This window comes from Microbacterium xanthum, assembly GCF_034531355.1.
GTDB lineage: Bacteria > Actinomycetota > Actinomycetes > Actinomycetales > Microbacteriaceae > Microbacterium > Microbacterium xanthum.
Genome location: NZ_JAWHUE010000002.1, coordinates 642,154 through 699,824, shown reverse-complemented (window position 1 = coordinate 699,824; position 57,671 = coordinate 642,154). Strand labels below are relative to the sequence as shown.

Sequence of the window (57,671 nt, the reverse complement as noted above, 5' to 3'; positions counted from 1 at the left end):
GGTCCGCTGCACTTCGGACGTCGCGCGGCGGGCGTCTTCGAGAACCTGCTGCTGACGGGACTCGAGCAGGTCCGACTGGATGGCCAGCGCCATCCACACGCACGCGACGATGATCGCGAGCGCCGACAGAGCGAGGGTGAGCACGACGGTGCGGAATCGCAACGACCTGCGCCACAGCACCGCGACGCGGTCGGGCCACGAACGCCAGTCGACGATCGCGATCCGGCCCGTCGCCGGAGCGGTGCGCGCCGGGGGCACCCGGACCTACTCCAGGGCGCCGGCGCGGTAGCCGACGCCGCGCACCGTCGTGACGATCCGAGGATTGTCGGGGTCGATCTCGACCTTGGCGCGGAGGCGCTGCACGTGGACGTTCACCAGGCGCGTGTCGGCCTTGTAGTGATAGCCCCAGACCTGCTCGAGCAGCATCTCGCGCGAGAACACCTGCTGCGGCTTGGAGGCGAGGGCGACCAGAAGTTCGAACTCCAACGGGGTCAGCGCGATGGGTGCGTCGCCGCGGCGCACCTCGTGGGCGGCGACGTCCACCGACAGGTCGCCGATCCGCAGGACCTCCGCACTCGGCTGCGAGGCCGGCCGCAGCCGCGTGTTGATGCGCGCGACGAGCTCCTTGGGGTTGAACGGCTTGACCATGTAGTCGTCGGCACCCGATTCCAGGCCCTTCACGACGTCGGCGGTGTCGGTGCGGGCGGTGAGCATGATGATCGGCACGCCCGATTCCGCGCGCACACGCGTGCACACCTCGATGCCGTCCATGCCCGGGAGCATGAGATCGAGGAGCAGGAGGTCGGGCTTTTCGGCACGCCACGTCTCCACGGCCTTGGCGCCGTCGGCGCAGAAGACCGTTTCGAAGCCTTCCGTGCGCAGCACGATGCCGATCATCTCGGCCAGGGCCGTGTCATCGTCGACCACCAGGATGCGGGAACTCATTCGCGCGTTCGTCCTTTGCTCACCGTGGGGGCGATGCCGTCCGGCGCTCCCCCGAGCGCTCCCGCCAGAGTAGTCGAGATGCGCCGGTCATTCACCGAACGGCATGCCGGGGATGCACAGGTTCGACCCGGGGCGCCGTGTGCCACGATGGAGGAAGCGTCGCCAGAGGAGGAACGTGACCTCGTATCCGCAGTGGACGCCCGCATCGCGTCCGGGCATCATCCCGCTCCACCCGCTGACATTCGGCACGATCCTGGGCCGCTCGTTCTCGGCGTTGCGGCACAATCCGAAGGTGCTCCTGGGCTTCGGCCTGGTCGTGCAGACCGTCGCCTACCTGCTGGTCCTGCTCGGCGTGGGCGCCGTGGCCTTCCTCACGTTCTCGCGGCTGGACAACATCCCGTTCTACAGCGAAGACTTCGAGGCGATCGCGATCGGCTCGACGGCGCTGACCGCGGTGGCCGGATTCGTGCTCGGGCTCGCCGCGGCGGCGCTCGGGGTGATCGTGCAGGCCGTGGTCGTCGCCGAGGTCGCCCATGGCGCGTTGGCCGAGAAGCTTCGTCTCGGGATGCTGTGGCGGCGGGTGCGACCGGTGATCTGGCGGGTGGTCGGATACTCCTTCCTCCTCACCGCCGCGGTGATGGTCCTGCTGGCGGTCGTCGTCGGAATGCTCGTCCTCATCGGCTTGGCGGCCGTGCCGGTGGCCATCGCGCTCGGTGTCCTGCTCGTGCTGGGCGCGATCCCGCTCACCCTGTGGCTGACCGTGAAGCTTCTGCTCGTGCCGTCGGCGATCATCCTGGAGGATGCCCGAATCGGGCCGGCGATCGCCCGATCATGGCGGCTGACGCGCGGCCGGTTCTGGCCCGCCCTCGGGGTGATCGTGCTGATCTCGTTCACGTTCGGCGCCGTCGCGCAGGTCGTGAGCCTCCCCTTCTCCTTCCTCGGAACCGGGCTGAGCACGGTCTTCGCACCCACCGGCGACCCGGACGCGACCGCGATCATCACCCTCGTCGTCACGACCGTCGCCGCGCAGGTGGTGACCCTCGTCATCCAGGCCGTCGCGGTCGTCGTCCAGTCGACATCGGCTGCCATCATCTACATCGACTGCCGCATGAGGCACGAGGCGCTCGACATGGATCTTCTGGCGTACACCGAGAAGCGGGACGCCGGCGAACAGGGACTCGCCGACCCGTATCGCGTCGGGATCGGCCGGGTGGCCGCGCCGCGCCCTGTGCCGCACGTGCAGCCGGCATACGGGCAGTACCCCACCGCCCCGCAGCCGCAGCCGCAGCCGCAGTACGGGCAGTACGGGCAGCACCCCACCGCCCCGCAGCCGCCGTACGGGTCGCCGGCGCCGTACGGGCAGTACCCCGCGGCACCGCCGCCGCCCGCACCACCGCAGCCGGTGGCGCCCCCGCCGTACATCCCGCCGGGACAGGCGGACCCCGCGGCCGACGGCGAGCACCGATCGTCGTGACCGGGGCGATCCAGGATGCGATCGTCGCCTCGGCGACGTCGGTGCCGCCCCTGACACCGGACGACGATGAAGCACGTCGCTGGGCCGAGAACGAGCTGTCCGACCGGGTGTACGCGGAGGCCGAGCCGACCCCGTTCGACCTCTTCGCCCGCGCAGTGACCGATTTCCTGGCGGACCTGTTCAACCCTGAGATCCCGGCGGGGCTGGAGTCGGTCTTCGCCCTCGTCGCCGTGGCCGTGGTGGTCGTCCTCCTCATCGTCGGCCTCGTGATCTGGGGCCGACCCCGCGCCACCCGACGCGGCGTCGACCCGACCGCGGAGCTCTTCGGCGAACGGGAGACCCGGTCCGCACGGACGCTGCGGGCCGAAGCCGAAGCCGAGGCGGCGCGCGGCCGGTGGGATACCGCCGTGGTGCTGCGTTTCCGGGCGCTGGCGCGCAGTCTCACCGAGCGCGGAGTGATCGAGGCCCCGCCCGGGGCCACCGTCCACGCCTTCGCCCGCGCAGCCGCTCGCCCCTTCCCCGACGCCGCCGCCGAGCTCGAGGACGCGGCGCGGGCGTTCGACGACGTCCGCTATCTCCGGCGCCCCGGCACGGCCGACGTGTACGCCCGCCTCGCACACCTCGACGACGCACTGTCCTCGCGGCGCCCGGCCGTCCTGCCGGCGGTTCCGGCATGAGCGCGACGACCGTCACCCCGCGACGGGCCCGGGCGGTGGTGTCGTGGACGGCGATCGCGGCCGGATTCCTCGTCGTCGGACTCGTCGGCTCGCTTCTGGCCGGCATCGGCCAGCGTGCGGCGCGCGGCGCACTGGACCCCGACTCCGCGGGGCCCGACGGGACGCGGGCGCTCGCCGAGATCCTCCGCGCCAACGGCGTGGACGTCATCGTCGAACGGTCGTGGGAGCGGGCGCGTGAGACCCTCGCCGAACAGCCCGCGACCCTGTTCCTGCCGGGGACCCCGTCCTTGTCCGACGATGCCATCGGGATGCTCGCGGACGAGGCCGCGACGACGGTGTTCGGCGATCCCACGTCGCGGGTGCTGCGCGAGCACTTCGCCGGCGCCGCCCCGGCCGGCTTCGCCGTCGACGAGCTCGCACCGATGTGCGATCTGCCCGTCGCCGTGCGAGCGGACCGGGTCGGCGTGCAGGGTCTCTTCTCCGCCGGCGGCGCCGAAACGGCGTGCTACCCGGATGCGGACGCGTACGGCGTGCTCGTCCAGGGGCGGCTCACTGCCATCGACGCGGATGGCGTCTTCACCAATGACGCCCTCGCCACGGCCGGAAACGCCGCCCTCGCGGTCGGGATGCTCGGCGGGCATGAGCGCCTCGTCTGGTACGTCGCCTCCTCCGGTGACAGCGACCTGCCGGTCACCGATCCCACCCTGGGCGAGCTCACACCCCCCTGGGTGACCCCCGCGATCGTGCTTCTCGTCCTGGCCGGAGTCGTCGCCGGTGTCGCCCGCGGACGCCGGTTCGGACCGTTGGTCGCAGAACGACTCCCGGTGACCGTGCGGGCAGGCGAAACCGACGAGGGGCGCGGTCGCCTCTACGCGGCCTCGCACGACGCCGCCCACGCCGCAGCCCAGCTGCGGGGTGGTGCCGTGCGGCGCCTGTCAGCGCTCGTCGGGCTCGGCCTTCACGACCCGCCCGGTCGCGTGGCGGATGCGGTGGCCGAGGTCCTCGGCGCCGATCGCGCGACGATCCGCGGCCTTCTGCTCGATCATGTGCCGCGCGGTGACGGTGAGCTCGTCGAGCTGGCCGACCGCCTTCGCGGCCTCGAATCCGCCGTGCGTGCACGGCTGCACACCCCTGGCGAAAGGAACCGGACGTGACCGACGAGACTCTCCACGACGACGATCTGCGCGCGGCGATGCACCGCGTGCGCCTCGAAGTCGGGAAGGCGGTGATCGGGCAGGACGGGGTCGTCACGGGCCTCCTGATCGCGCTGCTCGGCCGCGGCCACGTCCTCCTGGAGGGCGTGCCCGGTGTGGCAAAGACGCTCGTCGTCCGCGCGTTCAGTCGCGCGCTCGGCCTCGACACCAAACGCATCCAGTTCACACCCGACCTCATGCCGGGGGATGTCTCCGGCTCGCTTGTCTACGATGCCGGCGCCGGCGAGTTCGAGTTCCGGGAGGGCCCGATCTTCACCCACATCGTCCTGGCCGACGAGATCAACCGCACGCCCCCGAAGACCCAGTCGGCGCTCCTGGAGGCCATGGAGGAGCGGCACGTCTCGACCGACGGCGTCTCCCGGCCCCTCCCCGACCCCTTCCTCGTCGCCGCGACGCAGAACCCTGTCGAGCACGAGGGCACCTACACCCTCCCGGAGGCGCAGCTCGATCGCTTCCTCCTCAAGCTCATCGTCGATCTGCCCGCGCGAGAGGCCGAGATCGCCGTGCTCCGCCGCCACGCCGACGGGTTCTCCCCGCGCGACCTCGACGCGGCAGGCCTCGCCCCCGTGATCAGCGTCGACGAGATCCGCGCCGCGCAGCGCGCGGCCGCGGCGGTACGGGTCGACGACGACGTGCTGGGCTACGTCGTCGACCTCGCGCAGGCCACGCGCAGGAGCCCGTCGGTGCAGCTGGGGGTGAGCCCGCGCGCCACGACGGCGTTGCTGGCGGCGGCGAAAGTGTGGGCGTGGCTGGGCGGATACCCGGCGATCACCCCCGACCACGTGCAGACGATGCTCGTGCCGACCTGGCGGCACCGCATCCGGTTGCGTCCCGACGCCGAACTCGAGGGCGTCTCGGTCGATTCCGTGCTCGGATCGGTCGTGCAGCAGACGCGCGTGCCGGTCTGAGCGTGTTCGTCACCTGGCGTGCAGCGGCACTGGTCGCCGTCGGCATCGTGCCGGTGGTGGCCCTGTCGACCCTGGGCGTCCAGCCGTGGCTCACGACCGCGGCGTGGGTCGTGCTGAGCGCGACTCTCATCGCCCTGGATGTGATCGCCGCGCCGAACCCCCGTGCACTCGTGATCACACGCGACGTCCCCGCGCGTACGCTGCTGGCTTCGCCCACGGAGACGGTCCTGCGCGTGATGAACGCGGGCGCCCGGCGCATGCGTGGTCGCCTCCGCGATGCGTGGCAGCCGACAGCCGGTGCATCTCCCGAGCGGTTGACGCTGGATGTGCCGCCGGGGGAACGCCGCGACCTCGTGGTTCCCCTGCTCCCCCGCCGGCGCGGTCGGCTCGTCAGCGACATGGTCGTCGTCCGGGTGGACGGACCGCTGGGGTTGGCCGGGCGTCAAGGCATCGTCCCGTCCCGCGGCGAGGTGAAGGTGCTCCCGCCTTTCACGGCGCGACGGCACCTCCCCTCGCGCCTCGCGCGGCTGCGCGAGCTGGACGGTAACACCAGCATCCAGGTGCGCGGTCAGGGCACCGAGTTCGATTCGCTGCGCGAGTACGTCCGCGGCGACGACGTCCGATCGATCGACTGGCGGGCCACCGCGCGGGCCGGCACGACCATGTTGCGCACGTGGCGCCCCGAGCGGGACCGCCACGTGGTCATCGTCATCGACACCGGCCGCACGTCCGCCGCGCGGGTCGGCGACGGCATACGCCTCGATGCCGCGATGGAAGCATCCCTGCTGTTGGCCGTGCTGGCGCAGCGGGCAGGCGATCACGTGCACCTCGTGATGTTCGACCGCGTCGTGCGGGCACGCGTGACCGGCGTCGACGGCCCGGCGTTGCCGGCCGCGATGGTCGACGCGATGGCGGGGGTCGACGCGCACCTCATCGATACGGATTGGGAAGCGGCACACGCCCAGGTGCGCGCGCTGACCAACCGGCCGGCACTGGTGGTCCTGCTCACCGCGCAGGACGAGGTGGATGCCTCGCGCGCCTTCCTGGGATCACTGCCCGCCCTCACCGCACGCACACAGGTCGTCGTCGGGTCGGTGACGGGCGAGCCGGTGGAACGACCGACCCGGGAGGACGCCGTCGATGTGTATCGGGCGGCGGCCCGCGAACGAGGTTCCGCGGAAGCCGAGCGTGTGGCCGAGGCGATCCGCCGTGCCGGCGCGGACGCGATCACCGACACCCCCGACATGCTTCCTCCGCGGATCGCCGACCGCTACCTCGCGCTCAAGGCCGCCGGGCGCCTCTGATCCTCCCGCCGGCCGCGCACCGACGACGAGGGCCCGCCACCGCGATGCGGCGACGGGCCCCGAGGGTCGGTCCTCAGACGAGGTCGAAGCGGTCCAGCTCCGTGACCTTGCCCCACGCGGCGACGAAGTCGCGCACGAACTTCTCGTGGGCGTCATCGCTCGCGTAGACCTCCGCGACCGCGCGCAGCTCGGAGTTGGACCCGAACAGCAGGTCGGCGCGCGTTCCGACGCCGACGGGGGCGCCGGAGCCGTCCTTGGTGCCCATGAACGCGTGAGCGCCCTTGTCCAGCGGCTTCCAGGTGGTGCCGAGGTCGAGGAGGTTCACGAAGAAGTCGTTCGAGAGGACACCCGGGCGACCGGTGAACACGCCGTGGTCCGACCCGTCCCAATTCGCTCCCAGCGCGCGCATCCCCCCGACGAGCACCGTCATCTCGGGCGCGGACAGGGTCAGCAGGTTGGCCTTGTCGATGAGGTGGTACTCACCGGGCATGGTCGCCTTGGGGCCGTAGTAGTTCCGGAACCCGTCCGCGGCCGGCTCGAGCCAGGCGAACGAGGCCGCGTCCGTCTGCTCGGCGCTGGCGTCGGTGCGGCCGGGGTGGAAGGTCACCTCGGCCTCGACGCCGCCGTCCCGCGCGGCCTTCTCGACCGCCGCGTTGCCGGCGAGCACGATGAGATCGGCCAGCGACACCTTCTTGCCGTCGGTGCGGCCTTCCTCGAAGGACGCCTTCACGCCCTCCAGCACGCCGAGCACCTTCTGCAGCTGGGCGGGGTTGTTGACCTCCCAGTCCTTCTGCGGCGCCAGACGGATACGTGCTCCGTTCACCCCGCCGCGCTTGTCGCTGCCGCGGAAGCTCGACGCCGCCGCCCACGTCGTCCCGACGAGCTCGGCGACCGTCAGGCCCGACTCCAGGATCTGCGCCTTGAGCGATCGGGCGTCCTCGGCGTCGATGAGCTCGTGGTCGACCGCGGGCACCGGATCCTGCCAGATGAGGTCCTCCGCCGGCACCTCGGGGCCGAGGTAGCGCACCTTGGGACCCATGTCACGGTGGGTGAGCTTGAACCACGCACGCGCGAACGCGTCGGCGAAGGCCTTCGGGTCGTCCTTGAACCGGCGCGAGATCGCGTCGTAGGCCGGGTCGGTGCGCAACGCGAGGTCGCTGGTGAGCATGCGGGGCTCGCGACGGCCGTCCGAGTGTGCGAGCGGCACCATGTCGGCTCCGCCCCCGTCGACCGGGCGCCACTGGTGTCCACCGCCGGGGCTGGTCATCAGCTCCCATTCGTAGGCGTAGAGGATGTGGAAGAACTCGTTGTCCCAGCGGGTGGGGTGGTAGGTCCAGGTGACCTCGAGACCCGAGGTGATGGTGTCATCCCCCTTGCCGGTGCCGAAGTTGTTCTTCCAGCCCAGGCCCTGCATCTCGAGGCCGGCCGCCTCCGGGTTGTCCTCGATGTTCGTGTCGGGGGCCGCACCGTGCGTCTTGCCGAAGGTGTGACCGCCGGCGATCAGGGCGACGGTCTCTTCGTCGTCCATCGCCATGCGACCGAAGGTCTCACGGATGTCGCGGGCCGATGCCATCGGGTCGGGGTTGCCGTTGGGGCCCTCGGGGTTGACGTAGATGAGGCCCATCTGAACCGCGGCAAGCGGGCGCTCGAGGTCGCGGTCACCGCTGTAGCGCTCATCGCCGAGCCACGTGGTCTCCGGGCCCCAGTACACGTCGGCGTCCGGCTCCCACACGTCGGCGCGACCACCGGCGAAACCGAAGGTCTCGAAGCCCATGTCCTCGAGCGCGACGTTCCCCGCGAGGATCATCAGGTCGGCCCACGAGAGGTTCTGGCCGTACTTCTTCTTCACCGGCCACAGCAGGCGACGCGCCTTGTCGAGCGAGACGTTGTCGGGCCAGCTGTTCAGCGGGGCGAAGCGCTGCTGGCCTGCGCCGCCGCCGCCGCGACCGTCGGTGATCCGGTAGGTACCGGCGCTGTGCCAGGCCATGCGGATCATCAGCGGACCGTAGTGGCCGAAGTCAGCGGGCCACCAGTCCTGCGACGTCGTCATGACCTCGGCGATGTCGGCTTTCACCGCAGCCAGATCGAGGCTCTCGAAGGCGGCCTTGTAGTCGAAGTCGTCGCCGAGCGGGTTCGACACCGCGGGGTTCTTTGCCAGCACCTTGAGGTTCAGCTGGTTGGGCCACCATACGCGGTTGGCGTCTCCGGTGGTGGGGTGCGGCTGGTCACCGTGGATGACCGGGCACCTGGCCGCCTCGGCGTCGTTGGGGCTCGGGCGGGTCTCGCCGTCGGCGCGCTCGCTCACCGGGGTGTCGATGTCGGTCACCGACTGGTCGATGGGCGACTCGGCGCCGATGCCGGCGGGGTTCTCGTCAGCGTTGGTCATGGGGTTCCTTCCTGAGGACGAGGGTGGGCGGATGTCGGGTCTTCGGGGTTCACGCGGGGGCGGCGCATCCGGCGCACACGCCCCAGAACGTCACTTCGGCGGTGTGCACCGCGAAGCCGCGCGTCTCGGAGGGGTGCAGGCACGGCGCCTCGCCGGTGACGCAGTCGACGTCCTCGACGCGACCGCACGCGGAGCACACGAGGTGGTGGTGGTTGTCGCCGACGCGCAGCTCGTAGAGTCCGGCGAGCCCGGCCGGCTCGATCCGTCGCGCGATACCGGCTTCGACGAAATCGCCGAGCGCGTTGTACACCGACTGCTTGCTGGTGCCGGGGAGCCCCTCTCGCACGCGTCCGAAGAGCGGTTCGGCCGCGATGTGTCCCGCGCCGTGCAGCGCCGAGAAGACGGCCCGCCGCGTGTCCGTCACGCGCAGGCCCGCCGCGCGAAGCGACGCGTCCACGTCGGGCGATTCGATATCGGGCACTCGACCACTGTAGCTCTTTTTTGACAAGATCAAAACAACGTCATCGATCTGTCGTCCTCCGGTTACCGGATGTACATCCCCCTCGGCAGTACTCTGGCCGCACCGAGAAAGGACATGCGATGAGCAACGACCCGCGTCCGGAGAAGAACGTCGATCCCACACCTCTCGAACACACCCCGCCACCGGGCGGGCCGACCCTCGGCGCCAAGCTCGCCGCGGAAGGGTTCGGAACCTTCCTCCTCGTCTTCGGATTGATCGGCACAGCGCTCTTCGCGAGCCACTTCGCCGACGCCGAACGCGCCTTCGCCCCCGGCATCGTCTACATCGCCGCGTCGTTTGCCGTCGGCCTCGCGGTCATCATGGGCGCCTACGCGTTCGGGCCGATCTCCGGCGGGCACTTCAACCCGGCCGTCACGCTCGGTCTGGCCGCGGCCGGTCGGTTTCCGTGGCGCGGCACGCTCTCGTACATCGCCGCACAGGTGGTCGGCGGACTGATCGCGACGACCCTCCTGGTTCTCATCGGACTGTTCGGCCCGGCCGGCTGGCTGCCCGCAGCACAGGACGGCGGATTCGCGAGCAACGGATGGGACGCACTGTCACCGGGCGGATTCGGAATGCCCGCGGCGATCATCATCGAGGTGATCCTCACCGGACTGTTCCTGCTGGTGATCCTCGGCGTCACGCATCCCACACGGGGCACGAGGTTCGCCGGACTCGCCATCGGGCTCTCGCTGACGCTCATCCACCTCGTGAGCATTCCGGTCGACAACACGTCGGTGAACCCGGCGCGCTCCCTCGCGACGGCCGTCTACGGCGGCGGGGAAGCGCTGGCTCAGCTCTGGGTGTTCCTCGTGTTCCCGCTGGTGGGCGCGATCCTGGCGGGATTGGCGTACCGCGCGCTGTTCGACGGCGAGGTCACGCGGTCCTAACCCGCATAGAGGGTGGGCGTGCCGGCCTCGTACTCCGTGAGGTCGCCGGTCTCGCCGGCTCGGCGCGCCCGCCCTCCGACGACCATCATGTAGAACACGAACGCCCCGAGCGCGAGGACGCCGATGCCGATCTTGACCGCCCACGGCCAGGGTTGCGCGGTGACGAACCCTTCGATCAGGCCGGCCACCGCCAGAGCGAGCACGAGTCCGAGCGCCACGGTCGCGAGCGACCTCCCGGCCTCGGCGAGGGCCTGCCCCCGTGAGCGCCGCCCGGGCGCGATCCACGCCCAGAAGATGTGCAGGCCCGCCGCGCCGGCGACGAAGATGCAGGTCAGCTCCAGCAGTCCGTGCGGGAGGATGTACAGGACGAAGACGTCTCCGCGTCCGAACGCGAACATGATCGCCGCCGCCGTGCCGACGGCGACGGCGTTCTGCACGAGCACCATCACGGGCCAGATGCCGGTGATGCCGAACAGGACGCACTGCGCGGCGATCCAGGCGTTGTTGGTCCACACGGTGCCGGCGAACACGGCGGCGGGGTTCTCGGAGTAGTACTGCGCGAAGTCGTTCTCGGCGTACTGCTCGAGCGCGGCCCGCGGGCCCAGGGACGCCACCAGCGCCGGGTCGCCGGACACCCAGGCCGCGACGATCGCGCCGATCAGCACGAAGGCTATCGCGATCACGAGCGTCGTCCACCGCAGCCGGTGCAGCGCCGCCGGCAACTGCAACACGAAGAAGCGGGGGATCTGGCGCAGCACGTTCTCCGGCGCCCCGGTCAGACGAAGCCGCGCGCGCGAGAGCATCGTGGAGACGTGATCGCCCTGCGGCGTGCGGCCGGCGGAGGTCTTGATGTCGGCGAGATCGGCGCTCGCGGAGCGGTAGCGGGTGACCAGCTCGTCCACCTCGGGACCGGTCGGCCGACGGATCCGCCCGAGTGCGTCGAGGCGCTCCCACTCCCCTCGTCGAGCGGCTGTCAGCGCGTCGAGGTCCACCTGGTTAACTGTACCCATGAGCACGCCCGCACCGGCCGTCGCATCGGCCGAGGTCGTCCACATCCACCAGGACGAGGTGCTCACCGGCGAAGCGGTCGCCCTCGACGTGCAGCCCGTCGGCTTCTTCCTGCGCGGACTGGGTGCGCTCATCGACCTGCTGCTGGGTGTCGGCGTGCTGTTGCTGTTCGTCGCGATCATCGGCTGGCTCGCGAGCCTCGGGCTGGTGGATGACACCCTCATCCCGATCGTCTCGATCGTGCTCGCGGTCTTCGTGATGGTCGTCCTGCCGACCACCGTCGAAACGGCGACCCGCGGCCGATCGCTCGGCAAGCTCGCCGTAGGCGCCAGGATCGTCCGCGCCGACGGGGGCGCATCGGGATTCCGTCAGGCGTTCATCCGCGCTCTCACCGGCGTGCTGGAGATCTGGCTGACGCTCGGGGGCCTTGCCGCCGTCGTCGGGGCCTTCACCCCGCGGTCGCAGCGGCTCGGTGATCTGCTCGCCGGGACGTCCTCGGAGCGCACGCGCACGCCCGCGCTCCCCGACCCCGGCCCCGGCGTCCCCCCGTCTCTGGCGAGATGGGCCGAGACCGCGGATGCCGCGCATCTGCCGGCGGGGCTGTCTCGCCGGATGGCGCAGTTCGTCCGGCAGGCCGAGAGCATGATGCCCAGCGCGCGTCAGCGGATCGCGCTGTCACTGGCCGAAGAGGCCGCCGCGCACGTCTCCCCCGTCCCCCAGACCGACGCGGAGACCTTCGTCCGCGCGGTCGTCGCCGTGCGTCGCGAGCGCGAGGCCCGCGCGCTGGCGCTGCAGTCCGAGCGCGTGGCGCGCCTCACCCGCGGCCTCCCGGACTGACCCGCCCACACCCGGCATCCATGTCCCACTTTCTGCTCGGATGCGCCGCCCAGAAGACAGAAAGTGGGACATCCACAGCGGCTGGGGTGGGAGGTGTCCCACTTTCTGCTCGGATGCGCCGCCCAGGAGACAAAAAGTGGGACATCCACAGCGGCTGGGGTGGGAGGTGTCCCACTTTCTGCTCGGATGCGCCGCCCAGAAGACAGAAAGTGGGACATCCACAGCGGCTGGGGTGGGAGGTGTCCCTGCCGGCGAGCCGGTCGGGGCGGGGTCAGTAGCGGTAGTGGTCGAGCTTGTAGGGACCTTCCACGGGCACGCCCAGGTAGGCGGCCTGGGGCCCGGTCAGCTCGGTCAGTTCGACACCCAAGGCGGCCAGGTGCAGCCGGGCGACCTTCTCGTCGAGCACCTTCGGCAGAACGTAGACGCCCGTCGGGTACTGCTCCGGGCGAACGAACAGCTCGATCTGGGCGAGCACCTGATTGGCGAAGGACGCACTCATGACGAACGACGGGTGTCCGGTCGCGTTCCCGAGATTCAGCAGACGGCCCTCGCTGAGGACGAGCACACTGCGCCCGTTCGGGAGACGCCACTCGTGCACCTGCGGCTTGATCTCCACCTTCTCGACGCCCTCGAGCGCCTCGAGGCCGGCCATGTCGATCTCGTTGTCGAAGTGCCCGACGTTGCCGACGATGGCCAGATGCTTCAGACCCAGAAGGTGCTCCGCGGTCACGACGTCACGGTTGCCCGTGCCGGTGATGACGATGTCGACGTCGCCCACGACCGACTCCAGTCGCGCGACCTGATACCCGTCCATGGCGGCCTGTAGCGCGCAGATGGGATCGACTTCGCCGACGATGACCCGGGCGCCCTGTCCGCGGAGCGCCTCGGCGGCGCCCTTGCCGACGTCACCGTAGCCGGCGACGAAGGCGACCTTGCCGCCCATCAGAACGTCCGTCGCCCGGTTGATGCCGTCGGGGAGCGAGTGGCGGATGCCGTAGACGTTGTCGAATTTCGACTTGGTCACCGAATCATTGACGTTGATCGCCGGAAAGAGCAGCCGATCCGACGCGGCCAGCTCGTAGAGGCGGTGGACGCCGGTGGTCGTCTCTTCGGTGACCCCGAGGATGCCCTCAGCCATCCGGGTGAAGCGTTGCGGGTCGCGGGCGAGGCTGCGACGAAGGGTCTCGAGCACGACCCGATATTCATCGGAGTCTCCCGCGACGGCATCCGGCACCGCACCCGCTTTTTCGAACTCGACGCCCTTGTGCACGAGCAGCGTCGCGTCGCCACCGTCGTCGAGGATGAGGTTCGGGCCGTCGAAGCCCTCGGCCGACCAGTCGAAGATGCGGTCGGCGAGCTGCCAGTACTCCTCGAGGGTCTCTCCCTTCCATGCGAAGACCGGGACACCGCGCGGCTCGTCGACCGTACCGTCGGGGCCGACCACGACCGCGGCGGCAGCCTCGTCCTGGGTGGAGAAGATGTTGCAGCTGGCCCAGCGGACCTGCGCACCCAGGGCGGTGAGGGTCTCGATCAGCACCGCGGTCTGCACGGTCATGTGGAGCGAGCCGGCGATGCGCGCGCCCTTCAGGGGCTGGGACTCGGCGAACTCGGCGCGGAGAGCCATGAGACCGGGCATCTCGTTCTCGGCGAGACGCAGCTGGTGACGGCCGGCGCTCGCGAGGGACAGGTCGCGGACGGCGTGGTCGGGGACGGTGCGGATCGGCGCGGCGGTGTCTGCGGACATGGGGACATCATCCCACGCCGGAGGGCGACGGATCCGGCCCGGCTCAGACCTGAAGGGTCTCGTGCCGGATGACGACCCAGCCGCGCGGGACGGACAGTCGGTCGGTGTGCGCGGCGCACAGATCGTGCGCGTGCGGGTCGTCCTGGCGTCCGAGGGGTCCGAGCGCGGCCATCTGATCGCCGTAGTCGTACGTCAGGGTCGACACCGCCTCACGGGCGCAACCCACCTTGGAGCAGAGTCTCTCGCGCATCGATGCCACCCTAGCCACCGGGTCCTGACAGACTCGGATGCCGCGCCGCACGCCTAGGATGGGGCCATGGCCTGGAGACGCGCGAAGCCTGCCGGCACCCCGGTTCGCAGGCCCGCTCGGCACGGTCGGCACGGCCGCGTGGGGCGCAGCCCGATCGTGCGGCCGCCGTTGCCGCCCATCGACACGCGCATCGAGCGCTTCGACCTCGCGGTGGGTGCCGCGGCGGAGTTCCTCCGTTCGGCGTGGGACGAGCTGCGCGACGTCAGCTTCGAGATCGGAGACATGCCCGGCGAGACCGGAGACCGCGGGATTCCGCGGTGGACGGTCGACACGACCGCGCGCCGCATCATCGTGTGGCGCCTGCCGATCGAACGGCTCAGCCACCTGCACCGCGACGACGATCTGCATCGCCGCATGATGATCGAGAGCTGCGTGTTCCGCGCCGCCGCGGAGTACCTCGACATGGACCCGTGGGACCTCGGCCCCGAACGGTTCCGCTACTTCTGACGCCCGGGGCTGCGCGCCGGATCGGTCAGGGGTAGACGGTGACCGCGACCGATGCCGCCTCGGAGGGCCACACGGGGTACCCGGCGAGCGCGCCGTCACCGCTGAACGACAGCGCGGCGCGTACCCCGTCGCCGCCATCGTCGATCGCGTAGACGGTGCGGGCGGTCAGCCGCACGGTCGTCGAGGAGCGCGCGGAGACGACCACCGACCGTGTGTCCTGCCCGTCGACGGTTGCGAGGGTGACGGTCATCTCGACCTCGGTGGTGTTGGCGAGGGTCAGCTGCGGTTCGGGCCCGGCGGGCGTCGCGAAGGTGCTGGGTGTGGCGAGCTCGGGCGCGGGCATGTACCACGCGAAGTCCGCCGCGTCTTCGGGGCCGGCGGTCTGTCGCACGGACGCGAGCAGCTCGGCCTCCGCGGCGACCTCGACGGTGTATTGGCCGGCCTCGAGCCCGTCGAGCTCCGCCTCGGTCGGAACCCCGCCGACGAGCTCGATGGTGCGCTCGAGCACCACCGATCGGACGGAGTCCGCCATCGTGACGGTCACGGAGGCGGTCGTGTCGAGCGTCGGGGCCAGGATGCGGACGACGGTTGCGGCGTCATCGCCCTCGCCGGCGGCCGCGGCCACGCTCACGCCGGTGATGACCTGGGTCGTCTCCGGGGCGGTCACCGCCGTCGTCTGTTCGACACCCCCGGGGATGAGGCCCCGGGTGATGCTCGACTGCACCGACGCCTGCACGGGGGCCCCGACGGCTGTGACGCGCACGACGGGACTCGTCTCGCCGAGGATGAGGCCCGCCAGCGGCACGATGCGCTGCGTACCCGCCGGTACGACCACATCCGCGCCCCCGGGGGGCTGCGTCTCCCCCTGGGCGCCGTAGACGGTCAGCTGGACGGTTGCCGCGACCTCGCCGGGGTTCGACAGCAGCACGAGATCGGCTGAGCCGGTCGCGGTCGATCCCGCGACCAGCCAGGACTCCATGAGGGCGGGCCGGCACGGCGAGGCGGCGTAGCCGCGAAGGTCTTCGTCGGAGACGGTCGCGGCACCGGCAGCCGCCACATCGACACGGTCCTCGCCGTCGGGCTGGGCGACCACCGCGGAGGCGCTCTGCTCGTCCCCGAGCGCCGGGGCTGGGAGGTCGGAGATCTCCGGATCGGCCTGCGCGTCACTCGTCCCGAGCGTCAGGGTCGCGTCGGCGGCCGACACGATGCCACCGGCGTCCTCGACGTCTCGACCGGTCGCCAGGAGGTCCCCGGTGCACGCGGCGATGCTCTGGTCGGCGGCCGGGCGCTCCTCGAGAGCGGGGGCGGAGCGGTCGATCTCGGGCCACGGCACCGAGACGGCGGTGACCACACCGACCACGAATCCGACGCCGACGAGCGTTCCCACGAGCATCCGCGCGCTCGTGGTCGCCCAGCGGAAGGGACGCCTGTCGCTCATGTGCCCTCCTGCCAATACGGTCCCACGACCCGGGATGTCCGGCGCGCGCCCCGGCGGGATGCCGCGGTGGGAAGGGCCAGCAGCAGGGCGACGGCGACCACGAGCAGCTGCGCGCCACCGGCTGCCAGGGCGATGCGACCCACCCATGCCGGCGCCGCCCCGCGCGGTTCGACATCGTCGGCGACGCGCCAGAGGACGCCCTTGCTGGTGTCGCCCACCGGGTCCAGCCCGTCGCGTTGGTCCAGAGCGGTGGTCGCCGACAGCTGCAGCTCGCGCGCACCGGATGCGTCGGGGTCGGCGGGTGGGGCGAGCAGCACGAAACCGACCCCGTGCGCGGCCAGACGGTCGACGGCGTCGTCCGCGGTGGCGGTGACGAGGTCGACGGCGATGTCGGCGAGCTCGGCGTCGGCGGTCGTGGGAACGGTCCGTGTGGACATGAGGGTCGTCTGGCCGCCGAGCGTCTCGCTGCCACCCCACACCGTCTCCGCGGAGAGACCGCCGTCGGACTGCGGGGTGAGCACGATCGTGCCGATGTTCGCGTCGTCTCGACCTTCGGCGGCGACGTAGGCGGGGAGTGTGCTCGCGGGACCGTTGGTGAGGAAGGCCGCGTCGCGGGCCATGGCCGTCAGGGAGGGTACCGCGAGGATGAGGACCGCCACCGTCACGGTGAGGGCGAGCGTTCCGCGGGCTGCCGCCAGTCGCGGCGCGAGCCCGGCGTCGAGCGACACCGCCGCGGCGCCGATGGCGCCGATCCACGCCAGGCTCAGTCCGCTGCCCGGCCACACCGCGATCGAGAGCGCCTGATCGAAGGCCACGACGATGCCGACCGCGACGAAGGCGGTGCCGAAGCCGAGGGCCGAGATCACCAGCAGGGTGACACCGGCCGCCCACCGCTGCGTCAAGGGGGCGAAGAGGGCGAGCACGGCGATCGGTGCCGACAGCAGCGGAATCCACCAGAGTGCGGCGTCGGGGAGGAGTTCCTGCCAGCCGGCCATGTCGGGGGTGGGGATGCCGGCGGCCAGCAGCCCGCGTCCGGTCGGATCGGCGGAGACCTGCGGTCCCGCCCACGGCACACCCGGGTCGGCGAAGAGGGCGAACACGTCGCCGGTGCGCACCTGGTCGATGATCAGGGGGGCGAACACGACCACGGTCGGGATCACGACCCAGATCAGCCGGGCGACGCCATTGCCCCCGCGCATGACGACGGAGAGGATGATCGCGGCCGTCCAGAGCACGGCGAAGGCGGGGGCGAGGGAGGGTGCGCAGGCCAGGACCCCGACCAGCAGGAGCGAGGAGACCCCGGCCGCGACCCAGGTGCGGTGCGCGATCGATCCGGCGTAGAACAGCCACGGCAGCAGCAGGTGCACGAGCACAGCGGTCGGCCGCCCGTCGACGAGGGCGACCAGGAACATCGGCGCGACCGCCCACAGCGCACCGACCATCACCCGAAGCGATCCGCGGTCGGTCACGCGCACCGCGGCGAACCAGCCACCCAACGCTGCCAGCGGCAGGGCGAGGATCCACAGCACCACGATCGCCCGCGAGGGCTCGAGCGGCGACAGCGAACCGAGCACCGCGACCACGGCCGAGAACGGGTCGGCGGCGCCGATCGTCTCCCACCCGATCGCGCGGAGCCCGAAGGCGGCGTCGGCCCAGAGCTGGGCGACGGTCGCGCGCAGGGGCTGCAGCGCTCCCCCACCGAGCACGGGCCACGCGAGCAGGGCCGGGAACGAGGCGATCGAGACGACGAGCGCGCCGAGCACGAGCCACGCCCCACCCCCGGTGAAGAAGCGCAGTTCCCCGCGGACGGGCGCGGTGTCGACGACGTCCCGGTCCTCATCCAGACGCTGGCGCAACTGGTGACCCGTGAAGCGCAGCGGCGCGATCTGCGCCCACGAGGTGCGTCGATGGCGGCGGATGCGCGAGCGCGCCCGCGCGATCGAGGGAACGCGCACCGCAACGACGACCGCGGCGGCCCACTGCGGAAGCACCAGGCCGGGTTGCTTGCGCACGAGGAAGACCGCCGAGAGCCACAGGGCGAGGGGGATCAGCGACAGCCAGTGGAAGAACACCGCCGGGGCGGGAGCGTAGGCGAGCCGTCGATGCAGCTGCGCGGTGCGGACTCCGCGCGCACCGCGTCGTCGGGCCCGACCGTTGCGCGGCGCGGGAAGACCGGCCACGCCGTCGCCGGCGACGGCGACCAGGGCGGTCGGCACGAGGGAGATCCGGGATCCCGCCAGGCGTGCCCGGACGGCGAGGTCGAGCCCTTCATCGGCGCCGGCCAGGGCCGGATCGAGCCCCTCCAGATCGCGCCATGCCTCAGCGCGCACCAGGATTCCGCGCACGTCGGCACCGAGGACGTCATGCGTGACGTCGTGCTGGCCCTGGTCCAGCTCGTCGTCGGCGAGGCCCACGGAACGGCCGGTCGCCGTCATCGACACACCCAACGAAACGATCTCGGAGCGGTTCTCCCACCGCACGAGTTTCGGGGCGACGAAGGCGACCGACGGCGCGAGCTCCAGCGCGCCGGCGAGCCGCGTCAGGGCGTCGGGTTCCGGTGCGGTGTCCTGCGCGAGCAGCCAGAGCGCGTCGCCGTCGAGGCGGTGGGTGGCCAGGGCGGTCGCGGCGGCGAACGACGTGTGGGCGGCGGCGGTGATGACCGATTCGGCCCCGGAGGCGGCGGCCAGCTCGTGGACGGCGGGGTCCTCACCGCAGACGACGATCGTCAGGACGTCGGCGGGGCGGCGCTGCTCCGCGAGCGCGGCCAGCGTCCTGCGCAGGTGGAACGCCGCGGCGGGGCGTCCGTCGGGGCGCACCACGAGGAGGGCGTGGATACGGGAGGGCATGGCCCCGTAAGCCTATGCGGCCGGCACGGTCGCGGATGCGCGCACGCGCCGGAAGGGCCGCAACGGGTGGCGGCGGGTGGTGTTCAGCTCGCGCGGCGCTTGAGTTTGCGCCGCTCCCGCTCGGACAGTCCGCCCCAGATGCCGAAGCGCTCGTCATTCTGAAGCGCGTACTCGAGGCACTCGTCGCGGACGTCGCACGAGGTGCAGATGCGCTTGGCGTCGCGCGTGGACCCGCCCTTCTCCGGGAAGAACGCCTCGGGGTCGGTCTGCGCGCACAGCGCATCGGTCTGCCACGCGAGCGCGTTGTCCTCGTCACCCTCGGACGGACGTCGCACACCCGGAACACCGAGCTGTACGGGATCGACGAACCAGTTATCGGGAACGCCGGAACGGTAACCCGTCATCTTGCTCTCCCACCTTGTGTTTCCCCCCACGCCGGTCCGCGTGTTGGGAATAATTACACAGGTGTAGTTCCGCAGGGTCAAGTCGCAGATCGTAAAGCCTCACCCCGGGGTTGAACCTTTGCGACGCGCCGTCGGCGTGTCGCAAAGGTCACGATGCGGCTACGACACCGTGCCCGAGGTCGCGAGGTAGACGGTTCCCGATCCGCGCAGGACGACACCCTGCGCCTCCGGTGTGATCATCAGGGCACGCCCCGGGGTCAGTTCGGCCGCCTCCTCGGCGGTCTGCACCGTCACCGATCCGGCCGTGGCCAGCACGACGGTGGCCTGCGGCACGGGCACCCGCACGGCCGCGTCGTCTCGCACGTCCGCACGCCTCAGCGCGAAGTCGGGGGCCGGGGTGTCGTAGCGCCACAGCCCCTCGCCGGCAGGTTCCGCGAAGACCCGCGGCGCGGGACCCGGGGCCGGGGTGAGGACGGTCAGCAGCTCGTCGACATCGATGTGCTTGGGGGTCAGTCCGCCGCGGAGGACGTTGTCGCTGGCGGCCATCAGTTCGACGCCGAGGCCGGAGACGTAGGCGTGCAGCACTCCGGCGGGCACGTACAGCCCCTCGCCCGGGGCGAGGATCACGAGGTTCATCAGCATGGCCACGATCACGCCCGGATCGCCGGGATAGGCGTCGGCGACGTGGGCGACCAGGTCGAGTTCGGCGTCGAAACCGGCGCCGCGCGGCGCGTCCGCGACGGCCTGGATGAGCGCGTCGACCTCGGGCTGCGCGTCGCCGGAGAGGAGCCAGGCGATCGTGTCGGCGAGCGCGGCCTCGGGGCCGTGCCGTTCCAGGCGAGACGCGAGCGGCTCGGCGGCAGGCCCGAGGAGCGCGAGCAGTCGCCGCGTGTCGTCGATCGGCCGAAGACCGGCCAGAGCGTGGAATTCGTCGCTGACGGCGACGATCAACTCGGGCTTGTGGTTGTCGTCGCGGTAGGTGCGCTGGCCGGCGTCCCGCGGGATGCCTGCAGCCTCCTCGCGCGCGAAGCCCTCCTCGGCCTGTGCCTTGGAGGGGTGGGCCTGGATCGACAGCGGCGAACCCGCGGCGAGCAGCTTCAGCAAGAAGGTGAGCGTCGTCGGCGCGCCGGTCGCGGACCCCTCTGCGGCCAACCACGCATCCAGCGTGCGGCCGTCCCCGGTCACGGCGGGGTTCCCGGGGTGGTCCCCCAACCAGACCTCGGCCTCGGGGCGGCCGGTGGGCTCGCGCCCTTCGAGGCGGGCGATCAGGTCGGTCGAGCCCCAGGCGTAGTCGCGGGGCGTGTTCGTCAACGAAACCAGCACACCCCCAGCCTAGGGGGATGCCACCATGGGCTTTGCGCTCGATCCCGGTAACCTGTTCCCTTGATGGCCGTCCACACGAAACACCCGGTGTCGGCGCCGCCGGCCGCCCCGGCCCGCGAGAAGACGGGCCACCTGCTGTTGCGCGCGTGGTGCATCTTCGTGCTGACGCTCGCGATCGCGGGCGTGTCGTGGGTGAACGCCTTCGGCGCGGTGATCGCCGCCGGCATCACCGTCGCGGCCGCTGCCGTGTCGGTCGCGCTGTGGATTGTCATCCGGCCCCCGGTGCAGTGGCGCCGCTTCCCCTGGTACGCCCTGGTCTACGTCGCCTTCGCGGCCGTGTCGGTGCTGTGGTCGGTGTGGCCGCTCGCGACGGTGTTGACGTGGTCGCTGCTGGCGCTGACGACGTTGCAGGCACTGTTCGTCGGCGGGGTCTTGACCTGGCACGAGCTCATCCGGGCCGTCTCGTCCGCGCTCCAGTGGGTACTGTCGTTGTCGTTGCTGTTCGAGCTGTTCGTCTCGGTCGTCGTGCAGCATCCGGTGATGCCGCAGTTCGCCGAGGCCCCCGACGGTGTCGATCCGATCGTGTACTGGTCGCGTGACAACCTGTTCGACGGCGGCCGCATCCAGGGCGTGTTCGGCAATGCGAACCTGCTGGCGATGGTCGCGGTGCTGGCGATCGTCGTGTTCGCGGTGCGGTATGCCGCGCAGTCACCGCGCCGACACTGGCAGCTGTTCTGGATCGCGCTCGCGGCGTATCTCCTCGTCCGCGCGGGGTCGGCGACGGCTTACCTCGCGCTCGGCGGCGCCGTCCTGGTGCTCGCGACGGTGTTGCTCATGCGGACCACCACGCGCCCCGGGGAGCGCACCAAGTACTACGTCGCGTACGCCGCCGTCGGCCTCGGTGGCGCACTGGCCCTGTGGTTCGGGCGCGACGCCATCTTCACCGCGCTCGGCCGCGACTCAGACCTCACCGGCCGGGAGATGATCTGGGATGCGGTGCTGGCACGGGTCGCCGAACGCCCGTGGGCGGGGTGGGGCTATTCGACACCCTGGCTGCCGTGGGAGGCGCGGATCGACGGGTGGATCGTCGATCACGACCAGACCGTCATGCAAGCCCACAGCATGTGGGTGGATGTGCTCTTCCAGCTGGGGATCATCGGGCTCGTCCTGGTGGCCCTGGCCTACTTCGCGTTCGTCTGGCGTTCCTGGTTCTTCGCGGTCGACCGCCCGCGGTGGGACCTGCGCGATGACCGCCCGTACACGACGCTGTCGCTCGTGCCGACCCTCACCGGGGCGATCCTGCTCGTGCAGGGGTTCTCCGAGTCCAACCCGCTGATGCTGTGGGGGTGGATGTTCGTGGTGATGTTCGCCTACAAGATCAAACAGTCGCCGCACATCGGCGAGGGGCCGATCGAGCAGCGCCTCGCGATCGAGCGCGGCGACCTGATGAAGCAGGAACCGTGAACCCCGCCGCGCGCGTCGCGTGGCTCACCGACCTGCTGGCCTCGGCGTCCTTCGCACGGGCGTACACGCTCACCGCGCTCGGAGCGGTCTTCTCGTCCTTCCTGATCGAGCACACCGCCGGACTCGTCACCTACGTCTCCATCATCGCGGGCCTGTGCGTGTTCGGTGCGGGGATGCTCCTCGCGCGGCGGCGGGAGATCTCGCTGCTCCGCCTCGTCCCGATCTCCGTCGTGCTGTTCGTGGCGTGGGCGCTCGCCAGCGTGTTCTGGAGCTCGGACTCGTCGGAGTCCTGGTGGAACTGGGTGGCGCTGGCCGGCATCGCCTTCCTCGCGATCGTGATCGGCCACGTCCGCGACACCCTGCAGACCGTTCGCGCGCTCGGTGACGTGCTCCGCGTCCTGCTGGCGGTCTCGCTCGGAGTGGAGATCCTCTCCGGCATCCTGCTGGATGTGCCGTTCCGCTTCCTCGGCGTACAGGGGAACCTCGCGTCGGCAGGCTCGATCCAAGGCATCTTCGGCACGCGCAACCTGCTCGGCTTCGTCGCCGTGATGGCGCTCATCACCTTCCTCATCGAATACCGCACGCAATCGGTGCGCGTCGGCGTATCCGTCGCGTCGGTGGTCCTCGCCGGCGCGCTCGGCTTCTTCAGCGACTCCCCCACCGTCCTGGTGCTCGCCGTCGGGGTCGGCGCCGCCGTCGGGGCCCTCGCGTGGGTGCGGCACACGCGCGTCGAGCGCCGCGGCGCCGTGCAGCTCTTCCTCGGCGCCGTCGTGGTCATCGGGCTGGTCGTGGGATACGTCGCGCGTCACCCGATCATCGCGTTCCTCGGCGCCGGCACGGACTTCTCCACGCGAGTGACCCTGTGGAACACGATGGTCGACTACGTACGGTTCGCGCCGATCGAAGGCCAGGGGTGGTACGGCCCGTGGGACGACACCGAATGGCCATTCAACGCCCTCAACTACGTCCTCGACGCCGATCACGCGAGTGGGCTCAACGCCTACTTCGACGTGCTGTTGCAGCTCGGATGGGTGGGACTGCTGATCTTCCTGGCCCTGTGCAGCACCGCACTGGTCCGCTCGTGGCTCGACGCGAGCGAACGCCGATCGGTCGTCTACGCCTGGACGCCGCTGATGCTTGTGACCCTCCTCATCGACTCGATGTTCGAGTCCTTCACCCTGTCGGGCCTGGGGTGGCTGATGCTCGTGCTGTGCGCGGTCCGCGCCGGCCAGTCGCGGTCGTGGCGGGCACGCCTGCGCAGCGGGGAGGAATCCCCCGGCCTCGACCCGGAGGGGCTTCCCGATCTGGGCGCCGAGCCAGGGGCCTCGGAGGGTCAGGCGGGGTAGTCGGCGTTGTAGCGCTCGAGGACCTCGTCCAGGCTCGCATCGAGCTCGAGGCGCCCCTTCTTGAGGTAGAGGCCGCGTTCGCAGAATCGCCGGAGATCGCGCTCGTTGTGGCTCACGAAGAAGAGTGTCCGTCCTCCCGCGAGCAGCTCGTCGATTCTCTTGTAGCACTTCTCGCGGAACGCCTTGTCACCCACAGCAAGCACTTCGTCGACGAGAAGAATTGGTTCGTCGAGCTCGGAGACCACGGCGAACGCCAGCCGGACCTTCATCCCGTTCGACAAATGCTTATACGGAGTGTCGATGAAGTCCGCGAGCTCGGCGAAATCGATGATGCCGTCGAATCGACGGTTCACCTCGGCGCGCGGCATGCCGTGAAGACCCGCCGTGAGGCGCACATTCTCACGAACAGTCAGGTCGCCGACGAATCCACCGGTGATCTCGATCAGAGGGGCAACTCCCCCGTCGACGGAGACCGATCCTTCATCCGGCAGCAGTACCCCCGCCACCAGCTTCAGAAGCGTCGACTTGCCCTGCCCGTTGCGCCCGACCACACCGATCGACTCACCGCGCCTCACCTGGAAGGACACGTCCCGGAGCGCCCAGAACTCATTCGGGCGACTCCGTCGTGAGGCGCCTCCGAAGAGGTCCTTCAGGCTTCGGCGCCCGCGCCGGTTCCGTCGAAAGCGCACGCCGAGCCCCTCGACGGTGATCGCGTTATCCACGATGCTCACAGCTCCTTCAGCACAGCCGGCTCGAGTCGACGGAAGACGATGAGCCCAGCGCCCAGAAAACCAATGCACATCAATGTCGAGATCGCGAGGGCGAACGGATCCCATTGGTCGGGGAAGAACGCGACGCGATAGAGCGAGAAGATGCCGGCGAGGGGGTTGAAGGCGGCCAGGGTGGAGAACACCCCCGGGAGATCGTAGATGCCGTAGATGATCGGCGACGCATAGAAGAGCGCGCGCAGGATCAGGCGGGTCGTGCGCTCCAGGTCGCCCCAGAGCATGCATAGGGGCGCGACGAGAAGTCCGAGTCCGACGAGCAGCATCAGCTGCAGGAGGACGGCGAGCGGGAAGAGGAGGACGCCCCACGTCAGCGTCGCACCGCCGACGATGGCGAAGAGGACGATCACCGGGAGCGAGAACAGGAACTCGATGCCCTTGCTCAGGATGATCCGGGTGACCCAGATCGACCGCGGTATGGACGTCGACCGCACGAGACGCGCGTCCTTCGAGAAGGCCTTCGTGAAGTCCGTCACCGCAGAGTTGAACCACACCCACGGCAGCAATGCCGTGATCAAGAAGACGATGTAGGGCTCGGCTCCCACCGTGCGTTGGAAAACCTGCGTGAAGACGAACCAGTAGATGAGACTCATCACGAGCGGATCGAGGATGGACCAGAGGTATCCCAACGCACTGGTCGAGTACCGCACCTTGAGGTCGCGAGCCGACAGCAGCCACAGCGAATGGAAGTACCGGCGGGCGCTACCCGGCGCACCGACGGTCTGAGTCATCACACGCATGATCCTAGGGTGCGGGCGTACACGGATCTGGGAGCAACCTGCAGGGATCCGTCAGCGCCCACGGGTAGGATCGACGGCGGCTTCGCCGCAGCGTCCAGCCCAGCGCGATCGGAGATATCTTGCCGCAGGTTCTGCAGAACGTCGTTTTCCCCACCGAACGGGACCCCGACATCCTCCCTCTCTACGCGGACCCCGAGACGTGGGCGACGATTGACGATGAGCCCGTCAGAGTCACAAGCGTTGCCCATCTCTCGAACGTGTTGGATCGGCATCGTGCTCGCGTGCAGGCCGGGCGCCGCGTCTCGTTCGCCTCCTACTTCAACGCCTTCCCCGCCTCGTACTGGCAGCACTGGACCACCGTGCGGGAGATCACGCTCACCGTGCGCACCACCGGGCCGGCGACGGTGCTCGTCTACCGCTCCAACGGGGAGGGCGTGAAGCAGCGCATCCTCACCAACGAGGTCGAAGGAGAGGCAACTACACGTGTGGACCTGATCCTCGACAAGTACGGCGACGGCGGATGGATCTGGTTCGACATCTTCGCCGATGCCGAGGACGTCCTCTTCGAGGGCGCCGAATGGACCACCGAGCAGGAACCGGCACGCACCGGGAAGGCCTCACTCGGAATCACCACCTACAACAAACCGGGCTTCTGCGTGGAGACGCTGCGGGCTCTCGCTGAAGCACCCGACGTGCTGGAGTACATCGACCGTATCTTCGTCATCGATCAGGGGACAGATCTCGTGGTCGAACGGGACGAGTACCCCCCCCTCGCCGATCGCCTCGGCGATACTCTCCAGGTCATCCGCCAAGCGAACTTGGGCGGTTCTGGCGGATTCGCCCGCGCGATGACGGAGACACTCGCGAGGCCCGACAGCGGTTTCGTTCAGCTGCTCGACGATGATGTGCGCATCGAGCCCGAGTCTGTCCGCAGATCGATCGTGTTCGGCCAGTACGCGGCCGCGCCGACGATCGTCGGCGCGCACATGTTCGACCTGCTCGATCGTCCCAAGCTCCATGCGTGGGCCGAAGTGGTCGACGAAGAACCGTTTATGTGGCGCACCCTGTTCCAGGAGCGTATGCCTCACGACTTCGCCGAGGGCAACCTCCGTCAGACGCCGATGCTGCACATGAGGTTGGACGCGGACTACAACGGCTGGTGGATGTGCCTCATCCCCGTCGAAGTCCTGCGCGAGATCGGACTGTCCCTTCCTGCCTTCATCAAGTGGGATGACGCGGAGTATTCATTGCGCGCCCGTGCGGCCGGTATTCCCACCGTGTCGATGCCCGGAGTCGCTCTCTGGCACGTCTCCTGGGTCGGAAAGGACGATTCGCTCGACTGGCAAGCGTACTTTCATGCCCGCAATCGAGTTCTCGCCGGACTCCTGCACTCCTCCCGACCCGAGGGCGGGACACTTCTCCGACACAGTCGCCGGATGGACCTAAAGCACCTCATGATGATGCAGTACTATCCCGTCGCGCTCCGACATCGCGCACTGCGTGATCTGCTGTCGGGCCCGGCACATCTCTGGCCGAGCCTCCCGACCGCCATGCCGGCCGCACGCGACCTGGCCAAGCAGTTCCCCGAGACCGAAGTGCACCGGGATACGGGTACCCCCATCCGCTCGCGGCGCGGGAGGCAAGTCTTCGCTCACCGGCGCCGTCATCAGTTCGACAGTCCAACCGGTCTGCGTCTCCGCTGGTTCACGGCCTCGACTCTCGCCCGGCACTGGTTCCACCGTCCCGCACCGGAGAACACCACCCAGCCCGAGGTCGAATTCAGCAAGCTCGACGCCCACTGGTGGCGGATCCCCGTGGTCGACAGTGCGCTCGTGACCACGGCGGACGGCTCCGGGAAGAACGTGTACACGCGCGACCGTGCCAAATACCGCAGCATGCTGCTCGAGAGCGTCCGCCTCCACCGTCGCCTGAGCAGGGAATGGGCACGCCTGGCCGGCGAGTACCGGGCTGCGCTGCCGTCGCTGACCTCGCCCGAATCATGGCGCGCCGCATTCGAAGAGGCGGAGTGATGATGACCGCGACACAGCGCCTCGACGCCCCCCAGGCCACCTTCGATCCCGCATCGGCAACCATCGCTGTGGTCACCTTCAATCGATCCGGGCTTCTTTCCCGACTCCTCCGAAGCATCGAGCGGATGGACCCGAAGCCCGGCCACGTCGTCATCGTCGACAATGCTTCCAGCGACGACACCACCGAAGTCGTCGAGTCGTTCCGCGAGCGGCTGGACGCGGAACTGGTCTACCGCCGACTCGACACGAATACGGGCGGCTCCGGCGGTTTCAGTGAGGGGGTCCGCGTCGCCTACGAGTTGGGTTCGACATGGATTTGGCTCATGGACGATGACGTCGAGGTCATACCGGACGGACTCGCTGCCATGGGCCGGTGGGCATCGCGCTTCAAGAGCATCCAAGGTCGCCGGTACGACTTCGACGGGAGCGAATTCTACTGGCAGTACCGCGTCGCCGAACGGATGGGCATCCCGATCCCGTTCGCGCCCGCGGGCTTCGATAACTCGCGGTTTAAAGAGATGAACTCGGGGTGCTTCGAGGGCATGTTCATCCACCGCGATGTCGTCCGACAGATCGGTCTGCCGGACCCACGCTTCTTCATCTACTGGGATGATCAGCTCTACGGCTGGCTTGCGTCACGGGTCACCACGTCCGTGATCGTGGACGAATTCGTTCTGCGTCGCACGCGCGAGATCAAGCAGTGGGACATGGGCGTGCGGCATATGAACGCATCAAGTGACGTATACCGGTACTACATCATGCGGAACCGAGCGATCATCAAGAAGTACTACCGCGCTCAAGGCGTGTATAACCCGGTCCTGTTCGGGGTGGGCACGGTGCTCACCTTCGGCAAGGAACTGATTCGACTCCTCTTTGTCGAGCGTACGATTCGCGGCACGAGCAACCTCTGGCGAGGACTGCGCGACGGACGATCGATCACACGCGACCGTTCCTTCGAGACCATGCCGTCGTTGATCTGAGTGCAGGTGCGTTCTAGCTGACCGCGCGGAAGAGGCCGAGCATCATCGATCGCGCCAGCGGCAATTCCGCTGCGAATAAGTCTCCCTGAGCGCGAGAAAGCCGCCAACGAGCGTTTGCGATCACCTCACGATAGATGTCGACCAAAGGGCCGGCAATCAGCTCGAGGTTCTCCTGCGAGTATCTCAACGCCGCGGCGCTCGAGTACTCGTCCGGGAATCCTGCCGCCCGGGCCATCGCGAGCGCTAACTGGGATGGGCCCTGCGGAATGCGCTCGGGATCGCCGAAGTGCGCATACGGCGACGTCTCGGGCCCGCTCAGTGGGCCGCCAAGGTCACGCTGACGATTGACCGCGTCATTGAGTGTCCATGAGTGCCGGGGGGTGTCGTAGTCGAAGACCGCCGCAGGAGGAGAGAGCAGGGCGGTGAGGGAGAGAATGCCCTCGCCGCATTCGCCATAGAATCGGCCGTCCGGGCCGAGAGAGTGGCCCAGCTGCGCGAAGGCGACATTCTGAAGGGGCGATATGCCCGTCATGTGAAGGCCGATGTGTTCCGCACCCGAGTGCAGGCCGTTCCTGTACCCGAAGTAATAGAGTTCGCTCGCGTTGCGCGCGCCCGCGTCCACCCCAAGCCCCGCTGCGGACACCTTGAGTTGAGCATCCAAAGCGTCTCTCACTGGACCAGTGTGGGTTGCGGCGTCTCGGATAGCATCTAAGGAGCGCCAGCCCCACGCACCCTTGTGCGCCCCCGCGCCTAGTCCGAAGAGTTCGAAGTCATGAGCCGCCCGCCGACGCGGGCCAAGCGGGCCGAAACCATCGTAGACGCCAGCAAGTCCGGCTGCCCACAGCCTGAAGCCATCGGCAGGGCGCAACATAGGCCAGGCTGTCGCTTTATCAATATCGGTCGGAACCAATCCGAACTCGAAAGCGAGCCGACGGGCTACCGCGTTGTCTCGCTCAGTGGCCGCACCACCCCTGGTCCGACTGATGTACGCTGCTTCACCTATTCCGGACGCTGCGTGCACCGCCGCGAAGACTGCCCGCGAGTCGAGGCCGCCAGAGAGGTGGATTACCGATCGCCAACTCCCGAAGTCCGCCAGCGAAGCAGCCGTGCGCGCCATCGAGATCGCGGTTGCTCTCAGGACTTCTCGGTCCGCACCCACCGATGGCTCACCGGCCGAAAGCATAGTTGCCGCGCTCCGTGTCACCTCCTGAACGGCGAGCCTGTCGACACAAAGCTCGATTCTGACCCAAGGAGGCACAAACGACACCTCTCGAACCATCGTCCGGGGTGAGATTTGCTGGCCCGCGATCTGACTGGGAGCTGCCCGGGCGGCAAGGACCTCCTCGTCGGGCGTTACTGACGCGCCGAGAACACGCCGGAGACTTGTCAGCAACAAGAGCGAGTCGGATACAGCTACGACTCCCTTCGCGCTCGTGTGCATGAGTCGCGCGTTCCCGAAGTAGTCGCGGTCGATACGAACCCGGTCACGTGACCATCTGCATGCGACAAACTCGCCGACGCCGTCCTCGATGCGTTCACGAGTCGATGACGGTGCATCGCGCCAGCCCTTGATACCGAAAACGATCCGCCCATGCGCGTGGTCGATGAGATGTCCGCGAAAGTACTCATTGTCCACGACCGAATCAGACATCCCGCGCCCGACTAGAACGAGCGACCGCCGCGCACGCAAGCGAATGATCTGAACCTCGGACGACGTCGATCGAGTCTGCAACCAGCGCCGTACCCGGCGCTCCTGTGTGGGCGCTACTAGGACGGCAAGGTAGTTCGACACAGTAGTGGAGCGTACTGTTAGTTCGTCACGCGGGTGGTCGTTCTCGCCGGGCCTGCCCGCACGGGCCAGGGCAGAAGGAACAAAGTCACAAGAGCGGCGGAAGCCGCCAAGCCGACGCCTACCACTGAGATAGGCAGCGTCAGAGCCACACCGTGTGATGTCGCGATCGAGGCGAGGGCAGCGGCCCTGTCAGCGCCCCAAGAGCGCTCGAGGACCCAACCGAGGGCTGACGCGGTGGCGACAACCGCGAACGCACAGAATATCGAGGCGAGGATCCGTCGGGCAGCAGCCCTCAACCGTTGCGTGACGATGACGGCAAGGCTTGCAAATGTTGCACAGAAAGCAGCTATTCCTGCATACACGTACCGGCCCTGGATACCCCTGTCAGGGGACCCGAGGTCCCAATAGATTCCGTGCGCATTTACGAAGATGACTGCGACTATCAACACCGGAAATGCCCACAGGAGCGCCAGAACGCGCCGTTCGGAACCGACGATCACCGCGACAAGGACAAGGCCGACGAGTACTAGCCCCGCGACGTCCACGATGTGAGTCGGGAGTGCGATGTCGTCACGCGCGCCACGCCCCCAAAGGGTCCGGTTGAAGCGCACAATGGCGCCGATGATGAAATCGCCAAGATCATATCCTTCATGTGCGATCGCTGACCGCTCGCGGTCGCCGAGAGTGCTCGGCTGTATGCGACCAAGGAGCAGCAGATTACGAAGCCACCACCAGCCTCCGACGGCGAACGCAATCACGAGGGGGAGCAAGAAGACCCAGATGCGTGTGGGCCAAGATCGCCAGCGCCAAGCCACCATTGCAGCGAACACCGCGACGACCGGTACGAGCAGAAGCGCGAGTCCTTTCGTGAGCAGCGCCAGGCCGAGCGCGACGCCGGCCAGAGCCAACGACGTCCGCGCCTTCTCTTCTCGATAGAGCGCCCGTACCGCGAAGCAGATTGCCGCCGAGCACGTAAGGACAAGCATCGGGTCGTTGTTGATGAAACCGCCGATGTTCGTGAAGAACGGCATCAGCAAGACGCTGGTGCCTCCTATAACGCCGGCTCGCGGTGAGCCACTCACGTGTCGGCCGACAGAAACCAGAAACGGAATGGCACCAGCGAGCATGGCTGCGGAGGATATCCGCATCATCAGCTGTGCCGCATCCCATTGGGTCTCGTGATCGCCAATCATGCTCGCAGCTGCCGCGACGACTCCGTAGTAGAGGGGCGGGTGCTGAACCATCTGGTCCTTACCCAGATTCTCCCAGTTCCCGCCCGCGAAGATCGTCGACCGCGCGTTGGGCAGCGGCGGGCTCTCATCGCGCTGTCCCCGATAACCCCAACCCGCCTCGGTGACCGCCGTGACAGTCCAGCTCTCCATCTGCGCCTCGTACGGGAGAGGCCAGCCACCCCCTGACATGATGCGGGTGACAGAGTTGTAGTGCGCACGCTCGTCAGGGCCCGAGAACGGAGCCGATACCAGCGCCCACGACATGCACGCCAGGAACACCACCGCAGCGAGCAGCCCCGTAGCCCAGCGGTAGGCTGCCACCCCCGACATTGAACGGACGCGACCGGCGTGCGCGGCCTCCGCCGCGGAGCTCATCGATCGGTGCTGACGAGTCGCGCGATGAGGTCTGCCTGTTCGATGGAGCGAGCACGCACGCCGGGAAGGTGCTCATCGAGCTTCGCTTTGACCTCTTCGCGCGCCCCTTCGAGGGCGGCGAAGCGCTCGGCGAGATGCGAGGGGGTCAGCGTGTCATGGCCGAAGGCCCACTCCTCCAGATCGAACATCTCGAGCACCTCGCGGTACTTGTGGCTCCACCCGATCACGAGCGTCGGCACCGCCATCGCCAGCGAGGAGACCATCGCGTGGAAGCGGCTGGCAACGAAGAACGAGCAACGCCCGATCAGATAGCGCAGCTGCTGCGAGCTGAGCTCTCGATCGACGAAGAGGAGATCGTCGCCCAGCGTGAGCCGCGCGTGGATCTCACGGCACAGCGGCAGGTCGTTGTTGTGGGTCTTGTCCGTCCCGGTGCGCACGCTGTGGGGCAGGAGGAGCACGCGCTTGCCCTGTGCGCGCACGTGCCCGATGAAGTCGACAATCTGCCCGACGTAGTCTCCGCCGCGCTCGTCGACCTTCTTCTGCAGCACCACGCTCGGGCACACGCCCACCACGTCTTCGTCGAAGAAGGACAGATCGAGATGAAGTGACACCTGCTGGCATTCGGTGCCATCGAGCGCGAGCGAGAAGGCGTAGTCCGCGCCAGCGACGAGGTTGGTCAGTCCCAGTCCCTCGGCGTACTCGTGCGTGATGCGTCCGCGCGTGACGATCGTGGCCGCCTTGGGCAGAAAGGTGCGTGACGCCCAGCGGTTGATCGGGTTCTGGAAGGGGCCGACCGCCTGGGCGCACTTGAAGACGGGTGTGCGGGTGTTCAGGGCCGGCAGAATCGATGCGACGTTGTACAGCAAGAACTTCTCGCGGCCGTCGGTGAAGGTGATGCCGCCCTGATCGAGCAGCACCGACGACTCTGCGAGAGCGCGGATCACACGCGAATGGCGGCGCAGCGTCCCGCGCAGGAACGGCAGAACGCTGTACATAAGCGCGAGCGTGTTGATCGTCACGCCGAGCTGTCGCGGATTCGCTGGCAGGATCTCGAGGTTCGGATACGGGTTCTGCGCGGCGTCTTCACGCGGGTACATGCTCAGCAGCGTGAACCGGGGGTCGTCGAGTCGCTCGCCGAGCGACTGGATCGCCGCTTCGAGCATAGCCGAGGCCCCCTTGTTGCCCGACAGGGCTGAGCCAATGATGGTGATCCGCGGACCGGTCATGGTCGGTACTCCTTGGGGATGGTGCGGCGGATGCCGATGTAGATGAGGGCGACGAGGCCGTCGCCGACGGTGCTGAGGAGTCGAGCGAGGAGGCTGATGACGATCGCCTCCGCGACGGGGATGTACTGGCTCAGGACGAGGACGATGACCGCCTCGCGTACCCCGAGACCGCTGGGCACGAAGAACGCGAGGATCCCGATCGCGCCCGCGAGCACGTAGGCGGCCGCGAAGGGCAGCCACTGCGCGGGCGGAACCGTGCTGACGGTCGCGGCGATCATCACGAAGCCGATGCCGTTGAGCGCACGCGGCCCGAGGAATCCGACGATGTACGCGAGCGTGCGCCCGGTGGATAGGAAGTACTCCTTCGGCACCTCACGCTTGAGCGCGCGCCGGGCGGGGATGCTCACGAGGCGGTGGAAAACCGGCGGGTACAGCACTGCCGCGAGCGGCACAAGCACCAGGACCGGCACGACCAGCAGCGTCGCGTTCTCACCGAAGATCTCGGGTCCCAGGCTGAGCAGCAGGATCAAGGCGCTGGGGACGATCGAGGCGAACTGCAGGAACACATTCTCGTACACGAACGTGATGAGCACGAGCGAACGACTGACGCCCTTCTTACCCGCCCAGACGACCTTGTTCACCACAGACCCAACCTGGCCGGGAATGTACTTGAGCAGCCACGAGGCGCACTGCACCGCGATCGCCTCGGCCACGCTCACGCGCCCGTCGGGGTCGGTGTCGAGCACGCGCACCATGTGCCCCCACAGCAGGCCCGTCAGCGGGACGGCGAGGGCGAATACCACCGTCGCTACGATCCACCAGGGGCTGAAGGCGAGCTGCTCGGCGGCGATCGCATCCCAGTTGTCCCACAGCGCGACGGCAAAGAAGTACCCGACGACGCCGACGACGAGGACCGTCAGCGCCCATCGGAGCGCGCGACGTCGCCAGCGCGGAGCGGATTCCTCGGTCATGCGTCAGTTGAAGCGGCGGAAGGTGTCCAGCTCCTTCTTCTGCGAGTAGGGCACCATCCCCTCCGGGTGCGCATAGCCCACGGCGATCAGCATGACGACGCGGTCGGTCATGGACAGCCCGAGCGTCTTCTGCATCCTGCGCTCGAGAGGCTCGAAGTCAGGCCAGTTGATGACCGAGGAGCTCAGCCCCAGGGTCTCCAGAGCCAGCATGAACTGCATCGCTGCGAGGGAGCTGTCGACGTAGATGGCGTGACGATCGCGGGGACTGAAATACGACTCGAGTTTGCCGACGACGACGACGATGGCCGGGATGTTGTGCCCATAGCCGGCGGCACCGAACGGTATCGACGACACCCGGCGGACGAATTCGGGGTCGTCGAAGACACGGAACTCGTATGGCAGCCGGTTGCACGCCGTCGGCGCCTGCCGTCCGACCAGGAGCGCCCGGTCGATCTCCTCGCGCGGTACGGGGCGCTGGTCGAACCAGCGCACGCTGCGTCGCTGGGAGACCAGGCGCTCGAGGTCGTCGTACGACAGATTCGAGAGCTGCTCCTTCGGATGCGGCACCTTGCCCGTGAACTCCCCCGCGTAGCCGGCGGCCACGAACCGTGCACGTGCGGCGTCTACGGTGGCGTCCTCGCCCGTAACCGAGCGGAAGTACTCGGTGAGCACGTCATGCGCCCAGTCCATCTCGCTCTGCTCCATGGTCCCGGGGGCCGCGGCGAACTGCGCGGCGGCCTCCTCGTAGAACTCGATGGTCTCGGTGATGTAGTCGCGCGCGAAGACATCCCGACGGGGGCGCATGATGAGGCCCTTCTCGAGACGGTGCACGTTGCGGCGCAGCTCAACATGCGAGAGGCGGTCACGATGCTTGTTTCGGTAGTAGTCGCGGCGACCACGCAGGACAGCGGATTGCTCGCGGTTGAACGTGATCGCGCTGACGAAAAACCACAGGTGGGTCAGGATGCGACTCGAGCCGAACGTCTCGAGCACCACACGGTTGACCAACTCGTAGACACGGCGGATCCACGTGATCGCGAGCAAATCCTTGGCAATGCGCTTGAGCGTGTTGAGCACGCAGACTCCTGTCGGCGGAAGGGGCGGGGAGTGGTCAGGCGCCGCGCGCGGCTCGCGCCTCGGCGTCATCGGCACGTTCGTGCTCGGGCGCGATGGTGGCGACCGGCTCGGCGCCTGAGAGCACCGTCTCGACCGCTAGGGGACTGATGGCCAGCGACGGGTGCTGTGCGGCGTCGTCAGGACCCACCGCGTTCGGGTCCGCGATGCGCTCCGGCGCATACTGCAGTTGCTTGATGCGCTCGAGGGCGTCCTCGACCAGGGTGCGGTTAGTGCGCAGCATGTCGGAGATGACGAGGAGCGCGACGCTCAGAAGCGCACCGACTAGCAGTGCCGAACCGAGGATGAGCGATTGAATATGGTCTCCGGCGACCCCCATCAAGCTCAGCACGAGGAACCGGCCAAACGGTATCGCCGCCCCGGCCAGGAACACCGCTGCCAGGGTCAGGAAGACCGCGTGCGGTTTGAACATCACATAGCTGCGCATGATCGCCTGCGCGGAGCGCCCCATGTGCTGGAAGATGTTCGAAAAGAGACGCGATTCGCGTGTCTTCGGGTTGGTCTTGATGGGCACACTCGCGATACGCAGGCGCTTGTTGCCGGCCTGAATAATCGTCTCCATGCAGTAGCTGAACTGCGTGACGACGTTCAGGCGGATGAGGGCCTCGCGAGAGTACGCGCGGAAGCCGCTCGCTGCGTCGGGTAGGTCGGTCTCGGCGGCGAAGTTCACCACACCGCTTCCCACGCCCTGCATGATCTTTTTGAAACCAGAGAAATGCGCGATCGTCTTGGTTTGCCTGTCCCCGATGACGATGTCCGCCTCACCTCGCAGGATGGGCTGGACCAGGTCGGCGATTCGCTCCTGCGGGTATTGGTTGTCGCCGTCGGTGTTGATGACGATGTCCGCGCCGTGCTGGAGGGCGTAGTCGACACCGTCGCGGAACGACCGGGCGAGGCCCATGTTGCGGGTGTGGAAGACGAAGTGCTCGACTCCCAGCTGCCGTGCGACCTCGACGGTGCGGTCGGATGAGCCATCGTCGACCACCAGCACGTGGATCTCGTCGACACCGTCGATCTGCTTCGGAATCCCCGCGAGCACGAGCGGGAGGGTCGTCTCCTCGTTGAGGCAAGGAATTTGGATGAAGATGCGCATGTGTCTGAGGAGGCTTTCGCGAGGCGGCGGCGGATTTTCCGCCGCATGACGAGTCCGGATCCGAGCCGACCCGCCGCGGCAACAATTCTACCCGACGCCTCCTCCGAGGCGACACGCGCCGCCGATCACTCAGGCGAGCCTGTTGGTCCACAGCGACAGAGCCGAGCCGATCGCCATGTGCATGTCGAGGTACTGGTATGTGCCCAGTCGCCCGCCGAAGTAGACGTCCTTCTCGCCCTTGGTGAGCTCGCGGTACGCGAGGAGGCCACTGCGGTCCTTCTGGGTGTTGACGGGGTAGTACGGCTCGTCCGCGCGCTCGGCGAATCGGGAGAACTCGCGCATGATGACCGTCCGGTCGGCCGGGTGACGGTCTGCGCGCTCAGGGTGGAAGTGCTTGAACTCGTGGATGCGGGTATACGGCACGTCCGCGTCAGCGTAGTTCATGACGCTCGTGCCCTGGAAGTCGCCGACTTCTAGCACCTCCTGCTCGAAGTCCAGCGTCCGCCACGCGAGCGCGCCCTCGGCGTAGTCGAAGTACCGGTCGACCGGCCCGGTGTAGACGATCGGGAGCCGGCCCACGGTGTCGGCCTTGTTCAGCGGCTGGGTCTCGTCGAAGAAGTCCGTGTCGAGGCTCACCTCGATGTTCGGGTGGTCGGCCATGCGCTCGAGCCACGCGGTGTATCCGTCGGTCGGCAGTCCTTCCCACGTGTCGTTGAAGTACCGGTTGTCGTAGGTGTAGCGCACCGGCAGCCGGCTGATGATCTCGGCCGGTAGATCCTTCGGATCTGTCTGCCACTGCTTGGCGGTGTAGTCGCGGATGAACGCCTCGTAGAGGGGGCGCCCGATGAGCGCGATCCCCTTCTCCTCGAGGTTCGCCGCACTCTTCGCGTCGAACTCCCCCGCCTGCTCCTGCACCAGCGCGCGGGCTTCGTCGGGCGAGTAGGCCGCCTGGAAGAACTGGTTGACGGTGCCGAGGTTGATCGGCAGCGGATACACGACGCCGCGATGGTTCGTGTACACCCGGTGCACGTATGAGGTGAACGATGTGAAGCGGTTCGCGTACTCCCACACCCCGGGGTTCGACGTGTGGAACAGGTGCGCGCCGTATCGATGCACCTCGATGCCCGTGGACGGTTCGGGCTCGCTATAGGCGTTCCCGCCAATGTGAGGCCGGCGGTCGATGACGGTGACCTTGCGCCCCGCCGCGGCCGCGCGCTCCGCGATCGTCAGGCCGAAGAAGCCGGAGCCGACAACGAGAAGATCCATATGGTGCGCTTTCTGAATCGGTGCGAAGACGCGATCCGCGCGCCTCGTATGGGGAGTCGCCGGGGCGTTGAGCACCTGTCCAGCAGACGGACTACTACGATATCTCACTGTTGTCCACCAGCCGGGAGTCGAGATGAATGAGGCTTGGCTTGCCGCCGCACCGTCGGTGTTGATCGCCGTCGGCGTGATACTTCTTCCGGGTGCTGCCGTGATCGCAGCCGGATGGGGCCCGAGATCCGTCACGGCCTGGCTCTTCGCCCCCGCCGTGTCTCTCGCGGTCGTCGCCGTCGCGGCGACCGCAGCACCGCTGACGGGCCTGCGCTGGTCGCTGCTGCCGGTGGCGATCGTGACCGCTGGCACGGCCGCGGTCGCATTCGCGGTGCGACGCTGGGTCGGACGCACCGAGTTTCCCGCACCGTGGACCGCGCCCGCGCCCCCCTCTCGACGAGGTGCCGCCCCGGTCGCCGCCGCGGTCGGTCTCGTCGCCGCCGCCCTCGCCATCGGGACCCAGCTCGGGGTCGTCTTCGGCGACCCCGAGAACATCTCGCAGACCTTCGACGCGATCGTGCATCTCAACGCGGTGCGCCTGATCCTCGACACCGGCGATGCCTCGATCTTCACCGTCGGAAGCGCCTCCGACATCGACTTCTACCCGAACGGCTGGCACAGCGTCGTGACGCTCGTCGCGCAGCTCGGCGGGGGCGGCGTGGCGCTCGCGGTCAACGCCGCGAACATCGCCATTGGAGCCGTCGCGTGGCCCGCCTCAGCGCTCGCGCTATCCGCTTCGGTCTTCGCGGCACGCCCCGCGGCGCTCGCGCTCACCGCGGCGCTGACGACAGGGTTCGGGGCCTTCCCTCTGATGCTGCTCGACTTCGGCGTGCTCTACCCGAACTTCACCGCCTACGCGGTGCTGCCCGCCGGGATCGCCGCGGCCTGGCTGCTCCTGCGCACCCGCGGGCGTGACCGGCTGCGCACCGCGCTGCTGCTGGTCACCGTCTGCGCGGCCATCGGGATCTCGCACCCGAACGCGTTCCTGGCGCTCTACGCCCTCACCGTCGCGGGCATCGCCTGGATCCTTGGCGCGGCGGCCTTCACAGAGCGCACGCGCGCCGCGGTCACCGTCGCCGCCGTGACCATTCCCGCCCTCGCCCTGGTCGGGGTCGGCCTGTGGCGCGTCGGCCGCACCAACGAGGAGATGTCCGGGTGGGGCGCGTGGCAGAGCGCGGCGCAGGCCTTCGGCGAAGCCGCCCTCGTCGCCCCGCGCGGGTACCCGATCACGGTGACCACCGCCCTCCTGCTGATTCTGGGAATCGTCGTCGTCGTCCGCCGTCCGGCTCGCTGGGCGCTCGCGGGAATCCCGTTCGCCGCCGCCGCGCTCCTGTTCATCGTCGTCAGCGGCCTCCCCGTCGGCACGCAGATCCGCGACCTGCTGACCAATCCCTGGTACAACGACTCGTACCGGCTCGCGGCGCTCCTGCCGATCGCGGCGATCCCCGTCGCCGTCCTCGGCGCCCTCGTCCTGATCGACCTGCTGAACCGGGCCGCGCGTCGTGCGCGGTGGACGGAGCCCGTCCGGATGGGCGTCGTCGCGCTCGCCGCGGCCGCGGCGTTCAGCGTGGCCGTCGGCCCCAATGTCACCGCGACGATGCACGCCGCACAGGGCGCCTACCGACTGGACGGGTCCGCGGCGCTGCTCACGGAGGACGAGCAGATCCTGCTGGACCGACTGGATGAGACGCTGCCCGCGGATGCCGTGCTCATCGTCAATCCGTGGACGGGCGGCTCGCTCGCGTATGCGCTCGCGGGGCGCGAGGTGCTGGAGCTCCACGTCTTCGGCACGCGCACGGACGACGAGGAGTACGTCGACGCCCACCTGGCCGACATCGACGACGACCCGCGCGTGTGCGAGGCCGTGGACCGCCTGGGGGCGGAGTACGTGCTCGACTTCGGATCCCAGAACGTCTTCAACAGCAAGAACTCGGGCACCGAGCGCAGCGGGATCAACGACCTCGAGCCGTCCGATCGCCTCGTCCTCGTCGACGCCGAGGGCGACGACGCGCGGCTCTTCCGCATCGAGGGGTGCTGATGCCCGTGACATCCGTCGCGATCGCCTACGACTGCCTCTTCCCGTACACCACGGGCGGCGGCGAGCGGCAGTACCGCGCCTTCGCCACCGAGCTCGCCGGCCGCGGCCTCGCGGTGGACTATCTCACCGCCCGCCAATGGACGGGGGCCGCGCCCGAGGAGCCCGGGTTCCGGGTGGTCGCGGCCACGGGCCCGCTCCGTCTGTATTCCGCGGACGGTGTCCGCCGATCCGCCGCCGCCGCGGCGTTCGCCTGGGGACTGTTCCGCACCCTCCGCCGTCGCCGCCACCGGTACGACGCGGTGATCGTCAGCGCACTCCCCGTGTTGAACGTCTTCGCCGCGAGGGCCGCGCTGGCCGGAACCCGCACGACGCTGATCGCCGACTACCTCGAGGTGTGGCGGCGCCCGCAGTGGATCCGGTACGCCGGCCGGGCCACCGGCACCGTCGCGTGGTTCCTGCAGCGCGTCGCGATCGCGCTCACACCGGTCGCAACCGCCCACTCGCAGCTGAGCGCCCGGCGCCTGCGCGCGGAAGGCCTGCGCGGGAGGCTGCTGGTCAGCCCCGGCCTGATCGAAGGCGGCAACCCGGAGCCCGAGACGCGCGATGCGGCGTCGCCGCCGTTCGTGCTGTACGTCGGACGCCATATCCCCGACAAGCGCGTGGAGTGCCTCCCTGCTGCCGTCGCCGTCGCACGCGAGCGCATCCCGGACCTGCGCCTCGTCATCCTGGGGGACGGACCGAGCGCCCCCGAAGTGCGCGCCGCGATTCGGGCCGCCGACGGGGACGTATGGACGGACCTCCCGGGCTTCGTCCCCCAGGAGCGCCTCGACGAGCTCATGGCGACCGCGGCGTGCCTGGTGAACCCCTCGCGCCGCGAGGGCTACGGCCTCGTGGTCGTCGAATCCGCCGCACACGGGACGCCCGTCGTGCTCGTCGCCGACGAGGGCAACGCGTCGACCGAGCTGATCGAGGCGGGACGCAACGGCCACGTCGCCGCGAGCGCCGCGCCGCGCGACCTCGGTGATGCGATCGGCCGCACCGTGGCCGGTGCCGGTGCGCTGCGGCGATCCACGTCAGACTGGTACCGCGAAGCCCTGGCGACGCGCACGATCCGCCGCACCATCGACGCGATCGTCGACACCGTGCGAGACATCCGCGGCGCGGGCGACGATCGCCCCCGCGCCGAGAGAGCAGAGAACAAGTGAACCGACCCGTCGAGACGGATCCCGTCGAGCTGACCATCCTGATGCCGTGCCTCAACGAGGCCGAGACGCTGGCCGTCTGCATCCAGAAGGCCCAGGGCTTCCTCGCGCGCAGCGGTGTGCGCGGTGAGGTGCTGATCTCCGACAACGGCAGCACCGACGGCTCCCAGCAGATCGCCGCAGACCTCGGCGCACGGGTCTCGCACGCCCCGCGCCGCGGATACGGCGCCGCCCTCATCAACGGTATCGAGCAGGCCCGCGGCAGGTTCGTGATCATGGCCGACGCCGACGACAGCTACGACTTCGAGAACCTCGAGCCGTTCGTCGAGAAGCTCCGGGCAGGAGCCGACCTCGTGATGGGCAACCGCTTCCGCGGCGGGATCGCCCCCGGCGCCATGCCCCCGCTGCACAAGTACCTCGGAAACCCCGTGCTCTCCGGCATCGGGCAGCTGTTCTTCCGGCCCGGCATCGACGACTTCCACTGCGGACTGCGCGGCTTCAACCGCGAGCGGATCCTGAGCCTCGACCTCCAGACGACCGGCATGGAGTTCGCCTCGGAGATGGTGGTCAAGGCCTCGCTCGCCCGCTACCGCATCGAAGAGGTGCCGACCACGCTCAAGAAGGACGGCCGCTCGCGCCCGCCGCACCTGCGCAGCTGGCACGACGGCTGGCGCCACCTGCGGTTCCTGCTGATCTTCGCGCCACGCTGGCTGTTCGTCTACCCCGGACTCGTCGCGTTCCTCGTCGGTGCCATCGCGGTCGGGGTCCTGTCGTTCGGCGGCGTGCAGATCGGCGCCGTCGGGTTCGACGTGACGACCATGGTGTACGCCAGCGCCCTGTGCGTGATGGGCTACCAGTCGCTGCTGTTCTTCTGGCTCACCAAGCTCTACGCCACCCAGGAGGGATTCCTGCCGGCGAGTCCGCGGTATCGCTCGATCGTCGCGAGGTGGAGCGCCGAACGCGGCCTGCTCATCGGCCTCGGCCTGTTCGTGGTGGGCGTGGGGATCGGCGTCGTCCAGGTGCTCCGATGGGGCAGCCTCGACTTCGGGCCGCAGGACGCGACCGAGGTCGTGCGGATCGCGATCCCGAGCGCGCTCGGGATCATGCTGGGGTTCCAGACCGTCATGATGAGCTTCTTCTCGGGCGTACTCTCCACCCCTCGGCGCGAGGTCCGGCCCGACGCCGTCATCGAGAGCTGATCCATGCCCGACCGGATCCTCGTGGACCTCCTCTCGTACACCGGCACGCGCGGTGGCACCGAGACGTACGTCCGCGAGATCGCTCCCCGCCTGCCCGACGCGCTGCCCGGTGTGGAGCTGATCGCCCTGGCGAACCGCGTCGGCGCGGATCGTGTGCGCGCGTTCTTCCCGGGACAGGTGCGGACGCTGCGGACGGTCGGCGCCGATCGCGTCAGCTGGGCCCTGGGCGCGGTGTTCTGCACGACCCGCGCCGCCCGCGCGGCGGGTGCCGACCTGGTCTGGTGCCCCGCGAACTTCGGCCCGATACGCCGCGGGCCGAGCCGCCGGGTGGTCACGGTGCACGACGCGATCTACCACGAGGCGCACGGCTCGCCCATCGCCCGTGCGGTGAGCGCGATCACCTCGTGGCTGATGACCCGCTCGGCCCGCACCGCCGATGCCGTCGTCACCGTCTCGCATGCCGCCGCGCGTGCGATCGGGACCCACATGGGTGTGCCCGCAGACCTCATCACCGTGGTCCCCAACGGCGCGAACGCCGGCTCTGCGCCCGCCGATCCGTGGGCGGCCGTCGCTCCCCTCGGTGTGCACCGCGGTCGCCCGATCGTGATGAGCACGGGCAACCGGCTCCCCCACAAGAACTTCGCCGGCCTCCTGCGCGCGCTGGCGTCCGTCGCCGCCGAAGACCGGCCGCTCGCGGTGATCACGGGCGGCGGGTCCGCCGATCCGCTGACGGGGCTCCGCTCCGAGCTCGGGCTGGACGCCGACGTCGTGCTGCCGGGATGGGTCGGCGCCGAGCAGCTCGAAGCGCTCTACGCCGTCGCGGACCTGTACGTCTGTCCGTCGCTGGCGGAGGGATTCGGGCTGCCCGTCGTCGATGCACTCCGCCGAGAGGTCCCTGTGCTCGCCAACGACATCGAGGTGCTGCGCGAAGTCGGCGGCGATGCCGCCCGCTACGCCGACGCCACGGACGCGGCGCAGTTCGGGCGCGCACTGCGCTCGGCGCTGTCGGACCCGCCCGCCGAGGCGGCGCGCACGACCGCGAGGGAGTGGGCTGAGCGCTTCACATGGGAGCGAGCCGCCACCGCCACCGCCGGAGTCCTTCGCGACGCTCTTCACGGAGAGCGACCGGAGGCGGGCGCATGACGGCCGATCCCCTGCGCCGCCGCCTCGTCGGCTTCATGCTGCTGCCGGCGATCGCCGCCGTGTCGCCGTTGATCGTCCTCCCGCTCATCTCGCGCGAGGCCGGGCCGGGCGGCTGGGCCAGCGCGATCGCCGGCGAGTCGATCGGCACGTTCGCCGCCATCGTGATCGGCTACGGCTGGCCGGCCATCGGTCCAGCGCTCATCTCCATCGCCTCGGGGATCGACGAGCGCGCGCGCCTCTACCGCGAATCGCTCGTCGTGCGGCTGCTCGTGGCCGCCCTGTCGATCCCCGTGCTCGGCGTCGTGTGCTGGCTGGTCGCGTCGCCGGGTACGGAATGGCTCACGGTCCTGATGGGCGTGCAGGGCGCGCTCATCGCCCTGTCGTTCACGTGGTACTGCGCCGGAGTCGGACAGCCGCGCACGATCATCTTCTACGACGCGGTGCCCCGCGTCGTGGCCACCGCGGCTTCGGCCGCGGCGATCGCCGCGACCGGCATCGTCGAGCTGTTCCCGCTCGCCGGCATCGCGGTCACGCTGGTGGGCACGGGCCTGTTCACCGCCCGCCTGCTGCGCCGTCACCCCGGGCCGTGGCCCGGCACGCGCGACCTGCCGGGCCTGCTCCGCACCGGCCTCCCCGTGGCGCTCAACGACGCCGCGCTCAGCGCATACTCGAGCGTGCCCGCACCGCTGGTCAACGTGACCGCCGCGCCGGATGCCGCAGCCGGCTTCGCCTCCGCCGACAAGATGTTCAAGCTGGGCAGCGTGCTGCCCTTCACGCTCGCGAGCGCACTGCAGAGCTGGGTGGGAGAGGTCACCGGCCGGGCACGCGGACGCCGGGTGCGCCTGGCTCTCCTCGCCCACACAGGTTTCGGAGTGCTGGGCGGGATCGTGCTGGCGGCCCTGGGCCACTGGGTGAGCCTGGTCCTGTTCGGCGCCGACGCCGCCGCCGGCGTCGACCTGCTGATCGCGATGGGCCTGGTGTTCGTGTTCCTGAGCATCCGTACGTCCATGACCCGTCACGCGCTCTTCCCCGCCGGCCAGGCGGCTGTCGTGATGCGCGCCAGCCTGATCGCCACGGCGGTGGGCGTGCCGGTCATGATCGCCCTCGCGATCGCGATCGGCCCGCTCGGCGCGGCGATCGGCTACGCGGTCACCGAGGGTGCGGCGACCCTGCTGCTGTGGCGGCCCTGCGCGGCGGCCGTGCGCGCGCTCGACGCGGCCGACGCCGCACACCTGCTCGATCGAGACCGGGAGCACCATGACGACTGAGACCTCTCCCTCCCCGCAGGCCCGCCCCACGGTCGGCGCGGTCGTGCTCACGTGGCGCGACCGCGACCAGACGGCGGCCTGCGTGGCGCACCTGCTAGACGGCGACGCGGTGTCGCGCGTCGTCGTGGTCGACAACGAGGCCGACGGCACCATCGCCTCGGCGATCCCGGCCGATCCGCGCCTGTCGTTCCGCGAGCTGGACGCGAACACCGGCTTCGCCGTCGGCGTGAACGCCGGGATGCGGGAGCTGCTCGCGGACGCGTCGATCGATCAGCTGCTCGTGATCAACAACGACGCCACCCTGACCGCGGCCGACCTCGAGCTGCTGCGTGCGGAGCTCGACCGCTCGCCCGCCCTCGGCGTCGTCGGACCGCGCATCATCACTCCCGAGGGGCGGCAGTTCTCGGCGGGGGGCGTGCTCTCCCGCGTCACATGGAGCATCCGCCAGCCCCGGCCCGGCGAACAGCCGGACTTCCTCACGTGGGCGTGCGTGCTGCTCCGGCGAGAGACGCTGGAGTCGGCGGGGCTCCTCGACGAACGCTTCTTCATGTACTGGGAGGACGTCGAGTACGGGCTGCGGCTGAGCGGCCGCGGAATCGCCTTCGCCGAGGTCGGGGACGCCCGCCTGGTGCACGCCGTGTCGTCGTCGCACGCGCGCGCAGGGTCGCGCATCCTCGCCTACTCCAGCCAGGCGTTCCGGCACTTCCTGCGGCTGCACGGCGGACGCACCCGGGTGACGGGCTACGCGCGCCTCGCCGCGAAGACCCTGATCACCGCGATCACCGGCGATCTCCGTGGCGCCCGCTACGTGCTCGCGGGCTGGCGCCTCGGCCGCGACGCCCCCGATCCCGCCTACCCGGCCTTCGACCGCCTTCCCTGACCGAGGCGATCGCGGCCGCGTCGGGCAGAATGGGCGGGTGGATCTCGCCCTGGTAATCACGACGCTCGGACGCCTCGACCCGCTTCGCGCACTCCTCGAGTCTGTGGAAGGCCAGCTGGAGGCCGGAGACCGCGTGGTCCTGGTGGCGCAGGGACGCGGTGACGAGGTCGTCGCTCTGGCGGCGGAGTTCGCCGACCGGGGCGTGCCGGTCGTGGCGACCGACTCGGCGCGCGGGGCGTCGCGCGGACGCAACGCCGGTGTCGCCGCGCTTCCGGCGGGAGACGCCGTGCTGCTCTTCCCCAACGACAACTCCGTCTTCCCCGCCGGCGTGCTCGGGCGGGTCCGCGAGGCCGTCGCCGATCCCGCCTTCCTCGCGGGCGGCTTCACCTCGTGGGACGAACGCGGCCCGAAGACCACGCTGCCGCCGGCCGGCACTCCCCTCGACCGGTGGAACGTCTGGAGCGTGATCGAGATGGGGATCCTGCTGCGGCGCTCCGTCTTCGAGCAGATCGGCGGGTTCGACGAGCGGATGGGTCCGGGGGCGGCGACCCCGTGGCAGGTCGCCGAGGGGACCGACCTGCTCCTGCGCGCCCTGCGAGCGCACCCCGAGATGGCCGAGGGCTTCGCCTGGCTCCCCCACGACGTCTACGTCGAGGGCATCTCGACGGCGTTCGGGCTGACGACGGCGGAGCGCCGTCGCAAGCTGCGGGCATACGGCCGCGGCACGGGGCACGCGCTCAGGATCCACCGCTACCCGTGGTGGTGGCGTGCGGCGTTCACCGCGGCAGGGCTGCTCTACGGGGTGCGCAACGCGCGCCCCATCACCGCGCTCGACGGCTGGCACATGTTCCTCGGCCGCCTCGAAGGCGGGATCGGGCGCACATTCGGGCAGCGGAATATGGTGTCCACCACCCGCTGAGCGGCGCGTGCCCCGGTGCTACGCTACCGAGGTGTCATCCAGGGTTCTGATCACCGGCGGCGCGGGCTTCATCGGCTCGCATCTGTCCGAGCGACTCCTCGTCGAGGGTCACGACGTCATCTGCGTCGACAACTTCTTCACCGGATCACGGCGCAACATCGAGCATCTGTTCGGCAACCCGCGCTTCGAGGTGCTGCGTCACGACGTGACCTTCCCCCTCTACATCGAGGTGGACCAGATCTACAACCTCGCCTGCCCCGCCTCGCCGGTGCACTACCAGCACGATCCGGTTCAGACGACCAAGACCAGTGTGGTCGGTGCGATCAACATGCTGGGGCTTGCCAAGCGCCTGCGCGTTCCGATCCTCCAGGCGTCGACCTCCGAGGTCTACGGCGACCCCGCGGTGCACCCGCAGACCGAGCAGTACTGGGGCAACGTCAACCCGATCGGTCCGCGCAGCTGCTACGACGAGGGCAAGCGCGCGGCCGAGACCCTCTTCTTCGACTACCGGCGCCAGCACGACCTCGACATCAAGGTGATCCGGATCTTCAACACCTACGGTCCGCGCATGCACCCCAACGACGGCCGGGTCGTGTCGAACTTCATCGTCCAGGCGCTCCGCGGCGAGCCGATCACGATCTACGGCGACGGCTCGCAGACGCGCTCGTTCTGCTACGTCGATGATCTCGTCGACGGCATGGTGCGCCTCATGGACACCGGGCACGAGGTCACCGGCCCGATCAACGTGGGCAACCCCGGCGAGTTCACCATGCTCGAGCTCGCCCAGGCGGTCCTGGAGATCACCGGCAGCGGCTCCGCGATCGAGCACCGTCCTCTCCCGCAGGACGACCCCAAGCAGCGCCAGCCCGACATCTCGCTCGCGCGGAGCGAGCTCGGGTGGGAGCCGTCCGTCCCGCTCACCGACGGACTGCGTCGCACCGTCGACTACTTCCGCCGCGCACTCGCCGACTGACTCCGGAGTGGCAGGATAGGACGCCGTGAAAGGCATCATTCTGGCCGGTGGTTCCGGGACGCGTCTGCATCCGATCACGTTGGGGGTGTCGAAGCAGCTGGTTCCGGTGTTCGACAAGCCGATGGTGTATTACCCGTTGTCGACGTTGATGCTGGCGGGGATCGACGAGATCCTGGTGATCACGACGCCGCATGACGCGGCGGCGTTCGAGCGGCTGCTGGGTGATGGGTCGCAGTTCGGGGTGCGGTTGTCGTTCGCGGTGCAGCCGTCGCCGGACGGGTTGGCGCAGGCGTTCACGATCGGTGCGGACTTCATCGGTGATGATCCGGTGGCGTTGGTGCTGGGTGACAACCTGCTGTACGGGCCGGGACTGGGAACGCAGCTGAAGCGGTTCTCGGATGTGGATGGTGGGGCGGTGTTCGCGTACTGGGTCGCCGAGCCGCGGGCGTACGGGGTGGTGGAGTTCGACGGAGACGGGCGGGCGGTGTCTTTGGAGGAGAAGCCGGCCGAGCCGAAGTCGAACTATGCGGTTCCGGGGCTGTATTTCTACGACAACGATGTGGTGGAGATCGCGCGGGGGCTTCGGCCGTCGGCGCGGGGCGAGTACGAGATCACGGATGTGAACCGGGCGTATCTGGAGCGGGGGAAGCTGCAGGTGGAGGTGCTGCCGCGGGGGACGGCGTGGTTGGACACCGGGACGGTGGACGACATGCTCGACGCGGCGGAGTACGTCCGCACGATGGAGCGGCGCACGGGGATGAAGATCGGTGCGCCGGAGGAGGTCGCGTGGCGGCAGGGGTTCCTGTCGGATGAGCAGCTCGCCGAGCGGGCGCGTCCGCTGGTGAAGTCCGGGTACGGCCGGTACCTGCTGGGGCTGCTGGAGAGGGGACGCTGATGCGCAGGCTGCTCGTGACCGGTGGTGCCGGTTTCATCGGGTCGAACTTCGTCCACCATGTCGTGTCCCACACCGACGATCACGTCACCGTGCTGGACAAGCTCACCTACGCCGGCAACCGGGCCTCGCTGGCCGGGCTGAGCGAGGACCGGGTGGTGTTCGTCCACGGTGACATCGCCGATGCGGGTCTGGTGGATGACCTGTTCGGGCGGGTGGACGCGGTGGTGCACTATGCCGCGGAGTCCCATAACGACAACTCCCTCCACGACCCGCGCCCGTTCCTGGACACCAACATCATCGGCACGTACACGCTGCTGGAAGCCGCCCGTCGCCACGACCGCCGGTTCCATCACATCTCCACCGACGAGGTGTACGGGGACCTGGAGCTGGACGACCCGGCGAAGTTCACCGAGACCACCCCCTACAACCCGTCGTCGCCCTACTCGTCGACGAAGGCCGGGTCGGACCTGATGGTGCGGGCGTGGGTGCGCTCGTTCGGGGTGCAGGCCACAATTAGCAACTGCTCGAACAACTACGGCCCCTACCAGCACGTGGAGAAGTTCATTCCCCGGCAGATCACCAACGTGATCCGCGGGATCCGCCCGAAACTGTACGGGGCGGGACAGAACGTGCGGGACTGGATCCACGCCGACGACCACTCCTCCGCCGTCCTCACCATCCTCGAGGGCGGCACGATCGGGGAGACCTACCTGATCGGCGCGGACGGCGAGAAGGACAACAAGACCGTCGTGGAGATGATCCTCACCCTGATGGGACAGCCCGCCGACGCGTACGACCACGTTACCGACCGCGCCGGCCACGACCTGCGCTACGCGATCGACTCCACCCGGCTGCGCACCGAACTGGGCTGGCAGCCCCGGTACGCCGACTTCGACGCGGGCCTGGCCGCGACCATCGACTGGTACCGCACCCACGAGGACTGGTGGGCACCGACCAAAGACGCCACCGAAGCGTTCTACGCCACGAAGGGACAGTGACGGTGACCGACGCGTCCGACCCGACCGCGTTCGGCAAGAAGCTGACCGCCACCCCGACCCCGATCCCGGGGCTGGTGGTGTGGGACCTGCCCGTCCACGGCGACGCCCGCGGCTGGTTCAAGGAGAACTGGCAGCGGGAGAAGATGACCGCCGCGGGCCTCCCCGACTTCGGGCCCGTGCAGAACAACATCTCCTTCAACGACGCCGCAGGCACCACCCGCGGCATCCACGCCGAACCCTGGGACAAATGGGTGTCCGTCGCGACCGGCCGCATCTTCGGCGCCTGGGTCGACCTGCGCGAGGGCCCCACCTTCGGGACCGTGTTCACCACCGAACTCGACCCCTCGAAGGCGATCTTCGTGCCCCGCGGCGTCGGGAACTCCTACCAGACCCTCGCCCCCGACACCGCCTACACCTACCTCGTCAACGACCACTGGTCCCCCACCGCCGAATACACCTTCCTCAACCTCGCCGACGAGACCGCCGCCATCGACTGGCCCATCCCCCTCGACCAGGTCGAGATCAGCGACAAGGACAAAGCCCACCCCCGCCTGGCGGACGTCACCCCCATGGCCCCCCGGAAGACCCTCGTGCTCGGCGCGAACGGACAGCTCGGCCGCGCCCTCCACACCCTCTGGGGAGACCAGCCCCACATCGAGTACGCCACCCGCGCCGACCTCGACCTCACCCGCCCCGACCTGCCCACCGCACGCCGCTGGCGCGACTACGACACCATCGTCAACGCCGCCGCCCACACCGCCGTCGACACCGCCGAAACACGCCACGGCCGCACCGACGCCTGGGCCGCCAACGTCACCGCCGTCGCCGCCCTCGCCCGCATCGCGACCGCCCACGGCATCACCCTCGTCCACATCTCCAGCGACTACGTCTACGACGGCACCAGCGACCGCCCCTACACCGAAACCGACCCCGTCAACCCCCTCAGCGTCTACGGACAGACCAAAGCCGCCGGCGACGCGATCATCACCACCGTCCCCCGCCACTACATCCTCCGCACCAGCTGGGTCATCGGCGACGGCCACAACTTCGTCCGCACCATGCAGAACCTCGCCCAACGCGGCATCGACCCCCGCGTCGTCGACGACCAGACCGGACGCCTCACCTTCACCCCCACCCTCGCCGACGGCATCCACCACCTCCTCACCACCCACGCCCCCCACGGCACCTACAACCTCACCAACACCGGACAGCCCACCACCTGGGCCGACATCGCCCGCACCGTCTACCACCTCACCGGACACGACCCCGCCCGCATCACCGGCGTCACCACCACCGACTACTACGCCACCACCACCACACTCATCGCCCCCCGCCCCCACCACAGCACCCTCGACACCACCAAGATCCAGAACACCGGATACAGCCCGACGCCCGCGGAAGAGGAGCTCGCGACCTACCTCCGCGAGGTCTCGCCCACGTCGGGTACTCACGGGGCCCGCGGGTAGAATCTTCAGGCGCCACCGCCGGGTCGGCGCGATCGGAGGGCACTGACGCATGGTGGGGACGACCGCGGTCACGCGCGCGCCGAAGGCCTCGGGAACCCGGGTGGCGGTCCGCGCAGACATCCAGGCGCTGCGCGCCTTCGCGGTCCTCGCGGTCGTGCTCTTCCACTTCTGGCCGGGGGCGCTTCCCGGCGGCTACATCGGCGTCGATGTCTTCTTCGTCATCTCGGGCTTCCTGATCACCGCCCAGCTGGTGCGGCGACGCGAAGCCGGACGCATCGGTCTGGCATCGTTCTGGGCGGCCCGCGCCCGCCGACTGCTGCCTGCGAGCCTGGTCGTGCTGGCTGTGAGCATCGCGCTCACTGTCCTGTGGGCGCCCGCGACACTGCAGACGCAGTACCTGCGGTCGATCATCGGGAGCGCGCTCTACATCGAGAACTGGATGCTGGCTGCCGACGCGGTGGACTACCTCGCCGCCGAGAACGCGCCGCCGATCGCTCAGCACTACTGGTCGCTCTCGGTCGAGGAGCAGTTCTACATCGTGTGGCCGCTGCTCATCATCGCGGCGACGGCCGGCGCCACGGTCGCCGCCGTCCGCCGACGCCACCTGATCTGGGTCATCGCAGGCGTGAGCGCGCTCAGCCTGGTCGCCGGGCTGCTGCTGACCACCACCAACCCTCCCTACGCGTACTTCGCCACTCCCCTGCGCGTGTGGGAGTTCGGCCTCGGCGCACTCGTCGCGCTCGTGCGGCTCCCGGCCCTCCCCGCCGCGGTGCGCCTTGCGGCCTGGTTCGCGGGATGGGCCGCAATGGCCGCGTCCGCGCTCGTCTACGGCCCGCAGACCCCGTTCCCGGGGATCGCGGCGCTTCTGCCCACTCTGGGTGCCGCGATCGTCATCGCGAGTGGACCCGACATCCCGCTGCGCTGGCTGTCGGCGCTCGTCTCCTGGCGACCGGTGCAATGGCTCGGCGATCAGTCGTACGGCATCTACCTGTGGCATTGGCCGCTCATCGTGATCGCCCCGGCCGTCATCGGCCAGGTGCCCGACTTCGCCACCCGCGTCGGTCTGCTCGTCCTCACGATCCTCGCGGCGGCGCTCACGAAGCGCTTCATCGAAGACCCCATCCGGTTCTCCCGCGCGACGCGGCAGGCGCGACCGCGCGCCATCGGCGCGACCACCCTCGCAGCGATGGCGGTCGTCGTCGCCCTGGCCGCGGCGCCCATCGCGCTGGCCGCGCGCGACGCCGGCGAGCGGCAAGACGCGATCGCGGGCGAGCTCGCCGACCCCGCCGCATGTCGCGGCGCCTCACTGCTCCTCGAGGATGCCTGCGCTCCGCTGAGGGACGCGACGACGGCCGCCGACGAGCTCGCACCCCCACTGGCGAATCTCTATGAGGACACCGGCGGCGCGTTCGCCTGCTATGACCAGGAACCCACCGGCGACCCCTCCGTGTGCGCCATCGGGTCCGAGGACCCCGACGCACTCAGGATCGCCCTCACGGGCGACTCTCACGCCGCGATGCTCATCCCGGGCCTGCGCGAGCAGGCCGAGGAGCGCAACTGGCGGATCGACGCGATCGTGGGACGGGGCTGCGTCTGGCAGGAGGTCGAGGCGGCGGACTCCGAGTGCGCAGACCGGCGTGCGGCCGTCGACGACATCATCCTGTCCGGCGACTACGACGCCGTGCTGGTGACCGCCTGGAACCGGGTCGACGTCGATGCGGCGACGAAGGAGCAGACCTCGGAGCGCATGGCGTCCGCGTGGCAGCGGGCGATCGACCGCGGCGTCACCGTGATCGGCCTCGCCGACAACCCTGCGGTGCCCGAGAGCTCGACCGAGTGCCTCGCGCAGTCATCGGAGTTCTCCCTCGACACGTGCGCGTTCCCCGCGGATCCGCAGCTCGCCGAGGAGGACGCCATCCGCGCGGCGGGCCGGGCGACCGGCGCCCCGATCGTCGATCTCGCGGACGCCTACTGCACGACGGACGGGGGCTGCCCCATGGTCATGGGCGGCGTGGTCGCATACCGCGACCTCCACCACATCACCGGGACGTTCAGCAAGACGCTCGCCCCGTACCTTGCCGACGAGATCGCCGCGGCGATGGGCTGAGGCGCCCGAACCGGCACGGCTCAGCGGGCGACCGCGGCGGCGGATTCGACGGCGTCGTCGCCCGCGCGAGCGAGCTCGCGCACCGACAGCGCCACGACGGCCAGCAGCGCCACCGCGAACAGGACGTACACGCCCACCGAGGCGGCGTAGGGCAACGGCGACCACGCGAAGACCGCGTCCAGCTTCGCCCAGAGCGAGGTCGCGTCGGGTTCCCACGATCCGCGTGCGAGCGCGAGACGCCACACGGTCCCACCGAGGCCGATCGCGAGCGTGCCGCCGAGCAGGATGCGTCGCCCCAGGTCGCCGAACGCGCGATGGGCGGCGACCGCGAACACGGCAGCGGCGCCGATCGCCGCCGGGAAGAGGTAGCGTCCCTGGGCGCCCGCGGCGATGCCCGTCTCGACCGTGAACCGGTACGACTGGTAGGCGACGATCAGCGCCATCAGGATGACGGGCCCGGCCAGCACGGCGTCGTCGACGATGTCGCGCCACGTGGCGCGGCCGCGGATGAGCATCGCCACGAGCACCATGACGAAGAGAGCCGTGAGCGCGACCGAGACCGCCACGCCGAGATCGCCGATGATGCCGCCGTTGGCGCCGATCCAGTACCGCGGGAAGAACCGATCCACGAAGGTGTCGAAGAACACCGGCCACGCCTCCGCGAAGGACAGCGGACCGGACGCGAGCTCGTCCCCGTGCCCCGAGGGCTGAAGAGTGCCGTACAGCAGCAGGTTGCGCACCCACCACCATCCGCCGAGCGAGCCCGCAGCGACCAGGACGGATGCCGATACGGCGGCCTGCCGGACCCGCCGCGTGCGCACGGCGGCCACGACGTAGGCGGCGAAGGCCGCCGCCGCGATCGGCAGGGCGAAGGCTTTGGTCAGAAGCGCGACCGCCGCCGCCAGCCCGATCCACAGAGCGGTGCGCACGCGCAGATCGCCGGTGAGCACGCATCCCATTCCGAGGAACACCCACGCAGACGAGGCGATGAGCAGATTGTCGTTGTTCACCGAGCCGCCCAGCAGCTGCAGAGCGGGAAGGAGCGCCATGGCGGCGGCGGCCAGCACGATCATGCGGCGCCCCGCGCCGAGTCGCCGGGCGAGGGCTGCGGCGAGCAGCGGCAGCGGGGCGAGCATGATGGCGGACAGGGCCCGCCAGATCCAGACCTCGAGATCGAAGTTCAGCCCTGCATCGGCCAGCACCCGGTGGACCGCGGCCAGGCCTGCGTAGTAGAGGGGCGGATGCTGCGACATCTGGTTGACGGTCGATCCGCTGACGAGATTGTCGGGCGTGGTCAGCTCCGCCCACGACGGCCGATCGGGGCGCGGCCACGGCTCGTCCGCCGAGAACGGCGAGGTTCCCACGATCTCCGCGGCGCGCATGGCGCTGAGCATCAGCGGCATCTCCTGGAATCCGGGCCACTCCCGGAACTCCTCGGCGTACAGCACGGCGCCGACGTGGGCCCGCTCGTCCTGCGCGCTGAAGGTCGCCCGGGTGAACGACCACACCAGCATCGTCATGAGCATGAGCGCGCACAGGCCCCACACGAGAAGCGGCAGCCCGCGCAGGAGCGGCGGCCGGTCGGTCGACGCGGTCGCGGACGTCATCTCGGCGGGGGGCGGCACGTCGGAGGTCACCCGACCATCGTAGGCACGCCCGCCGAGAGCGCTCTGACGGCCGTGTAGCCTTCATCAGAAGCCCCCACCCCGGAGTCGCCACACCCATGCCCCCACGCGTCTCGATCGTCACCCGCACGAAGGACCGCCCGCTGTTCCTCACGCGCGCGCTGCGCAGCATCGCCTCGCAGTCGTTCGCCGACTGGGAGGTCGTCATCGTCAACGACGGCGGCGCCCGCGCCGCCGTGGATCGCGCGCTGGCCGACTCCGGCATCGACACCTCGAAGGTCGCCGTCATCGACCACCCGACCGCGACCGGACGCTGGCCCGCCGCGAACGCCGGCGTGCGCGCGACGAGCGGCGAGTTCCTCATTCTGCACGACGACGACGACTCGTGGGCACCGGCCTTCCTCGACGCCGCCGTCGAGTACCTCGACGCGCACCCCGACCGCCTCGGCGTCGTCTCGCGCATCCAGATCGTGTGGGAGCGCCGTGTCGGCGACGACATCCAGCCGATCGGCGAGGAGCAGTTCCTGCCGAATTCGCTCGCGCCGCTGCTGATGGACCAGCTGCAGTTCAACCGCTTCATCCCGATCGCGTTCCTGTACCGCAGAACCGCGCACGACCTCGTCGGGCCCTACGACGAAAGCGTTCCCGTCGTCGGCGATTGGCTCTTCAACACCCAGATCCTGCTGCGCGGGCCTCTCGACTACCTCGGTCCGACTCCGCTCGTCTTCTGGCACCAGCGACCCAGTGCGTCCGGAGTCGACGGGAACAGCGTGATCGAGGCCCGCGACGACCATGCCCTGCACGACGCGCTCGTCCGCGATCAGGCCCTGCGCGGCAGCATCGACCGCGACGGCCCCGGCCTCCCCCTCTACCTGACCGCCTACGTCGACCGGCGCCTGCGCGAGACCGAGGACATCGTGCGCACCGAGGTCGCGCGGCTCCAGCACGAGATGACCAACCCGCTCTACGTCGCGGCCCGGCGCATGTGGCGACGCCTGCGCAATCCCGGCGGAGACGCGCGCCAGCGGTAGCCCTGTTCTCACGACGTTATGATCATGAGGTGAAAGCTGGCCCGACCGTCCTCGTCTTCCCGGCCTGGCGATCGAACCCCTACCTCAACATCCTGAGTCTCGCGCCGCGGTCCCAGGGGTTCCAGTTCGCCGGCGAAACGGACTTCTATGGATTCCTGCGCGCCGCGCGGCGGCTGCGCCGCGGTGACGTCGCCCACATCCACTGGACGTCGCCGATCGCCCAGTCGGCGCTGAGCGAGCGCGATGCGGACAGCCGCGTGCGTCAGTTCGAGCGCGCGCTCTCCGGGATGCGGCGACGCGGGGTGCGGATCGTGTGGACGGTCCACAACCGGCTCCCCCACGAGCTCACCTACCGACGGCAGGAGCAGGCGATCTACCGCGCTCTCGCCGACGCGGCCGACGCGGTCCACGTCATGACGGCGGACACGCCGTCCGTCATCGCCGACGTGTGCGTCGTGCCCTCCGAGAAGGTGCGGGTGATCCCGCACCCGAGCTACCAGGGGATCTACGACACCGGAATCACGCGCACGGAGGCGCGGGAGTCGTTCGGGCTCGCGCCCGACGAGGTGGCGGTCCTGTTCCTGGGCCAGATCCGCCCCTACAAGGGCGTGACGACGCTCATGCGCGCCGCCGACCGAGCCGCCCGCGACGACGGCCGGCCTCTGGCGCTCCTGCTCGCCGGGCACACGCCTCCCGGATCCCTCGCGGAACTGGAGCCGGACATGCCGTCCTCGGTGCGCGCCGTGACGTTCTTCGACTTCGTCCCCGACGGCGACATCGCACGCTGGTTCGCCGCGGCCGATGTCGCCGTGTTCCCCTACCGCCGCATCCTGAACTCGGGCAGCGTCCACCTGGCCGCGACGTTCGGCGTCCCGGCCGTGCTCCCCGACGAGCCCCACCTGCGGGATCAGTACGCGGGACAGTCGTGGGTGTCGTTCTTCGACACCGCGTCCCCCGAGGAGTCCCTGACGGGCATGCTGAGCGACTCGTCGCTGCTCGAGGGGGTCGATCCCGCCGACGTGCGCGCGTTCCTCGAGGCGGTCTCACCGTGGCGCGTGTCGCGCCTGTACGGCGGCCTGCTCGAGGAGCTCAGCGGCCGCGCCGTCGCAGAAGCCTCGTAACCGCGGTCCCCGCGATGATGAACGCCCGGCGCACCGCGCGCACGATGCGCCCCCGTCGCCGGTAGAGCACCACGACATCACGGTGACGCTCGTAGATGAACGAATCCATCACCGAGTAGTCCGGCAGCGGCGGGCGCGAGTCGGCCGTCACGACCGTCCCGGACGTCAGCCGCAGCGCCGGCTGGAGCAGGACGTGCGTCGGCAGGGTCTTGCGCGGGTACTCCGCGGTCCACACCCGGTGCGCCGACGCCGAGTCGCCCGCAGCATCGGCGGCGTCCGCCTCGACGCTCTGCCACCTGACGGACGTGGGCTCGATGACGTCGGTCAGACCGTCGACCGGCCAGAGGACCGGGACGCAGTCTTCGGCGCCGAGATCAGACTGGCCGGTGATGCGCAGCGTCATGCCCCCGCGCAGCTCGGTGACCAGCGCCGCCGCCGTCCGGCGCACGGGCACGACCTCAGCCGGATCGAGGTCGGCGCTGCCGATCTCGGCGACGCGCGCGAGGATCCCGTCCCCGCAGCGCGCGGCCAGGGCCGCTGCGGCGGCCGCCCAGCCCGATTCGTCGGTGCGGTCGGGCATCCAGGACTGCAGCGCGCGGACCGACAGCCACGAGATGCGGTCCTCCGGGGCGAGCCGCTCGCCTCGCGACGACAGCGCATCCAGGAGCTCGGCGAGCTCGTGCAGGTCCGGGGTGTCGTAGCGCTGTTCCCATCCCGCGGCGACCTTCGCCGCGACCCACTGGGAGCGCGCCGCCAGGGTGAGCGCCAGCACCTTGAACGGCGCGATGCCGCTGGGCGCCGGGCCGACCAGGTCGAGCAGATCGGACAGCATCGCCGCGATCTCCGCCTCACGGGCACCGCGCGTCGGGGAGGCCGCGAACTTCGCGACGTGCACGAAGCCGTCGCGGTCCCAGATGAGCCGGCGGTACGCGGCGGTGAGTGCGTCGTCGCCGAGGTCGGCGATCACGCGCGCGCACTCGCGCTCCTGCGTCAGGTAGCTGAGCACCGAGTCCGCTGAATCCGCCCGGGCGGTCATCGAGGTCGCGCCGGGTCGCTCGCGGTACAGGTACACGACGTCCGAGAGGATGTCGACCTTCTCGGCGCGCGCGTAGGCGGTGACCATCGGCACGATGTCGTTCGAGCGCGGGACGTCGGGGAAGGTGATCTCGGACGAGGTCCAGAAGTCGCGCCGGAAGACCTTGTTCCAGCACGGACGCGCGAGGATGAGAGTGGGCTCGTCGACCAGCCGGATGCCCTGGGCGGGGCGGGCGTACGCGGACATGCTCGCGGTCGGTCGCCACGTGTCCGTCGGCGAGAACTTCAGGAAGTCGCCGAATGCGATGTCCGAGCCGGTCCGCTCCAGCGACTCGACCATCGCGCGGTAGGCGCCGAGCGGGACGAGGTCGTCGCCGTCGCAGAAGACCAGGTAGCGGCCGGAGGCCTCCGCGACCCCCTGGTTGCGCGCCGACCCGCCCCCGCGCTGTTCCGCATGGATCAGACGGACCCGGTCGTCGCTTTCGGCGAAGCGCGAGACGATCGCCGCCGTGTCGTCGGTCGACGCGTCGTCGACGACGACCACCTCCATGTCCGCGACGTCCTGTGCCAGGACGGAGACGAGGGTCTCGGCGATCCAGGCGCCGACGTCGTGG

At 69.6% G+C, this 57,671-nt stretch carries 48 protein-coding genes (2 of these 48 only partly in view); 26 read left to right on the top strand and 22 right to left on the bottom strand.

Annotated features, from left to right (window positions below; translation table 11 throughout):
• Positions 1–258, bottom strand: the beginning of a protein-coding gene (gene mtrB / locus RZO50_RS08770) for an MtrAB system histidine kinase MtrB (protein ID WP_322599330.1). Its footprint begins 1,452 nt before the window's first position; only the first 258 of its 1,710 coding nucleotides appear in the window; it begins with the start codon at positions 256–258; the stop codon falls past the left edge of the window.
• A gap of 6 nt (positions 259–264) precedes the next feature.
• Positions 265–945 (bottom strand): MtrAB system response regulator MtrA, encoded by a 681-nt coding sequence (gene mtrA / locus RZO50_RS08765; protein ID WP_322599329.1) that lies wholly within the window; start codon positions 943–945, stop codon positions 265–267.
• Between the two features lie 175 nt (positions 946–1,120).
• Between mtrA and RZO50_RS08760 the strand changes: the two genes are divergently transcribed.
• Genes RZO50_RS08760 through RZO50_RS08740 form a run of 5 tightly spaced genes read left to right on the top strand, consistent with a single transcriptional unit; the run spans position 1,121 to position 6,522 of the window.
• A complete protein-coding gene (locus RZO50_RS08760) occupies positions 1,121–2,419 on the top strand; it encodes a glycerophosphoryl diester phosphodiesterase membrane domain-containing protein (protein WP_322599328.1) in 1,299 nt (432 codons plus the stop codon).
• A complete protein-coding gene (locus RZO50_RS08755) occupies positions 2,416–3,096 on the top strand; it encodes a DUF4129 domain-containing protein (RefSeq protein ID WP_322599327.1) in 681 nt (226 codons plus the stop codon). The genes RZO50_RS08760 and RZO50_RS08755 overlap by 4 nt, the downstream gene beginning before the upstream one ends.
• Positions 3,093–4,250 carry a DUF4350 domain-containing protein gene (locus tag RZO50_RS08750; protein WP_322599326.1) on the top strand — a complete coding sequence of 386 codons (1,158 nt, stop codon included), beginning with the start codon at positions 3,093–3,095 and terminating at the stop codon, positions 4,248–4,250. Before RZO50_RS08755 ends, RZO50_RS08750 begins: the two co-directional genes overlap by 4 nt.
• A gap of 38 nt (positions 4,251–4,288) precedes the next feature.
• Positions 4,289–5,218 (top strand): AAA family ATPase, encoded by a 930-nt coding sequence (locus tag RZO50_RS08745; RefSeq protein WP_322599579.1) that lies wholly within the window; start codon positions 4,289–4,291, stop codon positions 5,216–5,218.
• A gap of 2 nt (positions 5,219–5,220) precedes the next feature.
• Positions 5,221–6,522 carry a DUF58 domain-containing protein gene (locus RZO50_RS08740; protein ID WP_322599325.1) on the top strand — a complete coding sequence of 434 codons (1,302 nt, stop codon included), beginning with the start codon at positions 5,221–5,223 and terminating at the stop codon, positions 6,520–6,522.
• Between the two features lie 73 nt (positions 6,523–6,595).
• Here the strand turns inward: RZO50_RS08740 and katG are convergent, their stop codons facing one another.
• Both katG and RZO50_RS08730 read right to left on the bottom strand, forming a co-directional pair.
• On the bottom strand, positions 6,596–8,908 hold the full coding sequence (katG, locus tag RZO50_RS08735; RefSeq protein ID WP_322599324.1) for a catalase/peroxidase HPI: 2,313 nt from the start codon (positions 8,906–8,908) through the stop codon (positions 6,596–6,598).
• A 49-nt stretch (positions 8,909–8,957) separates the two neighbouring features.
• Entirely contained in the window at positions 8,958–9,389 is a 432-nt protein-coding gene (locus RZO50_RS08730) for a Fur family transcriptional regulator (RefSeq protein WP_416211582.1), read from the bottom strand.
• 119 nt (positions 9,390–9,508) lie between these two features.
• Here RZO50_RS08730 and RZO50_RS08725 point away from each other — a divergent pair, with 119 nt between their 5' ends.
• Positions 9,509–10,318, top strand: a complete 810-nt coding sequence (locus RZO50_RS08725) for an aquaporin (RefSeq protein ID WP_322599323.1) — start codon at positions 9,509–9,511, stop codon at positions 10,316–10,318.
• Here the strand turns inward: RZO50_RS08725 and RZO50_RS08720 are convergent.
• A complete protein-coding gene (locus RZO50_RS08720; RefSeq protein ID WP_322599322.1) occupies positions 10,315–11,310 on the bottom strand; it encodes a stage II sporulation protein M in 996 nt (331 codons plus the stop codon). The two genes, RZO50_RS08725 and RZO50_RS08720, sit on opposite strands and share 4 nt — an antisense overlap.
• A 16-nt stretch (positions 11,311–11,326) precedes the next feature.
• Here RZO50_RS08720 and RZO50_RS08715 point away from each other — a divergent pair, with 16 nt between their 5' ends.
• A complete protein-coding gene (locus RZO50_RS08715; RefSeq protein WP_322599321.1) occupies positions 11,327–12,163 on the top strand; it encodes an RDD family protein in 837 nt (278 codons plus the stop codon).
• 271 nt (positions 12,164–12,434) lie between these two features.
• Here RZO50_RS08715 and ahcY read toward each other — a convergent pair whose 3' ends face one another.
• Positions 12,435–13,907, bottom strand: coding sequence for an adenosylhomocysteinase (gene ahcY, locus RZO50_RS08710; RefSeq protein ID WP_322599320.1), 1,473 nt, complete (start codon positions 13,905–13,907; stop codon positions 12,435–12,437).
• 43 nt (positions 13,908–13,950) lie between these two features.
• Positions 13,951–14,157, bottom strand: a complete 207-nt coding sequence (locus tag RZO50_RS08705; protein ID WP_322599319.1) for a DUF3499 family protein — start codon at positions 14,155–14,157, stop codon at positions 13,951–13,953.
• A gap of 66 nt (positions 14,158–14,223) precedes the next feature.
• Between RZO50_RS08705 and RZO50_RS08700 the strand changes: the two genes are divergently transcribed.
• Positions 14,224–14,664, top strand: coding sequence for a metallopeptidase family protein (locus RZO50_RS08700; RefSeq protein ID WP_322599318.1), 441 nt, complete (start codon positions 14,224–14,226; stop codon positions 14,662–14,664).
• A 25-nt stretch (positions 14,665–14,689) separates the two neighbouring features.
• Here RZO50_RS08700 and RZO50_RS08695 read toward each other — a convergent pair whose 3' ends face one another.
• From RZO50_RS08695 to manA, 4 genes are all read right to left on the bottom strand, one after another.
• Complete coding sequence (locus tag RZO50_RS08695) at positions 14,690–16,102, bottom strand: DUF5719 family protein (protein ID WP_322599317.1); 1,413 nt, start codon at positions 16,100–16,102, stop codon at positions 14,690–14,692.
• Positions 16,099–18,948 carry a glycosyltransferase gene (locus tag RZO50_RS08690; RefSeq protein ID WP_322599316.1) on the bottom strand — a complete coding sequence of 950 codons (2,850 nt, stop codon included), beginning with the start codon at positions 18,946–18,948 and terminating at the stop codon, positions 16,099–16,101. The genes RZO50_RS08695 and RZO50_RS08690 overlap by 4 nt, the downstream gene beginning before the upstream one ends.
• A gap of 83 nt (positions 18,949–19,031) precedes the next feature.
• Positions 19,032–19,352: a WhiB family transcriptional regulator gene (locus RZO50_RS08685; protein ID WP_194425249.1), complete on the bottom strand. Its 321-nt coding sequence runs from the start codon at positions 19,350–19,352 to the stop codon at positions 19,032–19,034.
• A gap of 159 nt (positions 19,353–19,511) precedes the next feature.
• Positions 19,512–20,675, bottom strand: coding sequence for a mannose-6-phosphate isomerase, class I (manA, locus tag RZO50_RS08680; RefSeq protein WP_322599315.1), 1,164 nt, complete (start codon positions 20,673–20,675; stop codon positions 19,512–19,514).
• Between the two features lie 63 nt (positions 20,676–20,738).
• On the opposite strand from manA, the gene RZO50_RS08675 reads away from it, so the two are divergent.
• Both RZO50_RS08675 and RZO50_RS08670 read left to right on the top strand, forming a co-directional pair.
• Positions 20,739–22,139 carry an O-antigen ligase family protein gene (locus RZO50_RS08675; protein ID WP_322599314.1) on the top strand — a complete coding sequence of 467 codons (1,401 nt, stop codon included), beginning with the start codon at positions 20,739–20,741 and terminating at the stop codon, positions 22,137–22,139.
• Positions 22,136–23,485 carry an O-antigen ligase family protein gene (locus tag RZO50_RS08670; RefSeq protein ID WP_322599313.1) on the top strand — a complete coding sequence of 450 codons (1,350 nt, stop codon included), beginning with the start codon at positions 22,136–22,138 and terminating at the stop codon, positions 23,483–23,485. Before RZO50_RS08675 ends, RZO50_RS08670 begins: the two co-directional genes overlap by 4 nt.
• On the opposite strand, the gene RZO50_RS08665 is transcribed toward RZO50_RS08670, so the two are convergent.
• Together RZO50_RS08665 and RZO50_RS08660 are read right to left on the bottom strand one after the other, a co-directional pair.
• Entirely contained in the window at positions 23,473–24,207 is a 735-nt protein-coding gene (locus tag RZO50_RS08665; protein WP_322599577.1) for an ABC transporter ATP-binding protein, read from the bottom strand. The two genes, RZO50_RS08670 and RZO50_RS08665, sit on opposite strands and share 13 nt — an antisense overlap.
• 5 nt (positions 24,208–24,212) lie before the next feature.
• Positions 24,213–25,001, bottom strand: coding sequence for an ABC transporter permease (locus RZO50_RS08660; RefSeq protein WP_322599312.1), 789 nt, complete (start codon positions 24,999–25,001; stop codon positions 24,213–24,215).
• A gap of 128 nt (positions 25,002–25,129) precedes the next feature.
• On the opposite strand from RZO50_RS08660, the gene RZO50_RS08655 reads away from it, so the two are divergent.
• Both RZO50_RS08655 and RZO50_RS08650 read left to right on the top strand, forming a co-directional pair.
• Complete coding sequence (locus tag RZO50_RS08655) at positions 25,130–27,040, top strand: glycosyltransferase (RefSeq protein ID WP_322599311.1); 1,911 nt, start codon at positions 25,130–25,132, stop codon at positions 27,038–27,040.
• Entirely contained in the window at positions 27,040–28,020 is a 981-nt protein-coding gene (locus RZO50_RS08650; protein WP_322599310.1) for a glycosyltransferase, read from the top strand. The genes RZO50_RS08655 and RZO50_RS08650 overlap by 1 nt, the downstream gene beginning before the upstream one ends.
• A 13-nt stretch (positions 28,021–28,033) precedes the next feature.
• Here the strand turns inward: RZO50_RS08650 and RZO50_RS08645 are convergent, their stop codons facing one another.
• From RZO50_RS08645 to glf, 7 genes are all read right to left on the bottom strand, one after another.
• A complete protein-coding gene (locus RZO50_RS08645; RefSeq protein WP_322599309.1) occupies positions 28,034–28,693 on the bottom strand; it encodes a hypothetical protein in 660 nt (219 codons plus the stop codon).
• A 1,136-nt stretch (positions 28,694–29,829) separates the two neighbouring features.
• Positions 29,830–31,365 carry a DUF2142 domain-containing protein gene (locus tag RZO50_RS08640; protein ID WP_322599308.1) on the bottom strand — a complete coding sequence of 512 codons (1,536 nt, stop codon included), beginning with the start codon at positions 31,363–31,365 and terminating at the stop codon, positions 29,830–29,832.
• A 50-nt stretch (positions 31,366–31,415) separates the two neighbouring features.
• Entirely contained in the window at positions 31,416–32,645 is a 1,230-nt protein-coding gene (locus RZO50_RS08635; protein WP_322599307.1) for a polysaccharide pyruvyl transferase family protein, read from the bottom strand.
• Positions 32,642–33,616: a lysylphosphatidylglycerol synthase domain-containing protein gene (locus tag RZO50_RS08630; protein ID WP_322599306.1), complete on the bottom strand. Its 975-nt coding sequence runs from the start codon at positions 33,614–33,616 to the stop codon at positions 32,642–32,644. Before RZO50_RS08630 ends, RZO50_RS08635 begins: the two co-directional genes overlap by 4 nt.
• A 3-nt stretch (positions 33,617–33,619) precedes the next feature.
• Entirely contained in the window at positions 33,620–34,693 is a 1,074-nt protein-coding gene (locus RZO50_RS08625; RefSeq protein WP_322599305.1) for a nitroreductase family protein, read from the bottom strand.
• Positions 34,694–34,727: 34 nt separating this feature from the next.
• A complete protein-coding gene (locus RZO50_RS08620; RefSeq protein WP_322599304.1) occupies positions 34,728–35,843 on the bottom strand; it encodes a glycosyltransferase family 2 protein in 1,116 nt (371 codons plus the stop codon).
• Positions 35,844–35,972: 129 nt separating this feature from the next.
• Entirely contained in the window at positions 35,973–37,109 is a 1,137-nt protein-coding gene (gene glf, locus RZO50_RS08615; RefSeq protein WP_322599303.1) for a UDP-galactopyranose mutase, read from the bottom strand.
• A 133-nt stretch (positions 37,110–37,242) separates the two neighbouring features.
• Between glf and RZO50_RS08610 the strand changes: the two genes are divergently transcribed.
• The 12 genes from RZO50_RS08610 to RZO50_RS08555 are packed head-to-tail and all read left to right on the top strand — an operon-like array spanning position 37,243 to position 52,245.
• On the top strand, positions 37,243–39,195 hold the full coding sequence (locus RZO50_RS08610; protein WP_322599302.1) for a DUF6541 family protein: 1,953 nt from the start codon (positions 37,243–37,245) through the stop codon (positions 39,193–39,195).
• The gene (locus RZO50_RS08605; RefSeq protein WP_322599301.1) at positions 39,195–40,400 is read left to right on the top strand and encodes a glycosyltransferase family 4 protein; all 1,206 of its coding nucleotides are present in this window, start codon (positions 39,195–39,197) and stop codon (positions 40,398–40,400) included. The genes RZO50_RS08610 and RZO50_RS08605 overlap by 1 nt, the downstream gene beginning before the upstream one ends.
• Positions 40,397–41,596 (top strand): glycosyltransferase family 2 protein, encoded by a 1,200-nt coding sequence (locus RZO50_RS08600; protein WP_228480783.1) that lies wholly within the window; start codon positions 40,397–40,399, stop codon positions 41,594–41,596. Before RZO50_RS08605 ends, RZO50_RS08600 begins: the two co-directional genes overlap by 4 nt.
• A gap of 3 nt (positions 41,597–41,599) precedes the next feature.
• Positions 41,600–42,739 carry a glycosyltransferase family 4 protein gene (locus tag RZO50_RS08595; RefSeq protein ID WP_322599300.1) on the top strand — a complete coding sequence of 380 codons (1,140 nt, stop codon included), beginning with the start codon at positions 41,600–41,602 and terminating at the stop codon, positions 42,737–42,739.
• Entirely contained in the window at positions 42,736–44,007 is a 1,272-nt protein-coding gene (locus RZO50_RS08590; RefSeq protein ID WP_322599299.1) for a lipopolysaccharide biosynthesis protein, read from the top strand. Before RZO50_RS08595 ends, RZO50_RS08590 begins: the two co-directional genes overlap by 4 nt.
• Complete coding sequence (locus tag RZO50_RS08585) at positions 43,997–44,887, top strand: glycosyltransferase family 2 protein (RefSeq protein ID WP_322599298.1); 891 nt, start codon at positions 43,997–43,999, stop codon at positions 44,885–44,887. The genes RZO50_RS08590 and RZO50_RS08585 overlap by 11 nt, the downstream gene beginning before the upstream one ends.
• Before the next feature lie 37 nt (positions 44,888–44,924).
• Positions 44,925–45,806 (top strand): glycosyltransferase family 2 protein, encoded by an 882-nt coding sequence (locus RZO50_RS08580; RefSeq protein ID WP_322599297.1) that lies wholly within the window; start codon positions 44,925–44,927, stop codon positions 45,804–45,806.
• A gap of 31 nt (positions 45,807–45,837) precedes the next feature.
• Positions 45,838–46,779, top strand: coding sequence for a UDP-glucuronic acid decarboxylase family protein (locus RZO50_RS08575; RefSeq protein ID WP_322599296.1), 942 nt, complete (start codon positions 45,838–45,840; stop codon positions 46,777–46,779).
• 25 nt (positions 46,780–46,804) lie between these two features.
• Positions 46,805–47,674 carry a glucose-1-phosphate thymidylyltransferase RfbA gene (rfbA, locus tag RZO50_RS08570; protein WP_194383524.1) on the top strand — a complete coding sequence of 290 codons (870 nt, stop codon included), beginning with the start codon at positions 46,805–46,807 and terminating at the stop codon, positions 47,672–47,674.
• On the top strand, positions 47,674–48,672 hold the full coding sequence (gene rfbB, locus RZO50_RS08565; protein ID WP_322599295.1) for a dTDP-glucose 4,6-dehydratase: 999 nt from the start codon (positions 47,674–47,676) through the stop codon (positions 48,670–48,672). The genes rfbA and rfbB overlap by 1 nt, the downstream gene beginning before the upstream one ends.
• 2 nt (positions 48,673–48,674) lie before the next feature.
• Positions 48,675–50,138: a bifunctional dTDP-4-dehydrorhamnose 3,5-epimerase family protein/NAD(P)-dependent oxidoreductase gene (locus tag RZO50_RS08560; protein ID WP_322599294.1), complete on the top strand. Its 1,464-nt coding sequence runs from the start codon at positions 48,675–48,677 to the stop codon at positions 50,136–50,138.
• A 49-nt stretch (positions 50,139–50,187) separates the two neighbouring features.
• Positions 50,188–52,245 (top strand): acyltransferase family protein, encoded by a 2,058-nt coding sequence (locus tag RZO50_RS08555; protein ID WP_322599293.1) that lies wholly within the window; start codon positions 50,188–50,190, stop codon positions 52,243–52,245.
• Between the two features lie 20 nt (positions 52,246–52,265).
• Here RZO50_RS08555 and RZO50_RS08550 read toward each other — a convergent pair whose 3' ends face one another.
• Positions 52,266–53,882 carry a DUF2142 domain-containing protein gene (locus RZO50_RS08550; protein WP_322599292.1) on the bottom strand — a complete coding sequence of 539 codons (1,617 nt, stop codon included), beginning with the start codon at positions 53,880–53,882 and terminating at the stop codon, positions 52,266–52,268.
• A gap of 86 nt (positions 53,883–53,968) precedes the next feature.
• On the opposite strand from RZO50_RS08550, the gene RZO50_RS08545 reads away from it, so the two are divergent.
• Positions 53,969–54,901 (top strand): glycosyltransferase family 2 protein, encoded by a 933-nt coding sequence (locus RZO50_RS08545; RefSeq protein WP_322599291.1) that lies wholly within the window; start codon positions 53,969–53,971, stop codon positions 54,899–54,901.
• A 29-nt stretch (positions 54,902–54,930) separates the two neighbouring features.
• The gene (locus RZO50_RS08540; protein ID WP_322599290.1) at positions 54,931–56,022 is read left to right on the top strand and encodes a glycosyltransferase; all 1,092 of its coding nucleotides are present in this window, start codon (positions 54,931–54,933) and stop codon (positions 56,020–56,022) included.
• Here the strand turns inward: RZO50_RS08540 and RZO50_RS08535 are convergent.
• Positions 55,991–57,671, bottom strand: the 3' portion of a protein-coding gene (locus tag RZO50_RS08535) for a glycosyltransferase family 2 protein (protein ID WP_322599289.1). Its footprint extends 50 nt past the window's final position; 1,681 of the gene's 1,731 nt are visible here — the last part of the coding sequence; its start codon lies beyond the right edge, outside the window — the gene reads right to left on this strand; its stop codon occupies positions 55,991–55,993. The genes RZO50_RS08540 and RZO50_RS08535 overlap by 32 nt on opposite strands.

What these genes read in the sequence shown, in the direction of transcription:
- RZO50_RS08660 (WP_322599312.1), bottom strand. Translation starts at nt 25,001, where the DNA reads ATGACTCAGACCGTCGGTGCGCCGGGTAGCGCCCGCCGGTACTTCCAT.
- mtrA (WP_322599329.1), bottom strand. Translation starts at nt 945, where the DNA reads ATGAGTTCCCGCATCCTGGTGGTCGACGATGACACGGCCCTGGCCGAG.
- rfbB (WP_322599295.1), top strand. Translation starts at nt 47,674, where the DNA reads ATGCGCAGGCTGCTCGTGACCGGTGGTGCCGGTTTCATCGGGTCGAAC.
- RZO50_RS08705 (WP_322599319.1), bottom strand. Translation starts at nt 14,157, where the DNA reads ATGCGCGAGAGACTCTGCTCCAAGGTGGGTTGCGCCCGTGAGGCGGTG.
- RZO50_RS08650 (WP_322599310.1), top strand. Translation starts at nt 27,040, where the DNA reads ATGATGACCGCGACACAGCGCCTCGACGCCCCCCAGGCCACCTTCGAT.
- RZO50_RS08620 (WP_322599304.1), bottom strand. Translation starts at nt 35,843, where the DNA reads ATGCGCATCTTCATCCAAATTCCTTGCCTCAACGAGGAGACGACCCTC.
- RZO50_RS08750 (WP_322599326.1), top strand. Translation starts at nt 3,093, where the DNA reads ATGAGCGCGACGACCGTCACCCCGCGACGGGCCCGGGCGGTGGTGTCG.
- RZO50_RS08590 (WP_322599299.1), top strand. Translation starts at nt 42,736, where the DNA reads ATGACGGCCGATCCCCTGCGCCGCCGCCTCGTCGGCTTCATGCTGCTG.
- RZO50_RS08685 (WP_194425249.1), bottom strand. Translation starts at nt 19,352, where the DNA reads ATGACGGGTTACCGTTCCGGCGTTCCCGATAACTGGTTCGTCGATCCC.
- glf (WP_322599303.1), bottom strand. Translation starts at nt 37,109, where the DNA reads ATGGATCTTCTCGTTGTCGGCTCCGGCTTCTTCGGCCTGACGATCGCG.
- RZO50_RS08695 (WP_322599317.1), bottom strand. Translation starts at nt 16,102, where the DNA reads ATGAGCGACAGGCGTCCCTTCCGCTGGGCGACCACGAGCGCGCGGATG.
- ahcY (WP_322599320.1), bottom strand. Translation starts at nt 13,907, where the DNA reads ATGTCCGCAGACACCGCCGCGCCGATCCGCACCGTCCCCGACCACGCC.
- RZO50_RS08610 (WP_322599302.1), top strand. Translation starts at nt 37,243, where the DNA reads ATGAATGAGGCTTGGCTTGCCGCCGCACCGTCGGTGTTGATCGCCGTC.
- RZO50_RS08675 (WP_322599314.1), top strand. Translation starts at nt 20,739, where the DNA reads ATGGCCGTCCACACGAAACACCCGGTGTCGGCGCCGCCGGCCGCCCCG.
- RZO50_RS08595 (WP_322599300.1), top strand. Translation starts at nt 41,600, where the DNA reads ATGCCCGACCGGATCCTCGTGGACCTCCTCTCGTACACCGGCACGCGC.
- RZO50_RS08690 (WP_322599316.1), bottom strand. Translation starts at nt 18,948, where the DNA reads ATGCCCTCCCGTATCCACGCCCTCCTCGTGGTGCGCCCCGACGGACGC.
- RZO50_RS08725 (WP_322599323.1), top strand. Translation starts at nt 9,509, where the DNA reads ATGAGCAACGACCCGCGTCCGGAGAAGAACGTCGATCCCACACCTCTC.
- RZO50_RS08585 (WP_322599298.1), top strand. Translation starts at nt 43,997, where the DNA reads ATGACGACTGAGACCTCTCCCTCCCCGCAGGCCCGCCCCACGGTCGGC.
- RZO50_RS08630 (WP_322599306.1), bottom strand. Translation starts at nt 33,616, where the DNA reads ATGACCGAGGAATCCGCTCCGCGCTGGCGACGTCGCGCGCTCCGATGG.
- RZO50_RS08715 (WP_322599321.1), top strand. Translation starts at nt 11,327, where the DNA reads ATGAGCACGCCCGCACCGGCCGTCGCATCGGCCGAGGTCGTCCACATC.
- RZO50_RS08545 (WP_322599291.1), top strand. Translation starts at nt 53,969, where the DNA reads ATGCCCCCACGCGTCTCGATCGTCACCCGCACGAAGGACCGCCCGCTG.
- RZO50_RS08635 (WP_322599307.1), bottom strand. Translation starts at nt 32,645, where the DNA reads ATGACCGGTCCGCGGATCACCATCATTGGCTCAGCCCTGTCGGGCAAC.
- RZO50_RS08605 (WP_322599301.1), top strand. Translation starts at nt 39,195, where the DNA reads ATGCCCGTGACATCCGTCGCGATCGCCTACGACTGCCTCTTCCCGTAC.
- katG (WP_322599324.1), bottom strand. Translation starts at nt 8,908, where the DNA reads ATGACCAACGCTGACGAGAACCCCGCCGGCATCGGCGCCGAGTCGCCC.
- RZO50_RS08700 (WP_322599318.1), top strand. Translation starts at nt 14,224, where the DNA reads ATGGCCTGGAGACGCGCGAAGCCTGCCGGCACCCCGGTTCGCAGGCCC.
- RZO50_RS08555 (WP_322599293.1), top strand. Translation starts at nt 50,188, where the DNA reads ATGGTGGGGACGACCGCGGTCACGCGCGCGCCGAAGGCCTCGGGAACC.
- RZO50_RS08745 (WP_322599579.1), top strand. Translation starts at nt 4,289, where the DNA reads ATGCACCGCGTGCGCCTCGAAGTCGGGAAGGCGGTGATCGGGCAGGAC.